Origin of the sequence: Corallococcus interemptor (assembly GCF_003668875.1) — a bacterium.
Lineage (GTDB): Bacteria > Myxococcota > Myxococcia > Myxococcales > Myxococcaceae > Corallococcus > Corallococcus interemptor.
In genome coordinates this window covers 1-43,488 of the sequence record NZ_RAWM01000073.1, presented here as the reverse complement: position 1 = coordinate 43,488, position 43,488 = coordinate 1, and the positions used below count along the sequence as shown (strand labels likewise).

The following is a 43,488-nucleotide window of genomic DNA, read 5'->3' as shown; positions in this document are numbered from 1 at the left end:
GGGTGGGGTGACGGCGGCGCAGCTGCGGCGGATCATGCCGAACCTGTCGCAGGCGAAGGCGGAGCAGTACCTGCCGCACCTGAACAAGGCGATGGCGGAGGCGAACATCAACACGCCCCGGCGTAAGGAGATGTTCCTGGCGCAGCTGGCGCACGAGAGCGGCGAGCTGCGCTACATGGAGGAGATCGCCTCCGGCGCGGCGTACGAGGGCCGCAAGGACCTGGGCAACACGCAGCCGGGCGACGGCAAGCGCTACAAGGGCCGGGGGCCCATCCAGCTGACGGGCCGCGCGAACTACCGGGCGGCGGGCAAGGCGCTGGGCATCGACCTGGAAGGGCACCCGGAGCGCGCGAAGGACCCGGACGTCGCGTTCCGCATCGCGGGTTGGTACTGGCAGTCGCGCAACCTGAACAGCTACGCGGACGCGGGCAACTTCCGCGAGGTCACCCGCCGCATCAACGGCGGCTACAACGGCCTCGCGAGCCGCGAGATGTACTACCGCCGCGCGCAGGACGTGCTGGGCTGAGCCCGTCTGGGACGCGGGACCCGGGTCCCAGGCCCGGGCGCATGGAGGCCAGAGGGTGCCTGTGATTCCGGGCACCTGGGCGTGGCGCACGGGCTGCACAGGGCACGGGCTCCTCCTTCCTCGGAGCGAGCCTGATGTCCCGAATCGATGCACCCGGTAGCGCCCCCCTGTCTCCCGACCCCACGCTTCCTGAACCCGAGGCTCCCTCGCCGGAGCTCCGCGTGGGCACCACTGCTTCACGCAGGACCTCCGTCAGTGAGAGCAGCGCGTCCTCGACCTCGCGCAACGAGCTGCGGCCCTATGACGGCCCCTCCCTTGCCCCTTCCACGCCCCGTCCCTCGTCGAACGCGGAGGGCCCCGCCGTGTCCGCGCGCGAGCTCCTGGCGATGGGCGGACGGCTGCGCGCTCCCTCCGCTCCTGTTCCCGAGGACGTCTATGCCTCGGTCCGCTCGCACCTGACGCGCAGCCTGTCGAACCCCTTCCTCACTGGCGGCGACGTGAAGGCCACGCACGATGCGCTCGGCTCCGTGCCTCGCGACGCGTACCGCGCCACGTTGGAACGCATGGACCGGGAGGGGCTGCTCGCCGCCTATGTGTCGCGGATGGATGCTCCGTCGCGCCTGGCCTTCCTGGAACAGGCCGCGTCCAACGGCGTCCTGTCGCGGCGCCCGGGCGGCGCGGAGGGGCCGCTCGGCATGCCTGGACGGCCGGAGACCTTCGTCAATGATCCGAAGCTGCCCTCGGCCCTTCGTGACGCCGTGAACGCCCACGCCACCGATGCCGGCCGTGCCACCGTCGTCGCCTATGACGCGTACCTGGAACGCTACGGCGATGCCGTGGCCCGGGCCGACAGCCTCCAGGCCCTTCGCGCGCTCGGGCCTCCTCAGGCGCTGGACCTGCGGGAGACGTCACTGGGCCTGTCCTGGTCCGACCCGCGGCGCGAACGCTACGAGTCGGAGTGGAAGGCCGGCCTGGGGCGCCCCCAACACTCGTTGGTCCAGGCCTACGAGACCGTCACCGCCCGCGCCCAGGTCCTCTCCGGGGAACGTCCCGCCGGGGTCTTCGTCTCCGCCGAAGCGAGCGCGGCCCACCAGATGCTCCACTTCAAGAGCGAAACCCACGTCACCGCTCGCGGCACCACCGACCTCCAGACGCAGGCGGGCATCGCCGCCAAGGCCGGGCCCCTGGGCCTGGAGTTGATGACGGACGCGCATGGCAAGAAGGAAGCCCAGCTGCAGGTGGACCTGGGCATCGCCAGCGTGAGCCGTGACTCGGAGGGCAAGGTGGAGCTGTCCCTGGGCGTGGGCCCGCATGCCCGGGCCCATGCGATGATCAACCCGCGCACCGCGGAGTTCGGCGGCGGCGTCGCCTTCGAGACCTCCCACAAGGACAGCCAGAGCCACGCCGGCCTCAAGCTGGGCTACGGCCTGCGCGGCCTCACCCCCGAGCGCGCCGCCCAGGCCGTGCGCGGCGACGTCCCCGGCCTCTTCAGCCGTCCCAGCGACCTGGACCCCGGCGTCGCCTGGGAGGCCCTGCCCTCGGAGCGCCGCGCCCTCTATGAACGGCAGGGCTGGACCCGCGAGGAGTGGACCCGCGACTCGCGGCGCTGACTACCGCACGTTCGCGGTGAGCAGCCGCTCCACCACCACCACGTCGTGCCACACCCCGTCCAGCGGGGCGTGCTTCTCATGCACGCCCACCTCCCGGAACCCCAGCCGCTTCAGCAGCGCGCGGCTGCGCACGTTGGTGGCGAAGACGCGCGAGGTCAGCTTGTAGAAGCCCGCCGCCTCCGCCTCCCGCAGCAGCGCCTCCATCACCCGCCGGCCCACGTCCCGGCCCCGGGCCTCCGGCGCCACGTAGACGCTGAAGTCCGCGATGCCCGCGTAGCACTCACGCGGGCTGTACGCGCCCGTGGAGGCGTACGCGATGACGCGCCCGTCCTCCTCCGCCACCAGCACCGGGTGGCGCTTGCCCAGCCAGGCGTCGATGTCCTCGGGCGTGCGCGGGCGCGTCTCGAAGGTGGAGGCGCGCTCGGCGAGGGCCGCGTTGTAGATGGCCGCGATGGCGGCCCGGTCCTCGCGCGTGGCGGGCCGGACGCTGGGGCGCGCGCTCATGGCGTGGACGGGGGCGGAGGCGAGAGGCGCGCCGGCGGCTTTTCCGGCTCCTCTTCCGGACGCAGGGACCAGGCGGTCCACAGCGCCAGGTGCCACGGGACGAGGAACAGGGCCACGCCGCTCGTGAACAGGGCGGACGGCAGGGCGATGAGGATCCACACCACCGCCGCTGCCCACAGCACCACGGATCCAACGAGCTGCATGTCCCGCGACCGCTGGTGGTGGCCCAGTAGGGAGACCCCCGTGGAGAGCCCGAGCGCCGCGCCGATGCCGACCGACACCTCGCCAGCCTCCGCCATCTTGGAGTACTCGAGGAAGATCCACACCGCCGCCAGGCCGCCCCACTGGTACAGCAGGCTCACCACCGCCAGGACGATGTCGCCTCCGCTCAGCCCCGGCCCCCTTCCGTTGACGCGCGGCGTCTCCAGCAGCTCGGGCGGCAGCTCCATCGCGTACGGATAGCCCAGCGCGATCAACGCCTCCTTCGCCGCGTGCCGCACCTTCATCCCGCCCGAGCCCGCGTAGTCCCCCACCGGGTTGTTCCGGTCCAGGAGCCCCAGCAGCAGATCCGCCCGCTCGCGCAGCGGCTCCTCCGGCGCGGGCATCCGCCCCAGGCCCGAGATGAGCGCGTCGATGTCCGCGCGCACCATCCCCGGCGAGCGCACCTCCTCCAGGAGGAACGTCAGCGACGGGAACGCCCCCGGATCCGCCGCCACGGGCGTGGGCAGGAGGTCGACCTCCCTGTCGTCGGTGGCGGGCTGCGGCGCGGAACGGAGGGCTTGCTGGGACATGGGTGCTCCTGGAGGACAGTCATCCTCCCGCCGGAGCGCGAGAGCAAGGGGGCCCGGAGGAGACAATGTCCGTGCGACTGCCTCAGCGCAGGAACTTCTCCACCACCACCACGTCGTGCCACGCGCCATCCAACCGAGCGTGCTTCTCGTGCTTGCCCACCGTGGTGAACCGCAGGCGTTCAAACAGCTTCAGGGTGTGCTCCTGGTTCGCGATGACGCTGGTGGTGAGCTTGTGGAGGCCGGCTTCTTCCGCGGCCTCCAGCAGCGCCTTCAGCAGCAGCTCGTCCACGCCCCGGCCCCGGACGTCCTTCGCCACGAAGAGGCTGAAGTCCGCGATGCCCGCGTAGCACTCGCGCGGGCTGTAGGCGCGGGTGGCCGCGCACGCGACGACGCGCCCGTCCTCCTCCGCCACCAGCACCGGGTGCCGTCCGTCCTCCTCGCCCTCCAGCGGCGCCTCGAAGGTCGTGGGACGCCGCGCGAGCGCCGCGTCCAGGAGGTCCGCGATGGCGTCCCGGTCCTCGGGCGTCGCGGGCCGCACGGTGGGCGGGGGCGGCGGCGCGCGCGGCCGCACCGGGGCCTCCTCCGCCGGCGTTGGAGTTGCCATGACCATCACGACGGCGCACACAAACGCCAGGTGCCACGGCATCAGCAGCGCCGCGACGAACTCCGCCTGGAACAGGGACACCACGGCCACCAACGCCCAGACCACCGGCTGGAGCAGGAACCACGCCGACGCGTCCGACTGGCGCTTCACGTCGCGCCTCGCGATGCCCCACAGCGACATCAGCGAGGGGAACAACACCAGCAGCGCCACGGCGCCGTAGCCCTTGGCGAACAGCGCCTCGAAGTCCCACGGCGTCACGCCCGCCAGCGGCATCATCCGGCGCAGCTGGTACAGCGCGCACAGCGCCACGAAGAGGGCGCTGCGCCAACCGAGGGATGCAGGGACCCGGGCCTCGGGAGACGGGGCGCCGGACGCCGCCTCCACCTCACCCCCGGCCCGCGCTGCCTCGGGGGGAACCAGGGCCAGCAGGGACGCCTCGGCCTCCTGCCAGGACTGCTTCTTGGGTTGGGACATGACGGCGCCTGTCTTCCATCACCGGGCCACCCGGGGGCAAGGGGGTGGGGCCTCCGTCCGGAGGACGAGGGAGCAGCCACCGGCGGCAGGCCACCTCCCCCTCGCGTGCGCACCCTTCCCGGGCACACGTCTGACTTCTTTTCGCGACGAGCGAGGACTCCCGATGGCGATGGAACGAGCGCAGCGGTTCGTGGACGCACTGCTGAAATTGGAGGAGCACGGCGACATCGAGCCGCTGGTCGCCCTCTTCACCGACGATGCGCAGGTGAGCAACGTCGCTTCCCCCAACGTCTTCTCCGGCGTCGACGGCGCCCGCCGCTTCTGGACCGAGTACAAGGGCACCCTCGGCCAGGTGAAGTCCACCTTCCGCAACATGATCGAGTCCGGCGACCGCGTGGCCCTGGAGTGGGAGACGCAGGGCACCGCGCGCAACGGCGCCGCCGTCGCCTACGAGGGGGTCTCCATCATCGAGTGGGACGGCGACCGGGTCCGCCGCTTCTTCGCCTACTTCGACCCGCACGCCCTGGGCCAGGAGCTCGCGCACGGCACCGCGCCCCGCTCCGAGGTGCCCTCCACGACACCGGCCTGACCCGCGTCACGACCTCCGGTGGTTCCCAAGGCCCACCCGGACCCGGTGTGCACTTCCGTGCACCCGGACCATCAGCCGGGGTAGCCTGGAATGGCATGGCCCGCCCTGTTTTCGACGGGCCGCGTCGTCCCCCGGGAACCCCATGATGACCCGCGTCATTGCCCCCCTCCTGGCCGTGCTGCTGCTGGCGGCCACTCCCGCTGGTGCGGCCTTCGCGCCGGACGCCCCCGTCCTGGTCGCCGCCGCCAAGCGCAAGCCCGCGAAGCGAAAGCCCTCCAGGCCGGTGCCGCCGCCCCCTTCGCAGGAAGCCGCCCCCGCGGCCCCGGCGCAGGTGACGCCGGACGTGGCGCCGCCGGTGTCCGCCACGCCGGAGTCCGGCTCCCCGGCCGCCCCCGCGACGCAGGACTCCGGCTCCACGCCGTCCTCCGAGCCCAGCCTGGACTTCGACCTGCTCACCCCGGAGGCGGAGGCGTCCAAGGGCCTGTTGGATCCGGACCTGCAGAAGGACCTGGAGACGCGCCGCACCATGCTCAAGCTGCACCAGGGCCTGGGTCTGGCCATGGCGGGCGGCCTCACCGCGGCCACCGTGCTGGGACAGCTGCAGTTCAACGAGTCCTTCCGGGGCGGCGGGGACAACCGTTCGCTGCTCGCCTGGCACCGGGGCGTCGTCATCGGCACGTCGGTGCTGTTCGCCACGGTGGGCACGCTGGGCCTGCTGGCGCCGGACCCGGTGGAGCGCCCGTTCCAGTGGGACACGGTGACGTTCCACAAGATCTTCATGAGCCTGGCCACCGCCGGGATGATCGCGCAGGCGGTGCTCGGCATCCTGGCGACCCACAGCTACGGCGAAATCACGGAGCCGAAGTACGCCACCGCGCACCAGGTGGTGGGCTATGCCACGTTGGGCTGCGTCGCCGCGGGCATCGTCACGCTGACTTTCTGACCCCATCCCCCCTGTCGTGAATGTCTCCGTGCGCCGGCCGTTGTGCGGAGACAAGACGTAGCCCCCTCTGGAGGACGCCGTGATTGCTCGACGACTCGTTCTGTCCGCTGCCCTGCTGCTCGCGCTGCCCGCCGCCGCGCAGGACACGAAGATGTTCTCGGTGAAGAAGGACGCCAGCAGCCTCACCTACAAGCTCATCCACAAGATGCACACCGTGTCCGGCAAGGCGCCCCCCAGCGAGGGCAAGGCCGTGCTGAAGCCGGACGGCACCCTCCAGGTGGCCGTGCGCGCGCAGGTGAAGGACTTCGACTCGCAGAACTCCAACCGCGACACGCACATGCTGGAGGTGACGGAGGCCTCCAAGTACCCGCTGGTGGAGGTGAAGGCCGTGGGCACCGGCGTGAAGCCGCCCGCCACCTTCCCGGGCAGCGTGCCCGTCACCCTGAAGGGCAAGCTCACCTTCCACGGCGTGACGAAGGACGTGCTGATCCCCATGACGGTGAAGTTCGACTCCGCGAAGCAGGTGACGGCGGACGGGTCCTTCAAGATCAGCCTGGAGGGCTACAACATCGAACGGCCCACGCTGCTGCTCGTGAAGGTGGAAGACGAGCTGGTGCTGGAGCCGCACCTCGTCTTCACGGAGGGCACGTGAGCTCGTCGCGTCGCGACTTCTTCAAGAAGCTGTTGGGCACGGGCGTGGTGGTGGCGGGCATCCCGCCCGCGTGCGCGCCCAACATCGACCCCGCGCCGGTGCTGGACGTCCCCATGCCCGGCGACGACGGCATCGTGGCGCTGGTGGTGCCGCGCTACCCGGACCTGTCCCGCGAGGGCGGCGCGGTGACGCTGCGCTTCCCGAAGGATTCGGGGCAGGAGAACCTGCTGGTGATGCACCCCACGGCGAACACCTACGCCGTGCTGTCCGCGACGTGCACGCACGTGGGCTGCCCCATGGGGTTCGATGGCCAGGAGGCCGTGTGCCCCTGCCATCTGTCGAAGTTCAACATCGAGACGGGCGCGGTGACGCAGGAGCCCGCCACGGTGCCGCTCAAGAAGTACGTGGCCACGTACAACGCGGGCACGCAGGTGCTGAGCGTCAACATCAAGGCCGGTGACGACGCCTTCCCGGCGGTGAAAGAGGGCAAGGTGACGCTGACGTTCGCCCAGTTCCCGGACCTGCAGAACGCGGGCGGCATGGTGAGCGGCACCCCCACCGGTTACGGCAAGCGCATCTTCGTCTTCAAGCTGGAGGACGGGACGTACTCCGCCGTGGACTCCGTCTGCACGCACCAGGGCTGCGAGGTGGGCTTCGAGGCGAGCATCAACGAGCTGCTCTGCCCGTGCCACGCGTCCACGTTCAGCAAGACGGGCAAGGTCGATCCCGGTGGCGCGGCCACGATTGACCTGAAGACCTTCCCCGTGACGGCGGACGCGTCCGGCGTGGTCGTCGCTATCACCTGAGCCGAACTGGGACGACGGGAGGCCCTTCCAAGCCTCCCGTCCTCTCGCACGGCTCAGCGCAGCCGGCTCCAGAACGAGCGCCGGGACGAGATGCGCTCCAGCGCCTCCTGCAGCTCCTCGTCCTGATCCGCGCGGTTGGCGATGTCCCCCATCGCGATGATGCCCACCAGCCGGTCGTCGGGCTCCACCACGGGGACGCGGCGAATCTGACGGCGGCCCATCAGCTCGATGACGCCGTGCAGGTCCTCCTCCGGCAGCACCGCCTCCAGGTCCTCCGTCATCACGTCCGCCGCGCGCAGGCCGTCCACGGCGCGCTGGCCGGTGAAGGCGCGCAGCGCGAGGTCGCGGTCCGTCACGAGGCCCAGCAGCCGCCCTTCGGCGTCCACGATGGGCACCACGCCGCAGTCCTCGTCGCGCATCAGCTGCGCCACCTCACGCAGGGCGCTGTCACGGCGCGCGGTGCGCACCTGGCGGGTCATGATGTCCCGAGCGGTCAGCGGCTCGCGCCTCCAGCGGCGGGACGTGCCGGTGGCGTCGCGTGACTCGCGCAGGCGCGGATCCAGCGGGAAGGTCTCCTCGCGCTTGGGGGCCAGCCGCTCACGCAGCCGCGCATCCTCGCGGGAGGCGGGGCGCGGGCGGCCGCGCAGCAGGGGCTCCTCGCCGCCGTAGCCGCTGCGGTCCCACTCGCGGTAGTCGGCGCGCTGGGGCTGCATCTCCTGGACGGTGTCCTCGCCCTGGGTGCGCCGGGGGCCCGCGCCGTTGGCGTAGCGCGTGTCCCGGTCGTCGCGGCCATAGGGGCCGCTGGTGCCTCCGTCGCGCTCGCCCTCGCGGTCCTTGCGCCACTGGCCGGTGTCGTCCACGTCCGTGCGCACGCGGCCCAGGCGCCACGCGGCGGCGCGGTGGAAGCGCCCCTGACGGTCCGCGGGCAGCTCATCGCGCCCGGGGCTCCAGCCGCTCACGTCGGACTCCGAGCGCTCGCGCGAGCCCGGCGGCGCCACGTCCGGCGAGCGGTGCGTGGCCATCGCGTCGGTGGGAGGCGTGGAGATGTCCGCGCGCCCCAGGTCATGCCTGCCGTTTCCGTTGCTGTAATCCTTGGTGCCCATGTGCGTCGCAAGCCTCCTCGACTTGCGAACATGGGAAGCGGGCCGGAGCACGCAAAGCTCCAGCCGGCCAGGTGCGGCGCCGCTCGCCTGTCCGCCCCCGGCCGCCGCTGGGCTTCCAAAGCCGGGCAGGCGGACGTCAGGCCACGGTGAGCGCGTCGCCCAGGTTCACCAGGCCCCGGAAGTCCTCCAGGTCCGCGCCCGCGTCCGGCGCGGCGATGGCCAGCGCGCCCCGGGGCAGCCCCTCGGCCAGCCGGGCCAGCAGCGACTGGTGCGCCTTCGCTCTCGCGTCCTCCACGTCCGCCAGGTGCTCCAGCGCGCTGACGGCGTCCGTGTCCGCGGCGTTGTTCGCGTGCGGCTTCAGCGCGGCGGCCGGGGCCAGGCCGTCCTCCCGCGCCCAGCTGCGGTTGAGCACGTAGCCCGCGAAGGGCAGCCCCTTGGCCTGGAGCGCCTCCTGGAAGAAGGTGGCCTCGCGCAGCGCGGCGGCCTCCGGAGACGTCACCAGCAGGAACGCCGCGTCCTTGGACGACAGGTGCTCGCGCAGCCGGTCCGCGTGCAGGCGGATGCCGGCGAACAGCCCTCCGAACGCGGCGACGAAGGTGCGCATCTCCTGCGCGAAGCCGCCGCCGAAGATGCCATCCAGCACCTTGCCCACCAGCGCCTGCGCGCCCTGCCACAGCCGGCCCGTGCGGCCGGAGTCGGGGCCGAAGAGGGAGATGATCCGTTCGTCCAGGAAGCGCGACAGCCGGCCCGGCGCGTCCAGGAAGTCCAACGCGTGGCGGCTGGGCGGGGTGTCCAGGACGATGAGGTCGTAGTGGCCCTCCGCCAGGAAGCTGTCCAGCGCCTCCGCGGCGGCGTACTCCTGCACGCCCGCCACCAGCTCCGACAGGAAGCGGTACAGGCGGTGCTCCAGGATGGTGCGCGCGGCGCTCTCCGTGGCGGACATCCGGCGCACCATGCGCTCGAAGACGATGCGCGGCTCCAGCATCCACACGTCCAGCCGGCCCTCGCCGCGTTTTCCGTCCGCGTAAAGGCGCTCCGGCGGCACGGAGGTGGGCTCCGCGCCGTTCTCCTTCAGCCCCATGGCCTCCGCCAGCCGCCGCGCCGGGTCGATGGTGAGCACCAGCACCTTGCGCCCCGCGCGCGCCGCGGCCACGCCCAGCGCCGCCGCCGTCGTCGTCTTGCCCACGCCGCCCGCGCCGCACAACACGAGGATCCGCTTGTCGCGCAGCATGCCGTCCAGGTTCATGGCGTGGCCTCCCGGCCGCGTGCCGCGGCGCCTTCGAGTGTGGACTCCAACAGCTCCGCCAGCCGCTCCACCAGCGCCACGCCCGTGAGCGCCAGCTCCGGCAGTCCAAGGTGCGGCACGGCCACGCCCGCCGCCAGCCGCGCCCGGGCCTGCCGCGCGCGCTCCAGCCGCTCCAGCGCCCGCTGTCCCTGGTGCGGCCCGTGCGTCTCCAGCAGCCGCTCCAGCGCCGCGCGGGACTCCGGCGTGAAGGGGTCCTCCGGCATGCGGTTGAGCACCGCGGCGGACAGGGGCAGGCCCACCTTCTTCAGCTCCGCCACCAGCGACAGCGTCTCGCTCACGGGCAGGGGCTCCGGCAGCGTGGTGACCACCACGCCCGTGCGCGCCGGGTCCTGGAGCAGGTCCAGCCCCTCGCGCACCGCCCGCCCCACGGGCCCGCCCGGCATCAGCGACAGGATGCTCCTGGGCAGCGTGGCCAGCGCCATGGCGTGGCCGGTGGCGGGCAGGTCCACCACGGTGAGCGGATGCACCGTGCGGCCGTCCGGGTGCGTGCGGCGCAACAGCGACAGGAGCTGGAACATCAGCCCCATCTCCTTGAGCGCCGGGCCCGCCTCCAGGAAGCGCCGCAGCGCCTTGGAGCGCAGCGCGGCCTCCGCCAGCCACTTCACCGGCAGGGTCTCCTCCAGGAACAGCCGGTGGCCCTCCTGCGCGGACAGCCGCACGAAGGACAGGTTCGGCCCGGCGGACACCACCTTCGGCCCGGCCTCCCGCGCGCCCACCAGCCCCGCGAGCATGGAGGGGCCGCCCTCGTCCGGAGACAGCTCCGCCAGCAGCACCGGCCGGCCCGCGCGCGCCGCCGCCACCGCCAGCGCCGCGGAGAGCGTCGTCTTGCCCACGCCGCCCTTGCCCGACACGAGCACGGCGCGTCTGCTCCACAAGGACTCCAGCACCACGCTCCCATCCCCCGCGCCAGCGGCGCGACCCTTCACGGTGAGCAAGGAAGCGCGTACCGGCAACCGGCCGGAGATGCGCCCAGGGACGGCCGTCCGCCTGGCCGCCCGCTCCACGAGCATAGCGGCTTTCCAGGCACGCCCAGGCTCCCCGCGCGCCGCGCTGACCCGGGCGTGACACAACGGCCACGGACCGCCGTCATGACGCGACGTGCGAGGAATGACCCGGCCCGGGAGGACACGTGGCGTGCGCGCGTGCGTGACCCGGAGGGTTGGACCCGCGGATTCCCTCGGAAAGAAGGGGGCACGGACTGGTGACGGGGGCCGGGTTTTGAGTACCCTTCGGCCCTCTGCGTGGGAGAGGGCATGGCGGTGCTGCGGGAGTGGGTCTTCGGGACACAGCGTGTCTCGCTGGAAGGCTCCGACATCCTCTGGATCAAGGTCCGGGGAGCGTTTTCAGAGACGGACGTGCGGGCGCTGGTGGACGTGTTCCACGAGCTGGGGGTGAACCCGGAGAAGCCCCTGTACCTCGTCGTGGACCTGAGCAGCTCCGAGGGGCTGTCGGTCGCGCCGCGCAAGTACCTGGCCGAGCACGTGAGCACCACGTGGTTCCGCGGGGCCGTCTTCTTCGGCGCCAAGCGCACGCATCGCGAGGTGCTGCGCGCGCTCGTGGTGGCGCTCAACTTCATCCGGGGCACGAAGCTGGAGGCGGAGTTCGTGGACTCGGAGGCCCGGGCCCGCGCGTGGCTGGACGCCCACCGGCGCCGTCAGGAAGCGGCGCCCCGCTGACGGCCCGCCCGGCCGGCCGTCAGTGGACGGCCCAGCGCTCGGCGATCTCCTCGCACGCGAGCACCACGTCGCCCAGCCGGCGGATGTGCGCGCGCGGCGCGACGAACAGCGAGCCCGCGAACACGTCCACCACCGTCATCAGCCGGTGGTCCGCCGGGCCCAGCCGGCACAGGTGCTGTTCCGCGAAGCGCTGCAGCAGCGTGCCGATGTACTGCCCGCTGCGCTCGTCCAGCGGGTGCGTCTTGGAGAAGTAGAGCTTCATCAGCCCCACGCGCGGGTTGCCCTGCTTGTCCAGCCGCTGCACCACCACCTCCGGGCGCACGCTGATGGTGACCCCGGCCATCTCCAGCACGGGCGGCTCCGCGCCCACCGCGCTGATGATGGCGTCGTCCAAATCCAACCACGGCACCAGGTCGGCGAAGCGCTCCAGCGCCTCCGAGCACAGCTGCATGCGCTGGGCCTCGAACTCCGTCTGCGGCACCGCGCAGGCGAAGCGGCGCTGGGACTCCCGCAGCACGTTCAAATCCAGACCCCGGCAGAGGAAGTCCGTGATGGCCTGGGACGCCTCCGGATAGCGCAGGTACTGGGCCTCCGGCGGGTGCTTCTGGTCGTGGATGATGCGCTTGCGGCGGGCGGGCGTGGCGACCAGGTACTCGCCCAGCTTGTTCACCGAGACGCGCGGCATTTCACGGGTTTCCGTCATGATTTCCCCCTCTGGAAGGCTGTCGGAATGGGTACACAGTACAGAGGGGGTCTGACATCCAATGGACAGCGGAACCTTGTCCCAAAGGGCAGGGGCACTTCCCTGGACGGGCGGGGTCCGGCGTAGGGTTCACCCCGGAAGCTGGGGGGAGGACCGCATGGAGCAACAGATTCGCGAGTGGACGTGTGGCGCGCACCGGATCCGCATGACGGCGCCGGACGTCTTGCATACGAAATACACGGGCGTGGTCGGGCTGCAGGACGCGAAGTGGGCGCTGCGCGTGTACGAGGAGATGGCGGCGCAGGGGCCGTTCTACCTGGTGGCGGAGGTGCCGGGGTCGGAGCTGCCCGCCGAGTCCCGCAAGTACCTGGCCAACAACGTGCGCGCGGAGTGGATGCGCTCGGTGGTGTACGTGGGCTCCGACCTGTCCCAGCGCGTGGTGGGCAAGGCGATGTCCGTGGCCATGCTGCTCACCGGACACGCGGCCAGCTTCGACACCGTCTTCGTGGACACCCTGGCGCAGGCCAATGCGTGGGTGGACGCGCACCGGTTGGATCACGCCCCGCGCCGCGTGGGCTGAAGCGCCTTCAAATCCCAGACACAACGAAGGGCCAGGCCGGGGCGGGGAGCCTCGGGTCCTGGCCCTCGGTGTTTTGAAGGGCGCGGCGGGTCAGCGCTCGCGGTCCGGCATGCGGTCCGGGTGGCCGTAGCGGTAGACGTCGGACACCGGGTTGGTGCCCGCGTCGCTGCGGGGGCCGTCGCCGTCCGGCATGTCGTCCAGCGATGCGCCCGGGGCGCGCTCGCGCGGGTCATACGGCTGCAGGCCGCTGGCGTCGTGGAGGCTCAGGTCGCGGTCGTCGGCGTCGTCCCCGGTGCGCGGACGGATGCCCTTCTCATCGGCCTCGGTCAGCTCGCGGCGGGCTTTGCGCTCGTCCTCCTCTTCGGGACGGGGCTGCTGGGGCTCGCCGTCCTGGCGGGGAGTCGTTGGACGTCCGTAGAAATCCTCGGCGGGCTGCGTGGGTGCGGGACGCGTGTCGTTGGTGGCCATGAAGGAGTCCCTCCGTCGATGGAGGTTCTTCACTGCCCCCCACGTCCGGCAACCTGCTCCGGAAGCACCCGCAGGGGCCTGGAGGGCAGGCAGCCAGGCATCAGGGCCCTCCCGTGCGCGGTGTCAGGGCGACACGAGGAGGATGCCCCCGGCGAGCGCGGGTGCTTCGTCATCGCCGATGGCGCGCACGTGGCCGTAGCCGAGCTGCCCGGACGTGTTGAAGCCCCAGCACAGCGCGCGGCCAGAGGAGAGCACGGCGCAGGTGTGCTGCCCGCCCGCGGTGACGGACGTGGCGGGCGCGCCGCCCACGTTGATGAAGGCGCCGCCGGGCGCGGACAGGGAGCGCGTGCTGGCGTATCCCAGACGGCCCCGGGCGCCGTTGCCCCAGCACTGGAGCTGACCGGACTCGAGCAGGGCGCAGGTGTGCTGTGCGCCAGCGGCGACCTGGACGGCGCGAAGGCCGGAGCCGAGCGCCACGGGGGTGAGGGGCGTCGCGTAGTCAGGGTTGCCGTTGCCCACCTGCCCGTAGGCGTTGGCGCCCCAGCAGCGCAGCGCCCCGGTGTCCAGCAGGGCGCAGGTGTGCTGTGCGCCCAGGGCCAGTTGCACGGCGGTGCCGCCCACGTCCACGTCACCGGCGGACGACGGCAACTCGGTGTCACCGACATCATCGTCACGGTTGTAACCCAGTTGTCCGTAGGCATTGGCGCCCCAGCAGCGGGGCCGGCCGGAGAAGAGCAGGGCGCAGGTGTGGTCGCCGCCCGCGGCCAGGTCCCGCACGGGGGCGCCGACGGGGACGTCGGTGATGGGCGGAGGCAGCGTGTCGGTATGGCCCAGGCCCAGCTGTCCGTGGGTGTTGTCGCCCCAGCAGCGCACGTGGCCGGAGGTGAGCAGCGCGCAGGTGTGACGGTCGCCCGCGGTGATGCGCAGCGCGCGGGCGCCGCCCAGGTCGACGGTGCCCACGCTGGCGATGGGCTCGTCGTCGCCAATGGTGCGCGTGTGGCCCAGGCCCAGCTGCCCGGAGGCATTGGCGCCCCAGCAGCGCACGAGGCCGGTGGAGAGCAGGGCGCAGGTGTGGCCCAGGCCGGTGGCCAGCTGCACGGCCTTCTCGCCGGGGGCGAGGGGCACGGGGCCCTTGGACGCGGGCGTCTCGTCATCGCCGATGTTGGCGGTGCCGGTGTAGCCAAGCCGGCCCTGCGCGCCGCTGCCGAAGCAGCGCACGGAGCCGTCGTTGAGCAGGGCGCACGTGTGGCTGTCACCGGCGCGGAGCTGGGCGACGTCGGTGGGGCCACCGGTCTGTACGGGCGCGTCGGGGAACTGCTGCGTGCCCAGGCGGTAGGTGGCGGTGGTGCGGGCCCCGGCGGCGTCGGTGACCTGGAGGGAGAGGTGGCCCTGGAGCGAGGGGGCGTAGTGTTGGAGGACGGTGGGGTTGGCCTGCGTGGTGAAGCCGGGGGCAGGCGTCACGGGCGCGTCCGGGGTGAAGCTCCACGCGTAGTCGAGCGTGCGCGAGGGCTGATCATCCGACACGGAGGCGGACCACGAGACGTCGGAGGTGCCCGTGAGGCGGGACGCGGCCAGGCCCTGGATGACGGGCGCGAAGAGGATGCGCACGGTGGTGCCCAGTGAGTCCGTGGACCGGTCCGCCGGGAGCACGCGGGTGGTGAACGTGGTGCTGACCGAATGTCCCGCCGGGTTCGTGACGGTGAGCGAGTGCGTGTAGTCGGTGGGGCTGGGAATGCCGAAGGGCGGCAGGTAGCGGGCGACGAAGGCGCCGGAGGTCCCGGTGAGCGTGAACGTCCCGCTGGAGGGGACGAAGGCGCCGCCGTTGTTCGCGGCGGTGAGCGTGAAGGTGAGGGCCTCGCCGGAGGAGGCCTCGACGAAGAAGGTGACGGTGGCGGGCTGGCCGAAGACGAGCTCCCCGGGGAGCTGGATGCGGGGGATGCGCGGCAGGGTGATGGGCGCGCCGTCGTTGGTGGGCGCCAGCGTGATGGCCACGGTCTCCCGGTCCGCGACGAGCGTCTGCGTGGTGCTGCCCTGGAAGAGGAGCGCACTGTTGCCGTCGTGCGCCCGCGCGATGAACGTGAGGGATTGATGGCGCGGCAGGGACTGCAGGGTGCCGGACCACCCGGAGGGCGAGGGCACCAGGTCGAAGTTCGTGAACAGCGCGCTGTGGCTGGCCGCGTCCTCCACGTCGACGCGGATGCGCGCCACGTCCGCGAAGGAGAAGCCCGCCAGCGCGCGCCGTGTCTGGGATTGCGAACCGGTGTTGTCCGTGGAGACGGTGAACGTGACGGAGGCCGTGGGCTCCGGCGTGCCCCGCTCCGTCGTCGGCGACGTACACGCGGCGGAGATGCACAGCAGCAGGAGCGCGAGGAGGGCGGGCTTCGTCATGGCTCACACGGAAGGAAAGCGAAGCGGGCGCCCCGGTGAAGCGGGCGCCCGCGTGTTCATTGAGGCGGACTACGGCGCGGTCGGCAGGGTGATCTCGATGTTGCCGCCACTGCTCGCCGAGTTGGTGGCGCCCACGTTGTTCTTGCTGGCGTAACCCAGCTGGCCGAACGAGCCCCGGCCCCAGCAGCGAGCCGCGCCCGTGGAGAGCAGGGCGCAGGTGTGGTTGCCGCCCGCGGTGATCTGGTAGGCGGTGGCGCCGTTGAGGTCCACTGCCTGGCTGGGCGCGGACGTGGGCGTCGTGTTGCCCAGGCCCAGCTGACCATAGCCATTGTAGCCCCAGCACCTCACGCTGCCCGTGGCCAGCAGGGCGCAGGCATGGTCGGCGCCCGTCGCGATCTGCAGGGGCAGCACGCCGCCCAGGTTCACGGAGACGGCCTCGGACGCCATCCGGTAGAAGCAACCGGCATTGTTGCCCACGAAGCAGCCCGACGAACGATAGTTGCCCGAGGCGTCACCCTGGCCCAGCTGACCGGAGGAGTTGTTGCCCCAGCACTTCACGCCGCCCGTCTGCGCACCGGACTTGAACAACACGCAGGTGGAGTAGCTGCCGGCCGCGACCTGCACCACGTCTCCCGCGTTCAGGGGCGGCTGCAGGCCCGGATCCCCGCTGATGCCGACCGGGTTCAAGTTGCCGTTGCCCAGCTGGCCCGCGGCGTTGTGGCCCCAGCACAGCAGCCGGCCCGTGGAGAGCAGCGCGCAGGTGTGGGCATAGCCGGCCGTGATGTCCTTGACGACCGTGTCGGCGCCCAGGTTCACGTCGCCCTTCTCCACGGGCTGCTTGGCGTCACCCACGTTCTCCGCGCTCCCATAGCCGAGCTGACCCTGGGCCCCCGAACCCCAGCAGCGCACCTTGCCGGTGTCCTTCATCAGCGCGCAGGTGTGGTTGCCACCCGCGGCGATCTTCACCGCCAGGCCGCCCAGGTTGACGTAGCCCTGCAGCGTGAGGTCGTCGTCGTTGCCCACGTCGTCGGTGTGGCCGTAGCCCAGCTGTCCAAGGCCGTTCTCGCCCCAGCAGCGCACCATGCCCGTCTTCAAGAGGGCGCACGTGTGGTTCTGTCCCAGGGCGATCTTGGAGCCCTCGCCCAGCAGCTTGACCGCCGGCCTCGCGGACGGCTTCTCGTCGTCACCGACGTCCCGGTTGTCCCCCAACCCCAGCTGGCCAGAGACGTTGTAGCCCCAGCAGTGCAGGGTCCCGTCGTTGAGCAGGGCGCAGGTGTGGTTCTCGCCCGCGCGCAGCTGGTTCACGCCCGCGAGCGCGCCCTCCGCGAGCGGCTCGTTCGGGAACTGCTTCGCCGTCACCGGATAGGTGAGCGTGGTGGTGCCATTGTCGCCGTCGGTGACGGCGAGGCTGAGGGTGCCCTGCACGTCCTCGTTGTAGTTCTGGAGCGTGGAGGGGTTCGTGTTGCCGGTGAAGACGGGCAGGGGAGACGTCGCGCCCGTGGGCGTGAAGCCCCACGCATAGGTGAGCGCGTTCTGCGGACCGTCGTCGCTGACCTTGGCCGTGAAGATGACGTTCGTCGTCATCTCGCCCACCTCGTTGCGCACGCGGAAGCCGTCCAGGCCCTGGATGACCGGGTTGAAGAGCACCTTCACCGTTGTGTCGACCACGCCGCTGCTCGACTCGTTGGGCCGCACCGTCGTGGTGAAGGTGGTGCTGACCGAGTGGCCCGCCCTGTTCCTCACCGTCACCTTGTGGCTGTACGTCGTCTGCTCCGGGACGTTTTCGGGAGGGGTGTACTGGCTGACGAACGCGCCCGAGGTGCCCAGCAGGGTGATGTCACCACTCAGCGGCGCGAAGCTGCCGTTGGTGCCCGGCGCGGGGGTGATTTCGTAGTGCAGCGCCTCGCCCAGCGCCGCGGCCACCGCGAAGGTGATGTTGCCGCTCTGGCCGGACGCGAAGGCCCGGGGGATGTTGATGCGCTCGATGCGCGGCAGCTGGATCGCCGCCCCGTCCGTGACGGGGCGCAGGGGGATGGTCAGCGTCACGTTGTCCTGCGTGAGGGTGACGTTCAGCGAGCCGTTGTAGATCTCCGTCACGGCGCCGGCGTCGCTGAAGCCATGCGCCTGGAGCGTCAGCGGGAGGTTCTTGGGCAGGAAGGGGATCTTTCCCGTCCACTTGCCGCTGCCGTCCTTGCCCATGTCGAAGTTGACGAAGATCGGCTCCGACTCCTTGCCCGGCTCGAAGACGGTGATGCGCAGGCGCACCACGTCGGTGTGCGCGATGAGCGCCGCCACGCGCCCCTTCTCCACCGAGGCCTGGGAGAAGTCCCCGGAGCCCATGCTCAGCGTGACCTGCGACTGCGTCTGCTCCGCGGGCGCGGAGGGGCCCGGCGCCTCGGTGCCCGAACTACACGCGGCCATCCACGGAGAAGACAGCGACAGCAAGAGCGCGCCCAGCATGCCGCGCGAACGGAACCAACGGGGGGACGTACGCTTCACTCGACACTCCTTGGGGAGACACAGACAGGGAAGGACAGCCAATGACTCACATCGGGCACACGCCGGCCTCACGTGCCCGGGCCGGAGCCCGGAGACACGTTTCCCGTGCCGCGCTCGGAGGGAGCACGGCCGGGGGACGTCATGGAAAACGGAGGGAATGGACAGGCTTACGCCGACCCGGGGGGACTTCCCGGCCCTCGGCGTATGGAATGACAGTGCCAGCGGGTGAAAATGCTGTCACGCCTTTTATTGGCTTCTGCGAAAGTCTGTCAATGTCTGGGTTTGCGCTGACTGGCGGGTGGAATGCGTGTCAGTCGCGGCGGACCCGCGCGGTGACAGGATTTGTCATTGCCCTCGCGCCCCCGCCTGGAGGAACGGACCGGCGATTTGACGCAACTGGTTGTCGAGTGAAAAGAAACAAGCAACTCAAGCAAGCTTGGCTAAACACCCTCACGCTTCGAAATCCGGAAAAGACAGTCATGGACCCCCAGCCGCCCTCCGCTGGTCCCGGGGGACTCGGGTGGCCAGAGTCCCAGCGGAACCCGGCTCACACCGGCTGATGCCCGTCGTCGTCGTCCTCGAGGTCCTCTCCCGGAACCTCTTCGTCCGGGCCGGCCAGCTCATCCAGCTCCTCGACCAGGTCCTGGAGGGGCAGGGGCTCCCCGTTCAGGTCCGGCGTCACGTCATCCCCCTTCAGGAACGGCGGTGGACCCTCGGACGCCATCGCGGCCTCCTCCGCGGTCAGCTCCTCCGGGTGCAGCCCGCCCTCCAGCAGCTCCGCCTGGTTGCGCCGGCCGGTGGCCTCCCGAGCCGCCTCCGCCACCTCCTCCGCCGCGGCCTGCCTCCCGTACGCGGGCGCGTGTTCGCGCAGCCACTCCCGCAGCGCCGCGGCCAGCTCCGCCGCCGTGCCGAAGCGATCCGCCGGGGCCTGCCGCAGCGCCCGAGCCACCACCGCGCGCAGCCCCTCCGGCACGTCGCGCGCCATCTGCTCCACCTCCTCCGGCCCCACCAGCGCCATGCGCGCCGCCACCTCCGTGAGCGGCATCCACGTGGGCCCCTGCGCCTGCACCAGCGGCAGGTCCGGCGGAGGCGGAGGCGCCGCGTCCCCCTGCGCCAGCGGGTGCTTCCCCGTCAGCACCTCCAGCAGCACCAGCCCCAGTGAGAACAGGTCGCTGCGCGCGTCCACGGGCTCGCGCCGCAGCGCCTCCGGGGAGGCGTACGCCACGTCCCCCTTCACCAGCGGACGGCTGGTGATCTCCCGCCCCGGCAGCGTGGAGAACGCGGCGGTGAAGTTCGTGAGCTTCACCTCGCCGTGCACGCCCAGGCGCAGGTTCCGGGGGCTCACGTCCCGGTGCACGATGCCCAGCGGCCGGTTCCACTCGTCCCGCAGCGTGTGCGCGTGGTGCAGCGCCTCCGCCACCTCGGAGACCACCCACGCCGCGAAGGCCGGGGACATGGGCTTGCGCCGCATGGCCACCAGGTTCAGCACCGTGTCCAGCGACCGGCCCTCCACGTACTCCATCACCACGTGCGGGACGCCCCGGTACGCCTTCAGGTGGTAGACCTTCGCGATGCCCGGGTGGTTGAGCCGGAACGTCAGCTCCACCTCCTCCACCAGCCGCCGCCGCTCCACGAAGCCGGACGGGTTGCGCAGCCGCTTGATGACCACCGGGCCGCCCATCCCGCCCCGGTAGCGGCGCCGCGCCAGCATCAACAGCTCCCCGGTGGAGCGCACCTCCAGCTTGCGCACGAACTCGAAGGCCGTGCCTCCCACCGTGAACAGCACGCGCGGCCGCCGGGGCACGCCGGGGTTCTCCTCCGTCGTCGTATCGGGCGTCTTCATGTCCTGCCTTCCAACCTCCCAGGTGGAGCGGGAATCGCTCCACCCCGCAGGTAGCACAAACCCTGTCGCGGGGAAAACCTCCAGGGTCGTCAGGAATGAAGAGGACGTGCAGGGTTCAACGCGGCCGGCGCAATCCCAGACGCTGGCGCCACCGCGCCCACAGGCGCCGCCACGCCAGACGCCGGGCCACCCACCAGGGCATGGGCGGAGGCAGGGGCGCGGCCAACCCCAGGGACGGTCCGGGCGGCGGCGGCACGGGCGGCGTGGACGCGCTGGAGTGGGGCGCCGCGCCGGGGATGCGCCGCTCGTAGGCGCGGGCCCAGCGGCGCAGCTCGCGGGCCTCCTCGTTGCCGTCGAAGTACGCGTCGGACTCCTCCGTGACGGCCTCGTGGGGCGGCGGCGCGTTGAACAGCGGCTGGTCCCAGCTGTCCGGGGCGCGCTCCAGCGCCGCGCTCAGGTCCGCGTAGAGGTCCGCGCCCATCTGGTAGCGCTCGCGCACCTCCTGGCGCAGCAGCCGCTCGCAGATGTCATTGAGGGCGCGGGGCACGCGCGGGTTGATGGAGCGCGCGGACCGCCCCTTGATGCTCTGGATCCCGCCCAGCAGCGCCGCGGCCGGCAGGTCCGGGGGGTAGGGAAAGTCCCCGGTGAGCACCTGGAAGAGCGTGAGCCCCAGCGAATAGAGGTCGTCCGTGGGCTGGTACACGTAGCGGGACATGCCCTTGGGGTTGTTCAGCCAGTAACGCAAGAGCTCCGGGCTGCGGTAGCTGGGCGTGCCCGGCGGCGGCCGACCGTCCGTGATGGCCGGCGCGCAGGCGTGGTCGCTGGAGCCGAAGTCCACCAGCACCGGCCGCTCGTCCGACGCCCGCACGATGATGTTGCTGCCCTTGATGTCCCGGTGGCGCACGCCCGCGCGGTGGATGAAGTCCAGCGTCAGCGCCAGCTCCGCGAACAGCCGCGCCACCTGCCGCGCCGTGGGCTTCGCCTCCACCGCCCAGTCCGACAGCGTGGGACCCTCCACGTAGTCCATGACCAGGAACAGGTAGCCCGTGCGCGGGTGCGGCCAGCGGTGATAGCCGCGCAGCGCCACCACGTTGGGATGGGTCATGCGGTGCAGCACGCTCACCTCCTTGAGCGTGCGCGCGTCCACCTGCGAGCCCTCCTCGGAGTCCTGCGGGCCCTGCAGCGCGAACTTCAGCGCCACGTGGAAGCCCCCGGTCTCCGCCAGGAACACGGTGCCGTAGCCCCCCGTGGCCAGGCGCTTCAACAGCCGGAAGCTGCCCACCACCTCCTGGGGCTGAAGGAGCAGCGGATGTCCTCCCTCCAGGCTCATCGCGGAGCGCCTCCTGGGCCCAGGGGATGCCGGGCGGACATGGGATGTGGGGAGTCCAATCGGAGAGCGGGGACGTGGCTGGGAGGAGGCATGCGCGAAAGGGCTGATGGGACCTGCCAGGTCCATAGCATGGCGGATGCCCCTTGGGGTAGTGTTGGTGCCGTGTCAGGTAGGATGCCGGACACCTGACTTCATGGGAGACACGGTCCGGCCAGGGGTGGGGAAGCGGCAATGAACGAGGAGCTGGCCATCACGGTGGGCACCGCGGCGCGACAGGCCCGCGAGCGGCAGGGCCTGACCCAGGGCGACGTCGCCAGCCAGGTGGGCATCGCCATGGAGGTCTACAGCCGCATGGAGCGCGGGCGCGTGCTGCCCAGCTCCACCACCTTGCGCCGCCTGTGCATGGTGTTGCGCATCCGCGCGGACACGCTGCTGGGATTGGACGGGCCCCACCCTCCAGAGGAGGCGCGCACGCTGGCCCTCGCGGACCGGGAGGAGGATCCGCCCGGCCTGCGCCGGCTGGTGCGCGCCCTGCGCCCCCTGGATGAAGAGGCGTTGAAGGCCATGGGCCTCATCATCCAGGGCGCGCTCGCGCTGCGGCAGCGCTGAGGCCCGGGCCTCTTCGAAAACTTGCGCGCCGGGGGAGAGGTGCAAGGTTTTGCGCGTGCCCGCCCCGGTGAATGAAAAGCTGAACACGGTGTTTGGTGCCGCCGCCCGCGACGCGCGGCTGCGGCTGGGACTCACGCAGGCGGACGTGGCGGAGCGCGTGGGCATCGCCATGGAGGTCTACAGCCGCATGGAGCGCGGCCGCATGCTGCCCCGCGCCCAGACCCTGCGGCGGCTGTGTGACGTGCTGGCCGTGTCCTCGGACACGCTCTTGGGCGTGGGGCCCGGCTCCGCGCAGGTGTCGCCCCAGGCCTCGCCGCGCCAGGAGGACTCGCTGGAGCTGCGCCGCCTGGTGCGCGCGCTGCGCGACCTGGAGCCCCGCCAGCTCAAGGCCGTGGCGCGCGTGGTGCGCACCGTGGTGTCCGTCATGCCCCCCACCCCTCCCGCGCCGCGCAAGAAGCCCTCCGCCCGGAAGCGCCGCGCCGGTTAGCGGCAAGAGCAGACAAATCCTCCCGGGCTGCAACGGGATGTCCGCCCGTCTGCCGGCCGGACCCGGGGGCGGGCCTTCGGGTGGGGCCCTCTCCCCAATGGCAGACAAGTGGGGGAGCACCCGGGCAGGCCATGCTTCCTCCCCCGATGCCCGCGGATGAGCCGCGGCGCCTCCAGGCGCTGCGTTCGCTGTGTCTGCTGGACACGCCCGCCTACGAACGGTTCGACCGCATCGTGCGCGCGGCGTCGCACCTGTTCCGCGTGCCCATCGCGCTGGTGACGCTGGTGGACGAGGACCGCCAGTGGTTCAAGGCCCGCCACGGCCTGGACGCCACGCAGACGCCGCGCGAGGTGTCCTTCTGCGGCCACGCCATCCTGTCCCCCGCCACCTTCGTGGTGCCGGACGCGCTGAGCGACCCGCGCTTCCACGACAACCCGCTGGTGCTGGGCGGAAGGGGAAATCAACGCCCTGGACGCGAGCGAGGCCCGCGCCGCGCTGGAGCAGCAGGACCGCTTCTTCGAAGTCTCCGTGGACATGCTCTGCATCGCCGCCATGGACGGCACCTTCCTGCGCCTGTCCCACGCCTGGAGCCGCACCCTGGGCTTCAGCGACGCGGAGCTCTACAGCCGCTCCCTGGTGGACCTGGCCCTGGACGAACTCCTGCGCGTCGCCGACGCCCGGCTCTACCGGGCGAAGGAGAACGGCCGCAACCGCATCGAAGCGGAGTGACGCCGGCGCGACGGTCAGCGCCTCAGGGATCCTTCAGCACCAGCAGCCCGCGCGACATGTCCACGACGTACACGTGCCCATCGCCCGGCACGCGGATGCCGATGGCCCCCTGGTAGAGGCTGTCGGTGCTGCGCGGGTGCGCCTCCTGGAAGGAGTCGAACGCGGCCACCTCCTTCGGGTGCGCGGGGTCCGCCACGTCGAAGACGCGCACGCCCTCGTGGTACCAGGCCACGTAGAGCTTCGTGCCCTTCAGCACCATGTTGTGGATGGACGTCTGCGGGCGCTTCCTCACCTCCCCGATGAGGCGGATGTTCGCCGGGTCGGTGACGTCCAGCACGCGCAGGTGCGCCCCCACGCGCTCGCCGCCCTCGAAGGCGATGGTGCGCCCGTTGATGGTGCCCACCGCGTTCGCGTGGCTGAACTGGCCGCTGAAGGCATACGTGCCCAGCACGGGCGTCACGTCCGGGCGCTTCACGTCCAGGACGACGTAGCCCGTGCTCGTGTGGTTGACGTAGAGCCGGTCGCCATACGCGAAGGCGTCATGCGGGTAGCTGGTGGTGTCCTCCTCGTGAGGCACGGTGATGCGGCTGAGCAACCGGGGCTCCAGCGGCGAGGCCACGTCGAACAGCAGCGTCTCCGCGTTGGGGTACGGGGACATGGCGTACAGCCGGTCTCCGTCCACGAACACGGTGTGCACGTTGATGGCGCCGCCGGGCAGCGAGCGCAGGTACTGCGGATCCGCCGGGTTCGTGATGTCGAAGACGGCGAGGCCGGAGTTGCCGCTGGCGACGTAGAGCGCGTCGCCCTTGGCCCAGACGCCGTTCCAGTAGGTGTCCTTGGGCAGGCTCACGCGGGTGACGAATACGGGGTGCGCCGGGTCGCTCACGTTGAAGACGCTCAGGCCGCCTTCCTCCGGGAACCGGGGCACGGACACCACGTAGGCGTGACCCTTGGTGACGTAGACGTCCACGGGGTAGCCCACCGGGACGGCGGTCTCGGAGACCAGGCGCATCGGCTGGGCGCCGGTGTCCTCCTCGTGGGCCAGGTTCATCCGCCGGGCATCGAAGGTGCCGGAGCGGTCCGGCACGTCGTCGGTGCAGCGCACGAAGCAGCCGGTGACGCGGCCGGGCTCCGGCACGCGGCAGCCCGCGAGCGCGTACCACCGTACGGAGGTGTCGGAGATGTAGGTCTCCCCGGTGATGAAGAACCCCTGGGGGCCCACCTCGTTGAGCACGGGGGCGTTGCCCAGGAAGCTGGGTTTCGTATCCAGGCGGAAGCCCCCGCTGAAGTTGCTCGTGGCGCTGTAGCGGAAGGTGGCCTGGTAGATGCCGGAGGGCTCCAGCGCGCCCACCGCCGCCAGGTCACAGCCGGACAGGTCGAAGCTGCTCGGGTCCGTGCAGTTCGCGCGAGGCTCCAGGGAGTTCGCGTCCATGCACGGCTCGGTGGGGACCACGTCCACGTAGTCGGTGAGCTCGGCGATGGGCTCCGGAGGATCCATCGTGCCGTCGCCCGGGCCGGAGTCGCTACAGCCAGACAAGGACAGGGCGCAGGCGAACAGGCCCGTGCCTACGAATCGAAGCAAGGACGTCATCGGATGAAACCCCCCGAAAGGCTTCGCGAACCACGGCCGGCGCGAAGCGCTGGAGAGTCTACCTCATGGCTCGGAGAGGATGAGCAGCCCGCGCGACAGGTCCACGGCGTACACGTACCCGTCGCCCGGCACGCGGATGCCGATGGCCCCCTGAAAGAGGCTGTCGGTGCTGCGCGGGTGGGCTTCCTGGAAGGAGTCGAAGGAGGCCACCTCCTTCGGCTCCTCGGGCTTTGACACGTCGAAGACGCGCACGCCCTCGTGGTACCAGGCCACGTACAGCCGCGTGCCCTTCAGCACCATGTTGTGGATGGACGTCTGCGCGCGCTTGCGCACCTCGCCGATGAGCCGGATCTTCGCCGGGTCGGTGACGTCCAGCACGCGCAGGTGCGCGCCCTCGCGCTCGCCGCCCTCGAAGGCGATGGTGCGTCCATCGATGGTGCCCACCGCGTTCGCGTGGCTGTAGTTGCCGTAGAACGAATACGCGCCCAGCACGGGCGTCACGTCCGGGCGCTTCACGTCCAGGACGACGTACCCGTTGAGCGTGTGGTTGATGTAGAGCCGGTCTCCGTAGGCGAACGCGTCGTGCGGATAGCTGCCCGCCGCCTTGTTGGGCAGGGTGAGGCGGCTGAGCAGCCGGGGCTCCAGCGGCGAGGCCACGTCGAACACCAGCGTCTCCCCGTTGGGGGAGGGGGACATGGCGTACAGCCGGTCTCCGTCCACGAACACGGTGTGCACGTCGATGGCTCCGCCGGGCAGCGAGCGCAGGTACTGGGGGTTCGCCGGGTCGGTGATGTCGAAGACGGCGAGGCCGGAGTTGCCGCTGGCGACGTAGAGCGCGTCCCCCTTGGCCCAGACGCCGTTCCAGTAGTGGTCGTTGGGCAGGCTCACGCGGGTGACGAGCACGGGGCGCGCGGGGTCGCTCACGTTGATGACGCTCAGGCCGCCGGGCTCCTCCTTCTTCCGGGGCAGCGACACCACGTAGGCGTGGCCCTTGGTGACGTAGACGTCCACGGGGTCACCCACCGGAACGGCCGTCTCGGACACGAGCCGCAGGGGCTGCGCACCGGTGGCCGCTTCGTGGGCCAGGTTCATCCGCCGGGCATCGAAGGTGCCGGAGAAGTCCGGCACGCCGTCGGTGCAGCGCACGAAGCAACCGGTGACGCGGCCGGGCTCCGGCACGCGGCAGCCCGCGAGCGCCAGGCGCATCACCTTCCTGTCGGAGGTGGTGACCTCCGCGGTGAGGAAGAGCCCGTCGGGGCCCACCTGGCGGCGCACTGGGGGAAGGCCCAGGAAGCTGGGGGCGGTGTCCAGGCGGAAGCCCGAGCCGAAATAGCTCTGGCTGTTGTAGCGGAAGAGGGCCTGGTAGACGCCGGAAGGCTCCAGGGCGCGCACCGCGTTCAGGTCACACCCCGTGAGCGGGAAGCTGGCCGGGTCGGTGCAGTTCGCCCTGGGCGACCAGTAGGCCGGGTCCATGCACGGCTCGTTGGGGACTACGTCCACGTAGTCGCCGCGCTCGATGAGGGGCTTGGGCTCCGGCGTGCCCGCGTCCGGCACGAGAGGCGGCGGGTCGGAGTCGCTACAGCCGGACAGGGACAGGGCGCAGGCGAACAGGCCCGTGCCCAGGAGGCGAAAGAAAGACGTCATGGGATGGTTCCCCCTGAGAAGTGCCGCGAGTCTATGCCACCGCCCGAGGCGGATGCGCGAGCCCCCGCGCGGCGCTAGAAGCCCGCCATGCACCCACGCCGTCCGGACATCGAAGCCGCGCTCACCGGCCTGCGCACCCGCGTGCTCGGCGGGAAGGTTGTCGACGCCTGGGGCCTGGAGCCCCGCTGGCCCACGCAGGGCCCGCGGCACCAGCGGGACGCATGGCTCGACAGCCTGGCGGGGGCGCTGGAGGCGGCGCTGACGCGAAAGGCCTTCGAGCCCATCACCATCCCCGACGGACGGAGCCCCTCGCACTGGGAGTGCATCCTCGCCCACGCGCTGGTGCGTCACGGCGGACCGGTGGCTTCCTTCCCCCACTTCTCGGAGACCTCATCGTCCATGGCGCCCTGATGGATGGGGAACCGTCGGACTCGGGGCTGGTGGTCATGGGCAACCAACGGGTGCGCGCGTTGTACGCCGGCGCGAATCACCTCGTGGCCGGGGCCCTGGACGTGGAGCTGCTGGTGCCGTCCGGCTCGGACGGCTCACTGGTCGTGGGCGGAGCACTCCCCTCCAACAAGGTCCTCAACAACTTCTGGGCGCTGTGCCGGGAGGTGGGCAGCGGCCGGTCAAAGGTGCGGCCCCCTCCGTAAGGGCCGGGTAGGCTCACGCGCACGCCATGGCCCTCACGCGTCTGGACATCGCAGGCTACCGCTCCGTGCGTCAGCTCCACCTGGAGCTGGGGCCGGTGACCGTGGTGGTGGGCCCCAACGGCAGCGGCAAGACGAACCTGTACCGCGCGCTCTACCTGCTCGCGGCGGCGGCGGAAGGAAGGCTCGCGCGCACGCTGGCGGAGGAGGGCGGCACCCCCAGCGTGATGTGGGCCGGCCCGCGCGACCTGAAGAAGCCGGTGCGGCTGCGCGTGACGGTGGACCTGGACGACCTCACCTATGAGCTGCAATGCGGCCTGGTGCAGGGGTCGCCACGTGACACGATGTTCACGTTGGATCCGGAGGTGAAGGAGGAACACCTCTGGGCGCACTCGGGAGGCCGGCGTCTGGTGTTGATGGAGCGCAAGGACCGCACGGCCTTCATCCGAGATGCGGACGGAACGCGCGTCACGTTCCCCACGGAGCTGTGGGGCGCGGAGTCGGTGATGGATCAACTCTCCGAACCGCACCGCTTCCCCAGACTGGGCGAGGTCCAGCGCACGCTGAGCGCGTGGCGCTTCTACCACCACTTCCGCACCGACCCGGACGCGCTGCCCCGGCACCCGCAGGTGGGCGTGCGCACGCCGGTGCTCGCCTCCGACGGACGCGACCTGGCGGCGGCGCTCCAGACCGTCTGGGAGATTGGTGACGAGCGCGCCCTGGAGCAGGGCATCGACGACGCCTTCCCCGGAGCCAGGCTGGAGGTGCGCGCGGAGGACGGCCGCTTCAGCCTCTTCCTGCACATGCCCGGCCTGTCGAGGCCCATGGCGGCGCCGGAGCTGTCGGACGGAACGCTGCGCTACCTGTGTCTGCTGGCGGCGCTGCTCAGCCCCAGGCCGCCGCCGTTCCTCGCGCTGAACGAACCGGAGACCAGCCTGCACCCGGACCTGCTGGAGCCCCTGGGCCGCCTCATCGTGCGAGCCTCGGAGCACAGCCAGATCTGGGTGACGACGCACGCGGAGGCCCTGGCCAACGTCATCGCGGACAAGACCGGCACCTCGCCCGTGCACCTGGAGAAAGAGGCGGGCGCGACGAAGGTGAAGCCATGACGCCCGGCCTCTACCTCACGCACAAACCCGTGGGCGCCACCAGCTTCGCCACTGTCCGGACCTTTCAGGAGGAAGCCCAGGCCACGCGCCCCGGCCGCCGCACGGCGCTGTGTCACGGCGGCACGTTGGATCCATTCGCGGAAGGGCTGCTGCTGATGCTGGTGGGCCCGGCCACGCACCTCTTCGAACACCTGCACGCCGCGCCCAAGGTCTACGAGGCCCGCGTGGAGTGGGGCACGGAGACGGACACCGGAGACCTGCACGGCCGCCCCGTCCACCAGGGAGACGCGACCGCGCTCACGCCCGAGCGCCTTGAAGCAGCACTGCGCCCGTTCCTCGGCTGGACGGATCAGATCCCGCCCGCCACCAGCGCGAAGAAGCTCGGAGGCGAGCCCGCCTACCGCAAGGCCCACCGGGGCGAGGCCGTGGAGCTGCCCCCGTCGCGCGTGTACCTGCACACCGCGCGCTGGCTCTCGCACAACTTGCCCACAGCCAGCGTCCTGGAGCTCACCTGCCGCGGCGGCTACTACGTCCGCTCCCTGGCCCGGGACCTGGGACGCGCACTCGGCTGCGGAGCGCACCTCTCCACGCTGAAGCGCACGGCCATCGGCCCGTGGAAGGACCCGGGCCCTGGTGCCCGCATCGAGCTGCACGGCCGCGACCTCCTCCCCTGGACGCACTCGCGCGCGCTCACGGATCAGGACGTGGGCGCGCTACGCCAGGACCAATCCATCGCCGCCACGCCGCTCCAGCCCCCGGACTGGCGCCTGCCCCCGGGCTACCCGGAGCCCCCCGGCCCGGTGCGAGGCTTCCACCAGGGGAAGTTGACCTTCCTGCTCACGCCCGGGGACGGAGCCCTCTGGCCCGAGACAGAGCTGCGCGGCGGCGTCTAGAACAGACGCGCCGGAAGTGATGCCTCTCGTCACCACCCCGGGGGGCGGGGGGATGGTGACAGTCATCACCGCTGGTGACTGTTGTCACCACCCAGGATTTCGCGGCATCACCGCGTAACCCCACGGAATCCTTCAGGGTGTGCAGGTGGGCAGGGCTGGCACGACGCGAGCAATAGGTCCCGGCATGACCGCTTCCGCAAAGGAAGCCGCTCCTCCCGGAGATCAAAAATGGCCACGATCGAAAAGTTCTCTACCGCCGCCCTCAACACCAAGCCGGCCCTCGGCAACAAGGAACTCTCTGTCCTTCGCGGCTCCTCGTCCCCGGCGAAGCAGGCGGCGGAGACGAAGGCCACCATCAACAACATGAAGTCGCAGCTGGATGGCCTGAAGGCGCAGCTGCACGACCTGCAGGCCCGCCACAGCCACCTCGGTGATGGCTTCTCCACGCACGGCCACGGCTGCTGGGGCCCGCGCGACAACTGGCAGCCCAAGGACGTGGGCGCCATGGTGGAGATGAACAAGCTGAACCAGACCTCCGGCCCCATCAGCGCGGAGAAGTTCGCGGACAGCATCGAGGCCGCCGTCGGGGACCTGGACGGCCAGGCCGCCTCCGGTGAGTACCGCGCCGTCGCGGACTGGGCCGCCAACAACCGCGAGCGCCTCACCCCGGAGGCCCGCCAGGTGATGGACATCTACAGCAAGTACGCGGCGCTCTCCCAGGCGCGCGGCGAGTCCGGCATCCCCCAGGGCGACTTCAAGAAGATGCTCGCGGAGATGCGCGACGTGGGTGACGCCAGCGCGAAGAAGGCGCTCGCCAACCTGGACAGCAAGACCCACGGCGGCACCGTGTCCGGCCAGGACATGGCCCGCGCCATCAAGGCCGGCACCGCGGACCACGACGGCCAGGCCGGCGGCGCGGAGCTGAAGGAGTTCGAGAAGTGGGCCGCCAAGAACGAGAGCCGCCTCTCCCCGGAGGCCAAGGAGGTCCTGGACGTCTACCGCAAGCACACCAAGGCCGCCCAGGCCCAGGGCCGCACCGGCCTCACCGACGCGGAGAACGCCGCCATGAACAAGGAGATGCGCCAGGTGGGCGCCGGTGACGTGAGCGCCCGCAAGGCCACGGAGGCGCTCGACAAGGAGCAGGGCCCCATCTCCGGTGAGGACCTCGCCGAGGCCATCAAGAAGGGCATCTCCGACAAGGACGGCCACTCCTCCACCTCCGAGCTGAAGGAGTTCGAGAAGTGGGCCGCCAAGAACGAGAGCCGCCTCACGCCCGAGGCGAAGCAGGTCCTCAAGACCTACCAGCAGGCCGCGAAGAAGGCGGGCCCCGAGGGCATGACCCAGAAGGAGGCCGACGCCATGTTCAAGAAGATGGAGGCCTTCAAGACCTTCCACGACAGCTCCATGCGCAACGCGCTGGAGGGCCTGGACGCCAAGCAGGGGAAGATCTCCGGCAGCGACCTGACCGCCGCCATCGAGAAGGGCGCGGGCGACCTGGACGGCCAGGCGGCCGGCACCGAGTTCACCGACACGATGAAGTGGGCCCGCCAGAACTACGACCGCCTCACGCCGGAAGCGAAGAAGGTCGTGGACACCTACGAGAAGTACGCCACCCGCGCGCAGGCCCAGGGCTCCACGGGCATCGGCCAGAAGGACTTCAAGAAGATGATCAACGAGATGAAGTTCATCAGCAACCCGCGCCCCACGCGCCCCGTGTTCTTCGCGGCCTGATGAGCAGTGGCAGTGGGGGGGATTTGAAGCCAGAAGTCTGAAGTGCCCCGGACCTTCGGGGGAGGGTCCGGGGCACTTGTTTTTTTCGCGGGCGCGTTACTGCTTCTTCGCCTTGGCGATGGTGGCGTGCGCCTCCTTCACCACGTTCTCCACGGTGAAGCCGAACTTCTGCTGCAGCGCCTTGATGGGCGCGGACGCACCGAAGCTGCGCATGCCGATGACGCTGCCCGTGTGGCCCACCCAGCGCTCCCAGCCGAACGCCGCGCCCTTCTCCACGGAGACGCGAGCCTTCACGTCCGGGGGCAGCACGCGGTCCTGGTACTCCTGGGGCTGCTGCTCGAACAGCTCCCACGACGGCATGCTCACCACGCGGGCCTTCACGCCTTCGGCCTTGAGCTTCTCCGCGGCCTCCACCACCAGCGCCACCTCCGTGCCGGTGCCAATGAGGATGACGTCCGGCTTGCCGCCCTCCGCCTCCAGCAGCGTGTACGCGCCCTGCGCCACGCCGGAAGCAGGCGCGAACTTCGTGCGGTCCAGCGTGGGCACCGGCTGGCGCGACAGCACCAGCACCACCGGGTGGTGCTTCTGCTGCGCGATGTAGCGCCACGCCTCCGTCACCTCGTTGGCGTCACCGGGGCGCAGCACGATGTTGCCCGGCACCGCGCGCAGGGACATCAGCTGCTCCACCGGCTGGTGCGTGGGGCCGTCCTCGCCCAGGCCAATGGAGTCGTGGGTGAAGATGTGGATGGACGGGATCTCCATCAGGGACGACAGGCGCATGGCGGGGCGCTCGTAGTCACTGAAGATGAGGAACGTGGCGCCGTAGCCGCGCACGTGGCTCAGGTTGAGGCCGTTGACGACGGAGCCCATCGCGTGCTCGCGCACGCCGAAGTGGATGTTGCGGCCCGAGTACTCGCCCGGCTTCATGGACGTGGACGCGGAGATGTACGTCTTCGTGGACGGGTTCAGGTCCGCGGAGCCGCCCACCAGCCACGGGTAGTTCTTCGCCAGCGCGTTGAGCACCTTGCCGCCGGACTCACGCGTGGCCATGCCCTTCGCGTCCGCGGGGAACACGGGCAGCTCCTTGTCCCAGCCCTCGGGCAGCTCGCGCTTGAGCAGCGCGTCCAGCTCGCGCGCCAGCTCCGGGTGCTGCTTCCGGTAGTCCGCCAGGGACTTCTCCCACGCGTCATGCAGCGCCTTGCCGCGCGCGCCCAGGCGCTCCTGGAAGCGCTGCGGGACGCCGTCGGGCACCAGGAACTGCGCGTCCTCGGGCCAGCCGTAGGCCTTCTTGGTGGCCTTGATCTCCTCCGCGCCCAGGGGCTCGCCGTGGGCGCTGGCGGAGCCCTGCTTCTTGGGCGACCCGAAGCCGATGAACGAGTTGACGATGATGAGCGTGGGCTTGCCGCGCTCGTCCTTGAAGGACTTGTAGGCCTTGGACAGCGCGTCCAGGTCGTTGGCGTCGGTGACCTTCAGCACGCGCCAGCCGTAGCCCTCGAAGCGGCGGCCCACGTCCTCGGTGAAGGCCAGGTCGGTGCTGCCGTCGATGGAGATGTGGTTGCTGTCGTAGATCCAGCACAGGTTGGGCAGCTTCAGGTGGCCCGCGAGCGACGCGGCCTCGCTCGCCACGCCCTCCATCATGTCGCCGTCGCCGCACAGCGCGTAGACGTCATGGGTGAACAGGTCGAAGCCGGGCTTGTTGAAGTGGGCGCCCAGCCACTTGCTGGCGATGGCCATGCCCACGCTGTTGGACACGCCCGCGCCCAGGGGGCCGGTGGTGGTCTCCACGCCGGTGGTCCAGTGGTACTCCGGGTGGCCCGGCGTCGCCGAGTCCAGCTGGCGGAAGTTGCGGATGTCGTCCAGCGACACGGCCGGGACGTCCAGCACCTTCGCGTCCTTCACGCGCTTCACGCCCGCCAGGTGCAGCAGGCTGTAGAGCAGCATGGACGCGTGGCCGTTGGACAGGATGAAGCGGTCGCGGTCCGGCCAGTTCGGCGTGGCCGGGTCGTATCGCAGCTCCTGCTGCCACAGCTGGTAGGCCACGGGGGCCAGCGCCATGGGCGCGCCCGGGTGGCCCGAGTGGGCCTTCTCCACCGCGTCCATGGACAGCGTGCGGATGGTGTTGATTGCCTGGGTATCGATCTTCTCGGTCGTCATGCGGCCTCCCGCGCTGAGCCTGCGTCGCGGGCGCACCATGCCGTAACCGGGGCCGCTGCGCCGCACCAAACACGCCCGTCCGTCGGCAGGCGCACGCCCCTTTCCGGGAATTACCGCCGGGCCATCGCGCCCCGGGGCGTCTTCCCCCGGGTCAGATGGTTCACTGCCTCACCCAACCCCTCCACCGTGAGGGCGAACATGGGGAATACATTGGCGATGACCGCGATGGTCCCCGAGCGCCACGACCCCCGAGGCTCCGGGTTGAGCCACACGTTGCGCTCGAAGTGCTGCGCCAGCTGCATCATCCACGTGAGCCCCTCCAGCCCCTCCTGCCGGTACTGGCCATTGGCATCCGTGCGGATGCCCAGCTCATACGGGGCCATGGATGCGTCCCCCACCATCACCAGCTTGTGATGCCGGCCCACCTGCGCGGTGAGTTCCGGCACGGTGATGCCGCCCGTCAGCTGCGGCGTGGCGTACAGCTTCCCGTAGACGCAGTTGTGGAAGTAGTAGGTGCGCAGCTCCTTGAAGTGCGTGGCCTGGCTGGCGACGCTGAACAGCCGGCTCACCAGGTGCGCGTACGGGTCCATGGAGCCGCCCACGTCCATGCACAGCACCACGCGCGTGTTGGGCCGGCGCGGCGGACGTGTCACGACCTCCAGCTCGCCCGCGTTCTTCGCGGTGGCGGCGATGCTCTCGTCCACGTCCAGCTCCTCCGCCACGCCCTCGCGCGCGAAGGCCCGCAGCTTGCGCAGCGCCACCGCCATCTGCCGCGTGTCCAGCACCAGGTCGTCGCGGTAGCCCGCGTACTTGCGCGCTCCGGCCTGCCACAGCGCCTGGCCCTGCCGCCCGCCCGTGCCGCCAATGCGCACGCCCTGCCGGGCCATGCCATTGTTGCCAAAGGCAGACGCGCCGCCCGTGCCCACCCAGCGCGTACCGCCGTCGTGGCGCTCGGTCTGCTCCTTCAGCCGCTGCTCCAGCTGCCGGCGCAGCTCTTCGGGATCCCACTGCTCCAGGAGCGCCAGCTCCTCCGGGCTCAGGTCGGTGCGCTCCTTGGCCTCCTCCAGCCAGGACAACAGCTCCTCGGTGAGCTTCAGCGCGTCGGAGGCCACACCCTGGAAATGCGCGAGGAACGCCTGGTCAAAGGCATCCAGCTGCGTCTCCGAGTGGACGAGGAGCGCGCGAGCCACGTGATAGAAACCATCCAGGCTGCTGTCATGCAGCCCGGCCTTCAGCGCTCCGGCCAGGGCAAGCGCCTCCTGCGCGCCCACCTTCACCCCGCGCTTTCGCAGCTCGTAGAAGAACGGCAGGAACATGGCGTGGCCTCCCAAGCCTGCCTTAAGCGCGAGTCCGCCGGCCGCGCCCGAAGGCCTCCGCCACCGCCACCAGGTCCTGCTCTTTCTTGAGCAGCGCGCCCAGGAACGGCAGCTGTTCATCCAGCTTCAGCTCCACCACGCCGTTGGCCTTGAGCACGGAAATCCAGTCAACGAGCTCACTGGTGGAGGGCCGCTTGCGCAGACGCGTCATCGCGCGCAGCTCGTAGAAGACCTTGAGCGCCTGGTCCGCCAGCGACGCATCCAGCCCCGGGTGGTGCACGTCCACGATGCGCTGCATGAGCTCGCGCTCCGGGAAGTCGATGAAGTGGAACACGCACCGGCGCAGGAACGCGTCAGGCAATTCCTTCTCGTTGTTGCTGGTGATGAGCACCACCGGGCGGTGCTTCGCCACCACCTCGTCGTTCGTCTCGGAGATGCGGAAGCGCATCCGGTCCAGCTCGTGGAGCAGGTCGTTGGGGAACTCCAGGTCCGCCTTGTCCACTTCGTCGATGAGCAACACCACGCGCTCCGGAGCGGCGAACGCCTCGCCCAGCGGCCCCAGGCGGATGTATCGCCGGATGTCTCGCACGTCCCCGTCCCCGAAGCGCGAGTCATACAACCGCTGCACGGTGTCGTAGACATACAGGCCGTCCTGCGCGCGCGTGGTGCTCTTCACGTGCCAGGTGAGCAGCTTCAATCCCAGTCCCTGCGCAATCGCTTCCGCCAGCAGCGTCTTGCCGGTGCCGGGCTCGCCCTTGACCAGCAGTGGACGCTGGAGCGTGAGGGCGCAATTGACGGCCGCCTGCAGGCCCTCGCTCGTGAGGTAGGAGTCGGTGCCGCGGAAGCGAACAGGGGTGGGAACCGGAGTCATGGTTGGTTCCTTTAACATCCCGGGGAATGTTTCCATCCCTCCCCAGGCGGTTGGGTGTATATCCTGCCCCACATGGCCCCACTTTCTCTTGAGACCGAACTGCGCGACATGGTCCGTCGCGAGTTGCAACTGCAACTGGCTCCCGTTCAGAAGGCCGTCGCCCGGATGGCCAATGGGCTGGATGCGCTGGACGACCTGCGGGAGATGATTCAACGGCTGGCGCCGCTCTCCAGCCGCCTCGGGGCCGTGGCGGGCGTGCGCACGCCCTCGCTGGCGCCGGAGCCGGTCCGCCGCCGTCCGGGCCGTCCGCCGAAGGCCGCCGCGCCCGCCGCGAGGGGTCCGGGCCGTCCGCCGAAGGCCGCCGCCGCGCCCGCCGCGAGGGGCCCGGGCCGTCCGCCGAAGGCCGCCGCCGCGGAAGACAACCAGGCCTGCGCCGTCATCGGCTGCAAGCGCCAGAGCCGCTCCAAGGGCTACTGCTCGGCGCACTACCAGAAGCTGCGCCTGCTCATCCGCACCGGCCGCCGTCCGGAGGCGTGGGTGGATGGAGCGAAGTCGCAGTCGGTCCCGGACGTCACGCTGCCGCGAGGCCGCGCGGGCAGCCAGGCGCTGAAGGAAGCCGCGAAACCGGCCGCGCCCGCGGCGCCGCCCAAGCCCAAGGCGTGGGTGCGCAAGAAGGGCTCCGGCGGCGGCATGGTGTCGCTGACCTGACGGAGGACGTCGTCCCCGGTGGTCCCCGCGTGACGGGTCGCCCCCAGCGGCCCGCCGTGCGTGCCTCGGGCCCGACACGCAGTGCTTCCTTCGATTGACATGCGGGCCGTGGAGGTGTGAATCCCGGCCCCATGAGCGAGCAATATCCAGTCACCGTCGCGGTCCGCCGTCCCGACGGTTCGGTGGAGCAGGTCCGGGTGGGCACGGCGTACCGGAACGACGAAGGCTTCACGCTGCAATTGGGCGAGCTGTCCATGAGCGCCACGCCCGTCGCGGCGTCGGCCCCGGCGTACCGCCGTCCCGCGTCCTCGGGCGCCCCGTCCGGTGGCGGTGGTGGTGGTGGCGACGGCACGCTCCTGCCCAACTACGGCCGCAGCAAGGGCGCCCCCGTCTACGGCGCCAGCCTCCAGGACCTGGAGTTCTACGCCAACGGCGCGCGCCGCTCCCTGGCGGACCCCAGCAAGTCGCGCTGGCACGACAAGGAGCGCCAGCTCCTGGCCGCCATCGAGGCGGAGATTGCCCGGCAGCGCGGTGAGGGTGGCGGCGGCGAGCCCCCCGCGCGCGGCGGTGGCGGAGGCGGCCGGGGCGGTGGCTACGGCTACGGCAACCCGCCGGACGACGGCGAAATCCCGCCCCCCGGCGACGACGACAACATCCCCTTCTGAGTGAAGCAGCGGACCCCCGCGGCCGGGAAATCGGTCGCGGGGGGATCCAATCGGTCCCGGCTCGCGCAATACAAGAGGTGATCACCCGGCCGACTCGGGGGTCATTGATATCGCCGGCCCGATGGTAGATACGGTCTGTGTATTCAGTATTACCAAAAGTGAATTGACACATCGCGTGTGCTTCATTCCACGCCGGTGACTTCACTTTTGAAGCATTCCCCATCCTGCGGATTTCACAGGCCTGAGGGGGTGTTCTGGCGTCGCTCGCCCTTCACGGATGACGCGTCCAGAAACCGGAACTCCGTCTTTCCGAGGGCTTAGGAGGTGGCCTGGAACGTGCTCTAGGCACCCCAGCCAGGGAATCCATCCCGTCCGGCAAGGCTGTGAAATCGCGAGGCCATGGAAATGACCGAACGGGTGTGTGTGGTGGGTGCGGGTTCGTTCGTCCCAGCACGGACCATCTCCAACGAGCGGATCGCCAAGGCGATCCCCGGCTGGTCGGCCGCCCGCATCGAAGAGAAGATTGGCATCAAGGAGCGCCGCTTCCTCTGGGACTTCGACGACGAGACGGGCCGCGCCATCCCCCCGCCGGACGACGTGCTGGGGCGCTTCTACCCGGCGACGAACACGGACATGTGTGAGGTGTCGCTGCGCCAGGCCCTCTCGCGCGGCGGCGTGGATCCGAAGGAGCTGGACGCGCTCTTCGTGGTGACGTGCACCCCGGACGCGCCGCACTTCAACCACGACGCCATGGTGCTGCATGAGCGGCTGGGCCTGCGCGAGGACGCCTTCGCGCTGGTGGTGGATGACGGCTGCGGCGGCACGCCGTACGTGCTGGACCTGGTGCGCAAGATGATGGACGGCGGCCGCTTCCGCACGGTGGCGGTGGTGGCCTCGGCGTTCACGTCCCCGCTGCTCAACCGCGAGGTCTACACGGACGAACTGCCCCCCACGCCGGGCCGCCCCAAGGCGCTCAACGCGTACCTGTCCATGTATGTCTTCGGCGACGGCGCGGGCGCGGTGGTGCTGCGCAGGCAGCCGGGCGACGAGGACGGCCCGGGCATCCTCTCCTCATTCTCCGGCAACGCGTACGCGGAGCTGGTGTCGCGCCGGGGCGGCGGCATGCTGAAGCTGCCCTACCAGCCAGGTCGCACGCGCCCGGCCGACATGGCCTTCGTGGTGGACGGCTTCAAGGTCGCGCGCAGCTACCCGGAGTACATGCAGAAGTGCCTGGACGCGGTGCTCACGCCCACGGTGCGTGAGCAGGTGAAGCGCTACTACTTCCACCAGCCCAACAAGCGGGTGATGGACGCGTTCGTGAGCCGCGCGGGCCTGCCGAAGGAGGCCGTGGCCTGCAACGTGGATCGCATTGGCAATACGTCCGCGGCCGGGATGTTGATTCTGCTGGCGGACGACCTGGAGCAGGGTCGTGTTTCACTCGGCAGTGGGGACCTGGTGGTGGTGGCGGCCGTCGGCGCCAACGTCCATTATGGCGCCCAGCTCGTGCGGCTGTAGCGCGCACGGGTGTTGTCATCTCCTCCCCCCCGGAGATTCCCCCCTCTATGAGTGAGCAGCGCAAGGAAGTCGTGGTCCTGGAGCCCGCCATTGCCCAGGACCTGGAGAAGCGCCTGGCCCTGGCGACCCCCGACGACACGGCACGAGGCATGTTCTTCAACGGAGCGCTGAACGCGGTGCGCATCCTTGGTGGCGACGCCGCGGTGGAGAAGTGTCTGGCCGCGGTGCAGGAGAAGAAGTTCGTGGACTTCTTCAACTACCCGGTGTCGGGCTTCCTGAAGCTGTCCTTCACGGGAGCGCAGTTGATGGGGCCGCAGCTGGGCGGCTTCGACGCGATGTTGCGCAAGATGGGCACGCAGGCGACCACGGACTTCCTGTCGTCCGCGGCGGGCAAGACGCTGCTGCTGCTCGCGGGTGACAGCCCCAAGCGCCTGGTGACGAACCTGCCCACGGGCTACCGCGCGGCGGTGAGCTACGGCGACCGCAGCGTGGAGTGGTCCAGCGACCGCGCGGGCAAGCTCCTGATGAAGCGGGACTTCATGCCGCCCGCGTACCACGAGGGCGTGCTCCAGGCCGTCATCGAGGCCCTGGGCGCCCGGGGCGTCCAGGTGAAGGGCCGGCAGACGGGCCCGGTGGACACGGAGTACGCGCTGTCCTGGCAGTGACCGGAGCAGACAACCCGCGGTCCTGAAGAAGGATGGGGTCGAGCATGGCGCAGGCAGGAGCCACGGTGCGGCTGCAGTCCGGCACGGAGTGGGTGTATGCCTTTCGCTCGCAGGAGGACGCCGCGACGCCGCCGGATGAAGCGGTGTGCGCCGCGGCGCCCTTCACCCCCACGGTGAAGCTGGGCGCCGGCCTCTACGTGCCCGTGGGCGACGGCACCTACGAAAGGGTGGGCTCGGCGACGGCCTGCTTCCGGCTGACGGACCGGGCCTTCACCCCGGGCACGCAGGTGCCGTTCCATGCACGCTTCGTCCTGCCGGTGGGCGCCTTCAGCGCGTCCGGCGAGTGCACGCTCGTGAGCAATGACCAGCCCCAGTCGGGCGTGGTGCTCGCGGGCGGCGCGCTCAAGCTGGTGGAGGTGCCGCCGGGCTTCGTGGGGGGCGTGATGTCCAACCTGAGCGTGTTCAACCCGCTCAAGCTGCCCGGCTTCGCCACGGGCTCGTACTACACGCTCTACGCCTTCCGGAAGGACGCCGCGTCCAGCACCCCAGGGTGAGCCGGAATGTCGGGGTTGCCTGGGAGAATACGTCCCGGGTCATCCGACGCCATCACGAGGGGGACGCATGGAAAGCAGGTGGAATCCGCTCTACGAATCGCTCGGCTACCGGCCGCCCGCGAGCGGTAGGGGCGCGCCATCGGAGGCACCGCCGCCGGAGGACACGGACCTGCCGCTCCTCGGCGCGGAGGAGCTGGACGCGCTGAAGTCCGCCTTCCTGCGCGAGCCGGAGGACGTGCTGCGCTGGACGGAGAGCGGCCTGGGCGCGAGGGTCACGGTGGGCGCGTTCGTCGAAGCGCTGCGCGAGTTGGAACTGCTCTTCACGGACCCCGGCCAGCTCCAGGAGCAGCTGGACGCGACGGAGCGCCACGCCCGTCAGGGCACGGGAGGACTGCCCGCGGACTTCACCTTCCCGCTGAGGACGGAGGAGATCCCCATCGACCCCGCGCGCACGCGCTTCGAGCCGCGGGCGGACCTGCGCGGCTGGCTGTTGTTCAGCGGCCCCGTGTGGCTGGAGCAGGGCGCGGCGGTGAAGCAGGCCCCGTTCCGCTGGCACTTCGGGGCGAAGAGCCGCTTCGTCTATCCGCTGCGGGAGCCGGAGCCCGGCCGCCCGGTGGAGGTGGCGCTCTTCGGAGACTTCGGCACGGGCGAATACGCTTCCCGCTACATCGCCCGGCAGCTGGTGATGCGCGGCGAGCGCCTGGACTGCGCGGTGCACCTGGGCGGCGTCTTCTACTCGGGCCGCCAGGGCGAATTCGACGCGCACGTGGCGGGGCCGCTGGAGCCGCTGCTCGGGACGACGTCGCTCCTGACGCTGAACGCGCCGCCGGAGATGCGCTCGGGCGCGGGGGCCTACTTCCGCTACCTGGACGAGCGGCGGGGCGCGGGCCCCCGTCACCCGCAGGAGGGCAGCTACTTCTGCCTCGCCGCGGAGCGCTTCCAGCTCATCGGCCTGGACACCGCCTGGTTCGAAGCGGGCCGCCACCGCGAACCCGCGCTGCTGCAATGGCTGGAGCAGCGCCTGTCGGAAGGACGCCGGCGGGGCGCGATGAACATCCTGCTGAGCCACGCCGCGCCCTACGGACCGGACGCGGCGCGGCTGCACCCATTGGTGACCGAGGACCTGCGCGCGCTGGTCGTGGAGCGCGAGTGGGTGGACCTCTGGTGCTGGGGAGGCGCCCAGGCCGGAGCGCTCTATGACCGCGCGCCGGGCCTGCCCTTCCTCGGCGCCAGCCTGGGCCACGGAGGCTTCCCCTCCGAGCGGAAGGACGCCCCGGAGTACCCGGTGGCGCCGGTGCGCTTCTTCGAATCCCGGCCGCGCTTCCCGGAGTGGACGGGCGTGCGCCAGGACCGGGGCAACCACGGCCACGCGACGCTGTGGCTGCACGCGGACGGCAAGGCCTCGCTGCGCTACACGGACTGGATGGGCCAGGTGCGCTGCGAGGCGTCCCTGTCACGGCGGGCCCCCAGGGAGCCCGTGACGCTGAAGACGCTCGACGTGCGGGAGTGAGTCAGGGGCCCTCAAGCTCCGGTGATGCCGCGCTCCTTCATGTACTTGCGAAGGCCCGCGGCCGCCTGGGCGCGCACCTTGTTGTGCAGGAGCGGAGTCCACCCGAGCGCCCATCCCACGGGCCCCAGCGCCTGCCGCGACCAGGTCCAGAAGGGGAACCGGTCGGTGTGGCGGATGATCTTCCCGTCGGCGAACTCGAAGGACGCATCAATGCGGTTGAGCACCTTCCGGCCCGTCTGGCTGAAGGTGTAGCGCGCATCCCAGTGGGCGCTGCCGGTGCGGTCATCGGCCTGGACCTGGCTGAAGTCGAGCTCCAGGTCCTTGCCGCGCTCCAGCAGCATGCGCCACATGGAGGTGGCCCCCGCGTAGCGCAGGCCCTGGAACACGGCGTCGTTGAACTCCACGTCCGGGTGGTAGCAGGCGGCCATGCCGTCCGCGTCGCGCCGCTGGAAGGCCGAATAGAAGTCGGTGATGAGCTGGGAGTGCGGGTGCATGTCACCGGTCTAGCGGAACGGCCGAGCAATGGAAAAGGCCGCATGGCAGAGTCCGTCGCATGGCTCGCGACATCGTCATCTGGCCCCACAAGGTTCTCACCTCGCCCACCCAGCCCGTGACCGACTTCGGCCCGGCACTCGAGACGCTCCTCCAGGAGATGTCGGAGTCCATGGCGGAAGCCAAGGGCATCGGCATCGCGGCCAACCAGGTGGGAGTCGCCCTGCGCGTGGCCATCGTCGGCCGCGAGGACGGCACCCAGTTCGAAATCGTGAACCCCCAGATTCTCTCGAAGGAGGGGAGCGTGAAGTACGAGGAGGGCTGCCTCTCCGTACCGGACGTCTGGGAGAAGTGCCCCCGCGTCGAGCGCGTGAAGGTCCGCTACCAGGACAAGACGGGCGAGTGGCACGAGCTGGAGGCGGACGGCCGGCTCGCCCACGTGCTCCAGCACGAAATCGACCACCTGGACGGCCACGTCTTCGTGGAGCACCTGGGCAGCCTGAAGCAGAAGCTCATCAAGGAGCGCATGCTGAAACTGCAGAAGTCGCTCGCGCGCCGCAAGGACGAGCCCTCGCAGGACAAGGGAACGAAGCGCTCGTAAGCGAATGGACCCGCGCCCCGTCCCCCGCAAGGTCCAGGCCTTCCGTGAGGAGTACCGGGCCCAGGTCATCGGGCCCGGTTACCGGGGGCAGGCCCACTTCGCCTTCACCAGCCTCGTATGCCTGGGAGGAATCGCCCTGGCGCTGAGCCAGGTGGAGGCCCCCCGGCTCTGGGAGCTGCTCGGAGTCCCCGCGGTCATCGCGCTCGCGAACACCATCGAGTTCCTCGGCCACCGGGGCCCCATGCACCACCGCACCCGGGGCCTGGGCCTGGTGTTCGAGCGGCACACCGTCCAGCACCACCGCTTCTTCACCCACGAGGCGATGGCCTACGAGTCCCCCCGGGACTTCAAGATGGTGCTCTTTCCCCCGGTCCTGCTCCTCTTCTTCCTGGGAGCCATCGCCGCGCCGCTGGGAGCGCTCTGCTTCCTGCTCATCTCCCCCAACGCAGGCTGGCTCTTCGCCGCCACGGCGCTCGGCTATTACCTCGCGTACGAGTGGGTGCACTTCACCACGCACCTGCCGGGCAGCCACTGGAGCGCCCGCCTGCCCGGCATCTCCTTCCTGAGGCGCCACCACCAGGTGCACCACGATCCCAGCCGGATGGGGCGCCACAACTTCAACATCACCTTTCCCCTCGGAGACGGGCTCTTCGGAACGCGGTGGCGCGCCCCACCGGACGAGGAGCAGGCGGCTCGCCGAGGGGAGTGACGGGGAAAAAGAAAGCCGGAGCCGGGGGTTCACACCCTGGAACGGCGTGCCCATATCCCGGGCGTCTCGGGAGGAATGATCAGGCCCGGATCAATCAGGGTTTGACGTCGCCGAATCGAAGCGTTAGAGACTGGACCCCCGCGCAACGAACCGTCGGCCCCCGGGCCTCGGAAAGTCAGCGCGGGGGGAAGAAAAGGATCGACGAAGGATGTTGATCCCGAACGCGGCAAAGAGGTAGAAGCCGCGCCCCGCTCGCAAGGAACCGAAGGCAGCAGCTCGGAACCTCGGAGCGGTCAGCAGCAAACGGTCGCCACCAAAATGGTTGATCGCGGATGCGGTGGTGGTACAAGCCGCGCCCCTCGCTTCGAAGCCCGCGCACTGGCGCGGAAGGCACTTCGTTAGAGAGAGCAGCACCGACAAGAAAATAGGGCGGTCAACCAAGCGAGTTGACAGTGAACGCGGCGAAGAGATAGAAGCCGCGCCCCACCGAAGAAGCAGCAGTCCGGAAGACAACACGACGGACGCAAGGCGGTGAGGAAAGCTGACAGCGAGCGGTTGACAAGGAAGACGGCGCCGAAGTAGAAGCCGCCTCCCTCGAAACGAAGCGGCGGAAGTCACTGGACGGCGCCGACGAGATTCGAGACAGCCCGCAGGACGCAAAAGCGAAGTTGACGCTGACTGCGAACTGAAATAGAAGCTGCAACCCCGCCGGTTGAAACAAAACCGGCAACGAAGTAGACGGTAGCAAAAGTCGCGAAGCAGCACAAGCGGCTCGGTCTTTGAAAACCAAATAGCAAGCCCAAGCAGTAATGGATTGCGGAAACCGCAGTCAATTTTTTGAGGGCATCTTCATCTTCAAGAGCAGCGCTGAAAAGCGCAGCGAGAAGGGA

At 70.5% G+C, this 43,488-nt stretch carries 43 protein-coding genes and 1 pseudogene; 25 read left to right on the top strand and 19 right to left on the bottom strand.

What is annotated here, in order from left to right; translation table 11 throughout:
• Together D7X96_RS24045 and D7X96_RS24040 are read left to right on the top strand one after the other, a co-directional pair.
• Window positions 1-526: glycoside hydrolase family 19 protein (locus tag D7X96_RS24045; RefSeq protein WP_208647366.1), on the top strand; the 526-nt coding region annotated here is incomplete at its 5' end.
• A 134-nt stretch (window positions 527-660) separates the two neighbouring features.
• A complete protein-coding gene (locus D7X96_RS24040; RefSeq protein ID WP_147468383.1) occupies window positions 661-2,136 on the top strand; it encodes a hypothetical protein in 1,476 nt (491 codons plus the stop codon).
• Here D7X96_RS24040 and D7X96_RS24035 read toward each other — a convergent pair whose 3' ends face one another.
• From D7X96_RS24035 to D7X96_RS24025, 3 genes are all read right to left on the bottom strand, one after another.
• Window positions 2,137-2,640 (bottom strand): arsinothricin resistance N-acetyltransferase ArsN1 family A, encoded by a 504-nt coding sequence (locus D7X96_RS24035; RefSeq protein WP_120549522.1) that lies wholly within the window; start codon window positions 2,638-2,640, stop codon window positions 2,137-2,139.
• The gene (locus tag D7X96_RS24030) at window positions 2,637-3,431 is read right to left on the bottom strand and encodes a hypothetical protein (protein ID WP_121770804.1); all 795 of its coding nucleotides are present in this window, start codon (window positions 3,429-3,431) and stop codon (window positions 2,637-2,639) included. The genes D7X96_RS24035 and D7X96_RS24030 overlap by 4 nt, the downstream gene beginning before the upstream one ends.
• Window positions 3,432-3,513: 82 nt before the next feature.
• Window positions 3,514-4,509 (bottom strand): GNAT family N-acetyltransferase, encoded by a 996-nt coding sequence (locus tag D7X96_RS24025; RefSeq protein WP_121770803.1) that lies wholly within the window; start codon window positions 4,507-4,509, stop codon window positions 3,514-3,516.
• Between the two features lie 163 nt (window positions 4,510-4,672).
• On the opposite strand from D7X96_RS24025, the gene D7X96_RS24020 reads away from it, so the two are divergent.
• From D7X96_RS24020 to D7X96_RS24005, 4 genes are all read left to right on the top strand, one after another.
• Complete coding sequence (locus D7X96_RS24020; protein WP_120549525.1) at window positions 4,673-5,098, top strand: nuclear transport factor 2 family protein; 426 nt, start codon at window positions 4,673-4,675, stop codon at window positions 5,096-5,098.
• A 142-nt stretch (window positions 5,099-5,240) separates the two neighbouring features.
• Window positions 5,241-6,041 carry a hypothetical protein gene (locus tag D7X96_RS24015; protein WP_120549526.1) on the top strand — a complete coding sequence of 267 codons (801 nt, stop codon included), beginning with the start codon at window positions 5,241-5,243 and terminating at the stop codon, window positions 6,039-6,041.
• Between the two features lie 79 nt (window positions 6,042-6,120).
• The gene (locus D7X96_RS24010) at window positions 6,121-6,693 is read left to right on the top strand and encodes a YceI family protein (RefSeq protein ID WP_121724760.1); all 573 of its coding nucleotides are present in this window, start codon (window positions 6,121-6,123) and stop codon (window positions 6,691-6,693) included.
• The gene (locus tag D7X96_RS24005; protein ID WP_120549528.1) at window positions 6,690-7,499 is read left to right on the top strand and encodes a Rieske (2Fe-2S) protein; all 810 of its coding nucleotides are present in this window, start codon (window positions 6,690-6,692) and stop codon (window positions 7,497-7,499) included. Before D7X96_RS24010 ends, D7X96_RS24005 begins: the two co-directional genes overlap by 4 nt.
• Before the next feature lie 53 nt (window positions 7,500-7,552).
• On the opposite strand, the gene D7X96_RS24000 is transcribed toward D7X96_RS24005, so the two are convergent.
• From D7X96_RS24000 to D7X96_RS23990, 3 genes are all read right to left on the bottom strand, one after another.
• Window positions 7,553-8,602 (bottom strand): CBS domain-containing protein, encoded by a 1,050-nt coding sequence (locus D7X96_RS24000; protein ID WP_208647365.1) that lies wholly within the window; start codon window positions 8,600-8,602, stop codon window positions 7,553-7,555.
• Between the two features lie 136 nt (window positions 8,603-8,738).
• Window positions 8,739-9,848 (bottom strand): ArsA family ATPase, encoded by a 1,110-nt coding sequence (locus tag D7X96_RS23995; RefSeq protein ID WP_120549529.1) that lies wholly within the window; start codon window positions 9,846-9,848, stop codon window positions 8,739-8,741.
• Window positions 9,845-10,795 (bottom strand): ArsA-related P-loop ATPase, encoded by a 951-nt coding sequence (locus D7X96_RS23990; protein ID WP_120549560.1) that lies wholly within the window; start codon window positions 10,793-10,795, stop codon window positions 9,845-9,847. Before D7X96_RS23990 ends, D7X96_RS23995 begins: the two co-directional genes overlap by 4 nt.
• A gap of 366 nt (window positions 10,796-11,161) precedes the next feature.
• On the opposite strand from D7X96_RS23990, the gene D7X96_RS23985 reads away from it, so the two are divergent.
• Entirely contained in the window at window positions 11,162-11,584 is a 423-nt protein-coding gene (locus tag D7X96_RS23985; RefSeq protein ID WP_120549530.1) for a SpoIIAA family protein, read from the top strand.
• A 19-nt stretch (window positions 11,585-11,603) separates the two neighbouring features.
• Here D7X96_RS23985 and D7X96_RS23980 read toward each other — a convergent pair whose 3' ends face one another.
• Complete coding sequence (locus D7X96_RS23980) at window positions 11,604-12,287, bottom strand: hypothetical protein (RefSeq protein ID WP_120549531.1); 684 nt, start codon at window positions 12,285-12,287, stop codon at window positions 11,604-11,606.
• Window positions 12,288-12,444: 157 nt separating this feature from the next.
• Here D7X96_RS23980 and D7X96_RS23975 point away from each other — a divergent pair, with 157 nt between their 5' ends.
• The gene (locus tag D7X96_RS23975) at window positions 12,445-12,867 is read left to right on the top strand and encodes an STAS/SEC14 domain-containing protein (RefSeq protein ID WP_121770802.1); all 423 of its coding nucleotides are present in this window, start codon (window positions 12,445-12,447) and stop codon (window positions 12,865-12,867) included.
• 90 nt (window positions 12,868-12,957) lie between these two features.
• On the opposite strand, the gene D7X96_RS23970 is transcribed toward D7X96_RS23975, so the two are convergent.
• The 5 genes from D7X96_RS23970 to D7X96_RS23950 all read right to left on the bottom strand — a co-directional run bounded on the left by D7X96_RS23970 (window position 12,958) and on the right by D7X96_RS23950 (window position 21,395).
• On the bottom strand, window positions 12,958-13,335 hold the full coding sequence (locus tag D7X96_RS23970; RefSeq protein ID WP_244219704.1) for a hypothetical protein: 378 nt from the start codon (window positions 13,333-13,335) through the stop codon (window positions 12,958-12,960).
• A gap of 123 nt (window positions 13,336-13,458) precedes the next feature.
• Window positions 13,459-15,723, bottom strand: a complete 2,265-nt coding sequence (locus D7X96_RS23965) for an RCC1 domain-containing protein (protein WP_121770800.1) — start codon at window positions 15,721-15,723, stop codon at window positions 13,459-13,461.
• A 69-nt stretch (window positions 15,724-15,792) separates the two neighbouring features.
• Window positions 15,793-18,222, bottom strand: a complete 2,430-nt coding sequence (locus tag D7X96_RS23960; protein WP_233610048.1) for an RCC1 domain-containing protein — start codon at window positions 18,220-18,222, stop codon at window positions 15,793-15,795.
• Window positions 18,223-18,769: 547 nt separating this feature from the next.
• Window positions 18,770-20,065 (bottom strand): serine/threonine-protein kinase, encoded by a 1,296-nt coding sequence (locus D7X96_RS23955; protein WP_120549536.1) that lies wholly within the window; start codon window positions 20,063-20,065, stop codon window positions 18,770-18,772.
• Window positions 20,066-20,180: 115 nt separating this feature from the next.
• Complete coding sequence (locus tag D7X96_RS23950; RefSeq protein ID WP_120549537.1) at window positions 20,181-21,395, bottom strand: serine/threonine-protein kinase; 1,215 nt, start codon at window positions 21,393-21,395, stop codon at window positions 20,181-20,183.
• A 231-nt stretch (window positions 21,396-21,626) separates the two neighbouring features.
• Between D7X96_RS23950 and D7X96_RS23945 the strand changes: the two genes are divergently transcribed.
• The 4 genes and pseudogenes from D7X96_RS23945 to D7X96_RS41075 all read left to right on the top strand — a co-directional run bounded on the left by D7X96_RS23945 (window position 21,627) and on the right by D7X96_RS41075 (window position 23,220).
• The gene (locus D7X96_RS23945) at window positions 21,627-22,004 is read left to right on the top strand and encodes a helix-turn-helix domain-containing protein (RefSeq protein WP_120549538.1); all 378 of its coding nucleotides are present in this window, start codon (window positions 21,627-21,629) and stop codon (window positions 22,002-22,004) included.
• 49 nt (window positions 22,005-22,053) lie between these two features.
• Complete coding sequence (locus tag D7X96_RS23940) at window positions 22,054-22,491, top strand: helix-turn-helix domain-containing protein (RefSeq protein WP_120549539.1); 438 nt, start codon at window positions 22,054-22,056, stop codon at window positions 22,489-22,491.
• Between the two features lie 131 nt (window positions 22,492-22,622).
• A pseudogene (locus tag D7X96_RS41785) lies at window positions 22,623-22,889 on the top strand (diguanylate cyclase); the annotation flags it as partial.
• Window positions 22,890-23,025: 136 nt separating this feature from the next.
• Window positions 23,026-23,220 carry a PAS domain S-box protein gene (locus D7X96_RS41075; RefSeq protein ID WP_233609863.1) on the top strand — a complete coding sequence of 65 codons (195 nt, stop codon included), beginning with the start codon at window positions 23,026-23,028 and terminating at the stop codon, window positions 23,218-23,220.
• Between the two features lie 22 nt (window positions 23,221-23,242).
• Here the strand turns inward: D7X96_RS41075 and D7X96_RS23930 are convergent, their stop codons facing one another.
• A complete protein-coding gene (locus tag D7X96_RS23930; RefSeq protein ID WP_121770799.1) occupies window positions 23,243-24,811 on the bottom strand; it encodes an LVIVD repeat-containing protein in 1,569 nt (522 codons plus the stop codon).
• Between the two features lie 63 nt (window positions 24,812-24,874).
• On the bottom strand, window positions 24,875-26,455 hold the full coding sequence (locus D7X96_RS23925) for an LVIVD repeat-containing protein (RefSeq protein ID WP_121770798.1): 1,581 nt from the start codon (window positions 26,453-26,455) through the stop codon (window positions 24,875-24,877).
• An 87-nt stretch (window positions 26,456-26,542) separates the two neighbouring features.
• Here D7X96_RS23925 and D7X96_RS23920 point away from each other — a divergent pair, with 87 nt between their 5' ends.
• The 5 genes from D7X96_RS23920 (at window position 26,543) to D7X96_RS23900 (ending at window position 30,838) form a co-directional block, all read left to right on the top strand.
• The gene (locus D7X96_RS23920; RefSeq protein WP_121723435.1) at window positions 26,543-26,866 is read left to right on the top strand and encodes a hypothetical protein; all 324 of its coding nucleotides are present in this window, start codon (window positions 26,543-26,545) and stop codon (window positions 26,864-26,866) included.
• Window positions 26,866-27,108 (top strand): hypothetical protein, encoded by a 243-nt coding sequence (locus D7X96_RS23915; protein WP_120549543.1) that lies wholly within the window; start codon window positions 26,866-26,868, stop codon window positions 27,106-27,108. Before D7X96_RS23920 ends, D7X96_RS23915 begins: the two co-directional genes overlap by 1 nt.
• A 26-nt stretch (window positions 27,109-27,134) precedes the next feature.
• A complete protein-coding gene (locus D7X96_RS23910; protein WP_121770797.1) occupies window positions 27,135-28,214 on the top strand; it encodes an AAA family ATPase in 1,080 nt (359 codons plus the stop codon).
• A complete protein-coding gene (truB, locus tag D7X96_RS23905; RefSeq protein ID WP_121770796.1) occupies window positions 28,211-29,107 on the top strand; it encodes a tRNA pseudouridine(55) synthase TruB in 897 nt (298 codons plus the stop codon). Before D7X96_RS23910 ends, truB begins: the two co-directional genes overlap by 4 nt.
• A 228-nt stretch (window positions 29,108-29,335) precedes the next feature.
• Window positions 29,336-30,838 (top strand): hypothetical protein, encoded by a 1,503-nt coding sequence (locus D7X96_RS23900; RefSeq protein ID WP_121770795.1) that lies wholly within the window; start codon window positions 29,336-29,338, stop codon window positions 30,836-30,838.
• A 96-nt stretch (window positions 30,839-30,934) separates the two neighbouring features.
• Here the strand turns inward: D7X96_RS23900 and tkt are convergent, their stop codons facing one another.
• From tkt to D7X96_RS23885, 3 genes are all read right to left on the bottom strand, one after another.
• Window positions 30,935-32,992: a transketolase gene (gene tkt / locus D7X96_RS23895; RefSeq protein ID WP_121723439.1), complete on the bottom strand. Its 2,058-nt coding sequence runs from the start codon at window positions 32,990-32,992 to the stop codon at window positions 30,935-30,937.
• A gap of 110 nt (window positions 32,993-33,102) precedes the next feature.
• Window positions 33,103-34,308 (bottom strand): vWA domain-containing protein, encoded by a 1,206-nt coding sequence (locus D7X96_RS23890; RefSeq protein WP_120549548.1) that lies wholly within the window; start codon window positions 34,306-34,308, stop codon window positions 33,103-33,105.
• A 22-nt stretch (window positions 34,309-34,330) separates the two neighbouring features.
• Window positions 34,331-35,179, bottom strand: coding sequence for an AAA family ATPase (locus D7X96_RS23885; RefSeq protein WP_120549549.1), 849 nt, complete (start codon window positions 35,177-35,179; stop codon window positions 34,331-34,333).
• Window positions 35,180-35,287: 108 nt separating this feature from the next.
• Here D7X96_RS23885 and D7X96_RS23880 point away from each other — a divergent pair, with 108 nt between their 5' ends.
• The 6 genes from D7X96_RS23880 (at window position 35,288) to D7X96_RS23855 (ending at window position 40,796) form a co-directional block, all read left to right on the top strand.
• A complete protein-coding gene (locus tag D7X96_RS23880; RefSeq protein ID WP_244219703.1) occupies window positions 35,288-35,887 on the top strand; it encodes a vegetative protein in 600 nt (199 codons plus the stop codon).
• 131 nt (window positions 35,888-36,018) lie between these two features.
• Window positions 36,019-36,552 (top strand): hypothetical protein, encoded by a 534-nt coding sequence (locus D7X96_RS23875; protein WP_120549551.1) that lies wholly within the window; start codon window positions 36,019-36,021, stop codon window positions 36,550-36,552.
• A 405-nt stretch (window positions 36,553-36,957) separates the two neighbouring features.
• A complete protein-coding gene (locus D7X96_RS23870; protein WP_120549552.1) occupies window positions 36,958-38,067 on the top strand; it encodes a 3-oxoacyl-ACP synthase III family protein in 1,110 nt (369 codons plus the stop codon).
• Window positions 38,068-38,114: 47 nt separating this feature from the next.
• Window positions 38,115-38,732: a DUF2378 family protein gene (locus tag D7X96_RS23865; RefSeq protein ID WP_120549553.1), complete on the top strand. Its 618-nt coding sequence runs from the start codon at window positions 38,115-38,117 to the stop codon at window positions 38,730-38,732.
• A 44-nt stretch (window positions 38,733-38,776) separates the two neighbouring features.
• Window positions 38,777-39,286 carry a hypothetical protein gene (locus tag D7X96_RS23860; protein WP_120549561.1) on the top strand — a complete coding sequence of 170 codons (510 nt, stop codon included), beginning with the start codon at window positions 38,777-38,779 and terminating at the stop codon, window positions 39,284-39,286.
• Window positions 39,287-39,353: 67 nt separating this feature from the next.
• Complete coding sequence (locus tag D7X96_RS23855; RefSeq protein ID WP_121770793.1) at window positions 39,354-40,796, top strand: hypothetical protein; 1,443 nt, start codon at window positions 39,354-39,356, stop codon at window positions 40,794-40,796.
• A gap of 11 nt (window positions 40,797-40,807) precedes the next feature.
• Here the strand turns inward: D7X96_RS23855 and D7X96_RS23850 are convergent, their stop codons facing one another.
• On the bottom strand, window positions 40,808-41,290 hold the full coding sequence (locus D7X96_RS23850) for a nuclear transport factor 2 family protein (protein ID WP_120549555.1): 483 nt from the start codon (window positions 41,288-41,290) through the stop codon (window positions 40,808-40,810).
• A gap of 59 nt (window positions 41,291-41,349) precedes the next feature.
• On the opposite strand from D7X96_RS23850, the gene def reads away from it, so the two are divergent.
• Both def and D7X96_RS23840 read left to right on the top strand, forming a co-directional pair.
• A complete protein-coding gene (gene def, locus D7X96_RS23845; protein ID WP_120549556.1) occupies window positions 41,350-41,889 on the top strand; it encodes a peptide deformylase in 540 nt (179 codons plus the stop codon).
• Window positions 41,890-41,893: 4 nt separating this feature from the next.
• Window positions 41,894-42,598 carry a sterol desaturase family protein gene (locus tag D7X96_RS23840; RefSeq protein ID WP_121770792.1) on the top strand — a complete coding sequence of 235 codons (705 nt, stop codon included), beginning with the start codon at window positions 41,894-41,896 and terminating at the stop codon, window positions 42,596-42,598.
• A gap of 614 nt (window positions 42,599-43,212) precedes the next feature.
• Here the strand turns inward: D7X96_RS23840 and D7X96_RS40480 are convergent.
• Window positions 43,213-43,488: hypothetical protein (locus D7X96_RS40480; protein WP_208647363.1), on the bottom strand; the 276-nt coding region annotated here is incomplete at its 5' end.

Bases quoted from the DNA above. Each gene is read 5' to 3' on its own strand.
- D7X96_RS24040 (WP_147468383.1), top strand. From the start codon at position 661: ATGTCCCGAATCGATGCACCCGGTAGCGCCCCCCTGTCTCCCGACCCC.
- D7X96_RS24035 (WP_120549522.1), bottom strand. From the start codon at position 2,640: ATGAGCGCGCGCCCCAGCGTCCGGCCCGCCACGCGCGAGGACCGGGCC.
- D7X96_RS24030 (WP_121770804.1), bottom strand. From the start codon at position 3,431: ATGTCCCAGCAAGCCCTCCGTTCCGCGCCGCAGCCCGCCACCGACGAC.
- D7X96_RS24025 (WP_121770803.1), bottom strand. From the start codon at position 4,509: ATGTCCCAACCCAAGAAGCAGTCCTGGCAGGAGGCCGAGGCGTCCCTG.
- D7X96_RS24020 (WP_120549525.1), top strand. From the start codon at position 4,673: ATGGCGATGGAACGAGCGCAGCGGTTCGTGGACGCACTGCTGAAATTG.
- D7X96_RS24015 (WP_120549526.1), top strand. From the start codon at position 5,241: ATGATGACCCGCGTCATTGCCCCCCTCCTGGCCGTGCTGCTGCTGGCG.
- D7X96_RS24000 (WP_208647365.1), bottom strand. From the start codon at position 8,602: ATGGGCACCAAGGATTACAGCAACGGAAACGGCAGGCATGACCTGGGG.
- D7X96_RS23995 (WP_120549529.1), bottom strand. From the start codon at position 9,848: ATGAACCTGGACGGCATGCTGCGCGACAAGCGGATCCTCGTGTTGTGC.
- D7X96_RS23985 (WP_120549530.1), top strand. From the start codon at position 11,162: ATGGCGGTGCTGCGGGAGTGGGTCTTCGGGACACAGCGTGTCTCGCTG.
- D7X96_RS23980 (WP_120549531.1), bottom strand. From the start codon at position 12,287: ATGACGGAAACCCGTGAAATGCCGCGCGTCTCGGTGAACAAGCTGGGC.
- D7X96_RS23975 (WP_121770802.1), top strand. From the start codon at position 12,445: ATGGAGCAACAGATTCGCGAGTGGACGTGTGGCGCGCACCGGATCCGC.
- D7X96_RS23970 (WP_244219704.1), bottom strand. From the start codon at position 13,335: ATGGCCACCAACGACACGCGTCCCGCACCCACGCAGCCCGCCGAGGAT.
- D7X96_RS23965 (WP_121770800.1), bottom strand. From the start codon at position 15,723: ATGACGAAGCCCGCCCTCCTCGCGCTCCTGCTGCTGTGCATCTCCGCC.
- D7X96_RS23955 (WP_120549536.1), bottom strand. From the start codon at position 20,065: ATGAAGACGCCCGATACGACGACGGAGGAGAACCCCGGCGTGCCCCGG.
- D7X96_RS23950 (WP_120549537.1), bottom strand. From the start codon at position 21,395: ATGAGCCTGGAGGGAGGACATCCGCTGCTCCTTCAGCCCCAGGAGGTG.
- D7X96_RS23945 (WP_120549538.1), top strand. From the start codon at position 21,627: ATGAACGAGGAGCTGGCCATCACGGTGGGCACCGCGGCGCGACAGGCC.
- D7X96_RS41075 (WP_233609863.1), top strand. From the start codon at position 23,026: ATGCTCTGCATCGCCGCCATGGACGGCACCTTCCTGCGCCTGTCCCAC.
- D7X96_RS23930 (WP_121770799.1), bottom strand. From the start codon at position 24,811: ATGACGTCCTTGCTTCGATTCGTAGGCACGGGCCTGTTCGCCTGCGCC.
- D7X96_RS23925 (WP_121770798.1), bottom strand. From the start codon at position 26,455: ATGACGTCTTTCTTTCGCCTCCTGGGCACGGGCCTGTTCGCCTGCGCC.
- D7X96_RS23920 (WP_121723435.1), top strand. From the start codon at position 26,543: ATGCACCCACGCCGTCCGGACATCGAAGCCGCGCTCACCGGCCTGCGC.
- D7X96_RS23915 (WP_120549543.1), top strand. From the start codon at position 26,866: ATGGATGGGGAACCGTCGGACTCGGGGCTGGTGGTCATGGGCAACCAA.
- D7X96_RS23910 (WP_121770797.1), top strand. From the start codon at position 27,135: ATGGCCCTCACGCGTCTGGACATCGCAGGCTACCGCTCCGTGCGTCAG.
- truB (WP_121770796.1), top strand. From the start codon at position 28,211: ATGACGCCCGGCCTCTACCTCACGCACAAACCCGTGGGCGCCACCAGC.
- D7X96_RS23900 (WP_121770795.1), top strand. From the start codon at position 29,336: ATGGCCACGATCGAAAAGTTCTCTACCGCCGCCCTCAACACCAAGCCG.
- tkt (WP_121723439.1), bottom strand. From the start codon at position 32,992: ATGACGACCGAGAAGATCGATACCCAGGCAATCAACACCATCCGCACG.
- D7X96_RS23890 (WP_120549548.1), bottom strand. From the start codon at position 34,308: ATGTTCCTGCCGTTCTTCTACGAGCTGCGAAAGCGCGGGGTGAAGGTG.
- D7X96_RS23885 (WP_120549549.1), bottom strand. From the start codon at position 35,179: ATGACTCCGGTTCCCACCCCTGTTCGCTTCCGCGGCACCGACTCCTAC.
- D7X96_RS23880 (WP_244219703.1), top strand. From the start codon at position 35,288: ATGGTCCGTCGCGAGTTGCAACTGCAACTGGCTCCCGTTCAGAAGGCC.
- D7X96_RS23875 (WP_120549551.1), top strand. From the start codon at position 36,019: ATGAGCGAGCAATATCCAGTCACCGTCGCGGTCCGCCGTCCCGACGGT.
- D7X96_RS23870 (WP_120549552.1), top strand. From the start codon at position 36,958: ATGACCGAACGGGTGTGTGTGGTGGGTGCGGGTTCGTTCGTCCCAGCA.
- D7X96_RS23865 (WP_120549553.1), top strand. From the start codon at position 38,115: ATGAGTGAGCAGCGCAAGGAAGTCGTGGTCCTGGAGCCCGCCATTGCC.
- D7X96_RS23860 (WP_120549561.1), top strand. From the start codon at position 38,777: ATGGCGCAGGCAGGAGCCACGGTGCGGCTGCAGTCCGGCACGGAGTGG.
- D7X96_RS23855 (WP_121770793.1), top strand. From the start codon at position 39,354: ATGGAAAGCAGGTGGAATCCGCTCTACGAATCGCTCGGCTACCGGCCG.
- D7X96_RS23850 (WP_120549555.1), bottom strand. From the start codon at position 41,290: ATGCACCCGCACTCCCAGCTCATCACCGACTTCTATTCGGCCTTCCAG.
- def (WP_120549556.1), top strand. From the start codon at position 41,350: ATGGCTCGCGACATCGTCATCTGGCCCCACAAGGTTCTCACCTCGCCC.
- D7X96_RS23840 (WP_121770792.1), top strand. From the start codon at position 41,894: ATGGACCCGCGCCCCGTCCCCCGCAAGGTCCAGGCCTTCCGTGAGGAG.